Source organism: Myxococcus sp. AB025B, from assembly GCF_006518215.1.
In the GTDB taxonomy this organism is placed as follows: domain Bacteria; phylum Myxococcota; class Myxococcia; order Myxococcales; family Myxococcaceae; genus Myxococcus; species Myxococcus fulvus.
In genome coordinates, this window is the sequence record NZ_SRLW01000056.1 from 1 (window position 1) to 40,789 (window position 40,789).

Genomic DNA, 40,789 nt, shown 5'->3' on the forward strand with positions numbered 1-40,789 from the left:
CACATCCCGTGAGACTCCCCTTGGCCCCTCGCGTCACATCGGAACATCACTCCCCCCTGTCGCGATGCAGTCGATGCAGCTCCACTCCCCACCGCCGCCGTTTTCCATCTGAAATACGCGGCGAGCCCTTTTTCTTGAGTGTTTCGCGGTGAAATAAAACGGGCGCTCCTCCTCACGAGAAACGCCCGCAAAACATGCAACTCACCGGAAAATCGGGAGAGTCATGTCACCCCTGAGACGTGTTTCACCGCTCCGGATTGACAGCGGGGCTGGCGGGAGGCTGCGGGACGGAGGGCCTGGCGGAGAGGGCCTCGGGGGCCTCCTCCGTGGGGGCGCGCAGGCCCCGGTCCCGCTCCGGCGGTGGATCTGGAATCTCGTGGGCGATGAGGCCCGGCATCCTCGAGTTCGAATTCCTCATGTGAGGCTCCCCCTGGGTTCGACGGTTCAAGGTCGACGCGCCGCGACGTGTGGCGGAGCGTCAACACCAGAACGTGGCGGGTCGGAATCCTTGAGGAGCGGACACTTCACTCGAACAGCAGGACGAGGGCGGGCCAGGTCGCGGAGGGCTCGCGCGACAGCCACGCCAGGCGCTCGTCGCGCAGGGCCTGGGAGGCCGGGGCTCCGGCGCGGATGCGCTCGCGCACGGACTCGAAGAAGCGCCCCGCGGTGTCGGGGATGTCACCGGTGGAGGCGAGCACGGTGCGCGCGCCCGCCTCGATGAAGGCCACCGGCAGGCTCACCGACTCGTGGAGGAAGGGCGCGGCGCGGGCGGCGCCACACGCGGCGAGCAGCACCAGGGGCGCGCCGTGCAGCGGCTGCTCGCGCACCTGCGTCGCAGAGAGCGCGTAGCGGCCATCCTCCTCGGGCGCCAGCACCAGCAGCGAGGCGTCCGACAGCTCCGGGCTGAAGAGGCCATGGGTGTGGAGCTCTATCTCCCGCGCCTGGGCCATCTCGCGCAGCACGCGCGAGGGGGTGGCCGCCGCGCCTCGCAGCTCCACCCGCAGCGGGTCCGGGACGCGCGGCGCCTCCAGGGGCAGGAGCTTCTCGAGGCCCAGCGAGCGGGGCGCCTCCACGCCCGTCACCACCAGGTGATGGCCCGCCTGTCCGCGCGTCTCCGGGGCGACGCCCGAGCGACCCACGCGGTAGCTCCACGCCAGGTCCGCCGGCAGGAGGCCCGGCAGGCCATGCACGGGCGGAAGGGCCAGCACATCCACGTGTGCGCAGCCGCGCAGGGCCACCACCAGCCTCGCCGGGACGAGCCCGTCGGCGGAAGCATGCAGGGGCGCGGTGCGGTGGTCGTCGTACGTGCCCACGAGCGCCCCCTGGGAGTCCTTCACGGCGGCCACCGTGCGCTCGTGGTCCACCGCCACGGCGAGCACGCAGCGCTCCGGCACGGGCACGCGCAGGGCCTGGCCCATCAGCTCCAGCACCTGCTCCTGCGCGCCGGCGCGGCCCGCGTCGCTCACCAGCACGCCATAGGCGAAGGTGCGGGCCTTGCGCGCGTCCACGTCGAGCGGGAGCGCCTGGGCCGCGTCGATGGCGCCGAGCAGCAGCTCACGCCCGGACGCGCGCTCGCGCTCCAGCATGAACTGGCCCTCCAGGAAGGACAGCAGCGCCAGCTCCCCCGGCGTGCGCGGGCCGCGTCGCAGCTCGCCCAGCGTGCGCCGCATCAGGTCCTCGTCGCGCACCTGCGCGCCATGGCGGGCCAGATGGGACAACACCCAGGCGCCGGGCATGCCCAGGGGACGTCCGCAGCGCGTGGCCTGCTCCAGCTCGTCGCGCGCCTCGTCCGGACGGAAGTCCGCCCACGCCACGGAGGCCAGGTTGCGGTGCACGTACGTGCGCTGCTCGCAGTCATCGGGGATGCGCGACAGCGACTCGCGCAGGAACGCGCGCGCGCTGGCGGCGCTGTGGCGGTAGCGGGCGATCTGCGCCATCTCCTGGAGGAACTGCTGCTCCAGGTTCCACTCGCCCAACTCACGCGTCAGACGCAGTCCCTCGCGAGCCTCCTCCAGCGCGTCGGCCGGGCGGTGCAGGCGCACGAAGAGGTCCGCGAGCCTGCGCCGCAGCGTCGCGCACCGGTACGCCAGCCCCCGCCCCGTGCAGGACGCCAGGGCCGCGCGCAGCCGCTGCTCCGCCTTCCACCACTGCCCCTCGCGCTCCTCGCGCACGGACAGCTCGCGCTCGGCCAGCAGCACCAGCCACGCGTCCTGACTGGCCCGCGCGATGCGCTCGAAGTCGTCCAGGTGTCGCTCCGCCGCGTCCAGCGTGACGAGCGCGCCCAGGTACAGGTCGTCCTCTCCGGAGCGTCGCAGCGTCTCCAGGAACGCGTCCGGGGCGGCGTGCTCCTGGCGAAGCAGCCGGGCGTAGTCGCGCGCCAGCGGCCCTCGGCGCTCGAAGTCCGCGAGCGAGACGCGGTTCACGGTGTCGGCCAGCGTGGAGCCCCCCTGGACCTCGTCCAGCACCCGCGCGAGCGGCAGCAGTCGCAGCACCGCCTCGCGCGTGGGCGCGGCCCTCACCGCGTCATAGAAGACCAGGCGCACCACGCCCGGGAAGCGGCGTGCCTCCTCGAGCGGAAGGCGGGAGCCGTCCAACGACGCGAGGTTCTGCGCCGCCGCGCGGGCATCGTGGAAGTCGCGCGAGCGCAGGTTCGTCTCGCTGCGCAGCGCCGTGGCGCGAAGGCGCGCCTCCTCGCTCCAGCCCGGCTCTCCCAGCCTCACCACCGCGTCGAAGGCCTCGGCTGCCTGGAGCGACAGCCCCAGCTCGCGCAGCACCAGCGCCCGGTTCCACAGGGCCTGGGGATGGTCCGGCGCCGCGCGCAGCACGGCCTCCAGCAGCTCCAGCGCCTCCTCGCGCCGCCCCTGCTCCAGCGCGATGAGGGCCAGGTCGCTGTCGCGGTCGACGGAAGGCCGCGTGCGTCGCAGGAAGTCCGACGCCTGACGCCAGTCCTGCCGCACCAGGTACGCGGCGGCGATGCCGTGCAGGTCCCCCTGCTCCTCCAGCTCGGCGAGCTCGCTCAGCGGCAGGGGCGTCGTCGACTCCGGCGCCTCGGGCCCGGCGCGCATCGGCACGTAGCGCCGATACCCATCCGCCCGCGCATACGCCACGCGCCCCTCCAGCCCTCGCTGCTCGACATGGGCGCCCCACACCTCCGGCGGCGCCTCGCGCGACATCGGCACGGCCAGCACCAGCGCCAGCAGCACCGCGGCCAGCGCCACGCCTCCCACGGCCCAGACATTCACGGCGCGCGGCCACGTGGGGCTCAGCGAGCGCAGCCGCTGTCGCCACGACGGCCGGGGCCAGGGCGGCGTGGGCCACGCGGGCAACACCACCTCCGGCATGGCGGTCAGCGCGTCATCGGCCGGCAGCCCCTCCTCGTGGAGCGCCTGGAAGCCGAGCAGCTCCAGCTGCATCGCCTCGTGCAGGCCCGTGGCGCACATGGGGCAGCGCGCCAGGTGGTGGCGGAAGTTCTCTTCGTCGACCGGGGGCAGCTCACCATCCAGGAACAGGTACAGCTTGTGACACGGGGGGCTCATGCGTCCCCTCCGCCATCCGTCAGCGGCAGCAGCAGCTCGCGCAGCTCCTTGCGCGCCTGGAACAGCCAGCTGCCCACGGTGCCCTCGGGCACGCCCATGCGCTGGGCGATGGCCCGGTAGCGCAGGCCCTTGGCGTGCAGCTCGAAGGCCTCACGCACGCGGGCGTTGGGCAGCCGGGCGATGGCCTTGAGCAGGTCCGCGTCGGAGATCCGCTCCCACATCTCCCCCGTCGCCGCGTCGGGAGCGCCCACGTCCTCGCGCACGAGCCGGATGTCCCGGCGCTCCTGCTCCAGCAGCTCCGTGCGGCGCTTGCGGCACTGGTCCAGGAAATGATTGGTCAACGCCCGGCACAGCCACGCGCGATACACGGGCTCCGGCTGCGCGGACAACGCCGCGTGGTGCACGAGCGCGCGCACCAGCGCCTCCTGCGCCAGGTCCTCCGGGTCGATGCCCCCCTGACCGCACAGACGCTTCGCCAGGGCCACGAGCATGGGCCTGACGCGCTGAGCAAACTCCTCGAAGCCTTCGTGTGCCACGCGGGCACTGTAGGCCACGGCGAATCGCTTCACCGAGGCAATGCGATGGTCCTTCATCGACCCCTCGCCCTCCTTCCACGCCCACTCGAAACGCAGCCACCCGGAATCCTTGGGTCGTCGTCTGGAAACCGACGCAGTCACGCAGGGTTCCGGTGGCTCCAGGACATCGCTCCAGGCCCTGGGGCCGGGTGGCCCCGGGACGTGGTGGGACTGACACCGAGCACCTCGGACGCCCGCTCGGATGCCCTACGAGCAACACGCGCCATCGGCCGCGCACGCGCTCAGCCCGGGGGCCCACCCGGAGGCGGGTCCCTCACGTCCGGTTTGGAGGAAGGCGGCGGCACTGCCACCTCCCCGGCGCCACCCGGCTCCACGTCGGAGGACGGTCCCGGAGTGGGGGGGTGGACCTCCGGGAGCATCACCGTCGCGGTGAGCTGCTCCGAAGACTGCGCCTCGTTCATCCTGCCCGTCATGGCACGCGGCTCCTGGGACCTCGCCCCTCCCCCGCCGGATGCGGGAGCGCGCGGTCCTCATGGAACAAAACGCCCCAGGTCCTTCTTGTTGCGTTGAACCTCCCACGTCCCAGCAGGCAGGGAGCGCTCGTGCGGCGAGGAGGGCTCACTCGAACAGCAGCACGCGCGACAGCCAGCGGGCGTCGTCGGGGCGCTCGAGCAACCACGAGGCGCGCAAGTCCCTCAACGCCACCGAGGGGCGCTCTCCCGCGCGGATGCGCTCGCGCACCCGCTCGAAGAAGGCGCCCGCGGAGTCGGGAATCTCCACGGACGCCGCCAGCACCGCGCTCGCGCCCGCCTCGATGAAGGCCATGGGAAGGCTGAAGGACTCGTGGGGAAAGGGCGCCGTCCTCGCGGCCCCACAGGTGGCCAGCAACACCAGCGGCGCGTGGCTCAACCGCGCCTGGCGGACCTTGTCGACCGTCAGCACGTAGCTGCCGTCGGCCTCCGGCGCGAGCACCACCATGGACGCATCCGACTGGAACGCGCTGAACAGCCCATGCGTGTGGAGCTCCACCTCCGACGCCTGGGCCATCTCGGAGAGCACGCGCGTGGGTGTCGCCTCCGCGCCGCGCAGCTCCACGCGCCACGGGTCCGGCACGCGAGGCGGCGTCAACGGGGCCAGCCTCGACAGCCGCAGGGAAGGCGGGCTCGCCACCTCGGTGACGACCAGATGGGTCGAGGGCCCGGTGCGAGCAGGCACTCCCCGCGCACCCCGCCCCACGCGGTAGCTCCACGCGAGCGAGTCCGGCAACAACCCCGCGAGCCCATGGACCGGCGGACGGGTGAGCACGTCGACGTGCTCGCAGCCCGACAGCTCCTTCACCAGCTCGGCGGGCACCAGGCCCGTGGCCTCGTCGCGCAGCGGCACCTGGCGCCCCGTGGAGTACGTTCCCTTCAGCTCTCCCAAGGGGCCACGCACGAGGACGAGGGTCCGCTCGTGTTGCACGGACACCGCGAGCAGGCAGCGCTGCGCCACGGGCTCCACACGCAGCTCGTGTGCCATCAGCGTCAGGGCTTCATCCCACGCCCCCGTGCGCCCCGCCTCGGAGAGCAGCGCGGAGTAGCCGAAGGCGCGGGCCTTGCGCGCATCGACGCTGTCGGGCTCGAGGTCCGCCATCGACAGTGCCCGATGCACCAGCTCACGGCCGGAGCCGCCCGGTTGCGCGAGCAGGAACTGCCCCTCGATGACGAGCAGCAGCGACTCCAGCCCCGGCGAGACAGGCCCCCGTCGCAAGTCAGCCAGGGCCCGACGCAGCAGCGCGCCGTCCCGCGGCCGAGGCACCGAGCGCGCCATCTCCGACAACACCCAGGCGCCCGTCAGCCCCAGCGGCCGCTCACACTCCATCGCGCGCTCCAGCGCCGCGCGCGCGGCCTCCGGTCGGAAGCGCTGCCACTCCAGCAACGCCACGGTCCGATGCACATGCGTGCGCTGGGCGCAGTCCTCCGGCATGCGGCCCAGGGACTCCTCCAGATACGCGCGCGCGGTGGTGAACGCGTGCTGGTAGCGCGCCACGTCCGCCAGCTCCTGGAGGAACTCCTGCTCGAAGCGCCACTCCCGGGCCTCCAGCGCGCGCGCCCACCCCTTCCACGCGTGCTGGAAGGCCTCCGCGGGGCGGTGCTGGTCCAGGTAGAGGTCGGCGAGCCTCCGCTGCAGGCCCAGGCAGCGGTACACCAGCCCCTGCTTCTGGCAGGTATCCAGCGCCTCCAACAAGCGCTGCTCGGCCTTCCACCACTGCCCCTCGCGCTGCCAGAGCTTCGCCTGCTCCTGGTCCGCGAGGACGCGCATCCACGGGTCCCCGGAGGCACGCGCCAGACGAATCACCGCCTGCGAGTCGACGGGCTGCCGCTGTGAGTCCGCGAGGACCAGCGCACCCAGGTACAAGTCCTCCTCGCCCGAGCGCCGGAGCGTCTCCAGCACCTCACCCGCCGGAGCGAGCGAGCCCATCACGAGCCGCCCATACAACCGCGCGAGCGGCCCCCGGTGCGTGAAGTCCCGCTCCGCCACCCGTGCGAGCCACGTGCGAAGGACGCTCCCGCCGTAGCGCTCGTCGAGCACGCGCGCCAGCGGCTCCAAGCGCAGCACCGCCTCACGCGAGGGCGCCGCCCTCACCGCATCGTAGAAGCCGAGCCGGAGGATGCCGGGATGCTCACGCGCCGCGGCGAGCGGCAGGGGCGCGGACGAATCCGTCACCAGCTCCCGCACCGACTCGTAGGCGTCCTTCCAGGCCCGGGCGCGCAGCGACGTGGACTCGCGAAGCACGCGCTCGCGCTGCGCCGCCTCCTCGCTCCACCCAGGCTCCCCCAACCGGGCGACCTCACCGAACGCGTCGGCCGCCAGGAGCGGCAGCCCCAGCTCGCTCAACGCCAGGGCCCGGTTCCACAGGGCCTGGGGGTGTCGAGGCCACTGGCGCAGGACCCCCGAGAGCAGCTCCAGCGCTTCCTCCAGCCGCGCCGGGCGCGTGTCGAGCGAGCCCTCCTGTCGCGCCTGCTCCAGGGCCAGCAGGGCCAGGTCGCAATCCCGGTCCGCCGAGGCGGACATGCGCTTCAAGAAGGCCTGTGCCTGTCGGGGCGCGCCATGGAGCAGATACGCCGTGGCGACGCCGTGGAGATCTCCGCGCGCCTCCATCCGCCACAAGTCCTGCAGCGGCAGCGAGGGCACCGGCGATTGCGCCGCGTCAGCCCCCCGGTCCGGCACATACGGCCGATGGTGGGCATCCACCGCCCGATACGTCACCCGCCCCTCCAGCACGCGCGGGCCTTCCGCGGACAGCCAGGCGCGCTGCTCCCTCCCCCACGGGAGGGAGAAGGGCAGGAGCATCCACACCGCGACGCCCGCCACCAACACCTCGAGCCCGCGCAGTCCCCGGAGCCATGTCCGCCGAGCCCGCCGCTCCGCGGTCGCCGATGGCGCGGGCGCGTCCGACGAGCACACCTCCTGCGCCTGCGCGAGGTGCGCGAGCAATTCGAGCTGCATCGACTCCCGGAAGCGCGCCTCGCACGCGCCGCAGCCCCCCAGATGCTGTCGGAACCTCCCCTGCTCCCGAGCCTGCATCTGTCCATCGAGGAAGCGCTGCAAGTCCTTGCAATCAACCGTCATTGCCTCCGCTCCCGCCGACGCCGCTCAGCCGTCTCCCTCAGGACCTCGCGCAGCTCCAGCCGCGCGTGGTGCAGCCGCGCCCCCACCGTGCCCGGCGCCACGCCCGTCTCCCGGGCGATTCGCGAGTAGGACCACCCTTGGAGATACAGCTCGAACGTCCGACGCAGCGTGGGGCTCAGGAAGCTCAGCGCCCACCGCAAGTCCTCCACGCCGACGTAGCCCCAGAGCTCGTCCTGCTCCAGCCCGTCGTGCTCCTCCGCGTCCACCGACAGCTCGAGCAGCCCCCGCAGCCGGTCCGACTCACTGCGGCGACGCCGACACCGGTCCAGGAAACAGTTCTCCGCCACCCGCCCCAGCCACGAGCGCTGCTTGAAGGAGTCCCATCGCTGTAGGTGCTCCCACCGGAGGAGCGCACGAAGCAATACATCGTGCACCAAGTCCTCCACTTCGTGTTCAATCCCGACACAGTACTTGCGAAGAATGGCAAACAACAGCGGCTGATACTGACGGGCGAAGGCCTCGAAGTCCGAGCCTGGCTCCCCTGACGGAGGCTCCACCACCCTCAATCGCGGCCTCGAGCGCATTGCCCCTCCTCCTTGACCAGAGAACGCGTCAGGTCTGCTTTATTGCCGACACCCCCTTATTCTTACAAACACGCCACCCCTGGGATGAGGAGGGAACGTCCAAGGTGGGGTGTTGTGATGACAACACGACACGGCCCCGCGGGGTGTCATGACGCAGCGGCGGAGAGCGGTGCGGGCTGCTTCAGCGGCAACGTGAGGGTGAAACATGCGCCCCCCAGCGACTCGGAGCGGCTGGCCCGCACGGTGCCTCCGTGGCGCTCCAGGATGCCTCGGGCGATGGCCAATCCCAGCCCTGTCCCCGGACGAGGACCCTCGCGCCGCCGCCCCGTGACGAAGGGCTGGAACAGCCGGGGCAACAGCTCCGGTGGGATGCCCGGACCGCTGTCCTCCACGAGGACCTGGAGCATCGTGTCGGTTTGAGACAGGCGGACCCGCAGGCGGGGCCGCGCGACCTCCCCCAGCGCGAGCAAGGCATTCTCCAGGACAATGACAAACACCTGGGAGAGCTGGGATTGGTCCGCCTCGACGGCCAGGGGCTCGCCTTCCTCCAGGTCAAAGGAGACATCCGGCGCCAGGGCGCCCAATCCCTGTCGCGCGGTGGAGTACGCCAGCGCCACGGTGGCATGGACATCCACCCGACGCAGCTCCAGCGGGCGGGGCCGGCCATAGCGCAGCAGCTCGTCGACGAAGTGACCCGCGCGGGAAATCTGCTCGCGCATGCCGGCCAGGGTGTCCGCGTCCGCGCCCTGGCGCTCCAGCAGCTTCAGCTGCGCGGCGAGCACGCCCAGCGGGTTTCGCACCTCGTGGGCCACGGCCGAGGAGAACTGCCCCAGCTCCGCCAGGCGCGCGGCCTGGTCCGCGCGGGTCTCCTGCTCCGCCAGCGCCGCCACCAGCTCCGTGCCCGTGGCGCGCCCTCGCAGCAGCCGGCGTCCCAGCCACTCCTGGAGCCCCTGGCGCAGGGGCTCGAAGGCGAGCGCCGCCAGGGCGAGCAGGAAGAAGGCGCCCGCGCGGTACTCCGCGAGGAAGGGCTGGCCGCTGCCCGCCATCAGCGTCAGCACGCCGAAGAGGAAGCCCGCGGACAGCACCGCCGCCATCGCCGAGTAGACGAGGCTGCGCTCCAGGAGCCTGCGCTCGGACGGCGGCTGGTGCGCGTTGATGACGTGCACGAGCACCAAGAGCGAGGCCAGCACCAGGTACATGCCGAAGGGCAGCGCGTAGCCGGCGGACAGCAGCAGCGCCGTGGCCAGCCCGCCCGAGTACGCGAGCGCGCCGACGATGCCCAGGCTGCGCAGGAGCGGCCGACGCTCGGGCGTCTGCTTGCGGTACGAGCGCGCCAGGAGCACCAGGGGCACGCCCGCCGCGGAGACCGACAGCGCCATGGTGGGCCAGAACAGCGGCCCGCGCCTCATCGCCAGGGGGCCGTAAAGCGCGTCCGGGAAGAGCGCCCCCACCAGCGTGACGACGGTGGCCACGGCGTACGCGAGCACCACCAGCCGGGGGGAGCGCTGGCGCGAGACGTCCTGCGCGGTGTGGAAGAAGGCGGCGGCGGTGAAGGCGCCACTGGCGGCGAAGCGCTCACCGAGCCACGCGGCCTGGGGCACGCACAGCAGCAGCAGCGAGCCGCTCCAGAACGCGGTGGCGAGGCAGTACAGCGTCAGCCCCGCGGCGTCGCGGCCTCGCAGCGCGGCCGTGAAACACAAGAGGAGCGACACCGACAGGACCGGCACCAGGCTGTAGGCGAACAGGGGCCCCATGGACGGAGTGTGGCAGATGTTCCTAGTGTGCGCCCCGTCGGCGCCTCGAGGCGCACCGACGTCACCAGGAGTCACGAGCAGTGCGGCATTTCGCGATGGTCGCGGCGGGGGCCACCCTCTGGGGGTGCTGGTCCCTCTTCCTCCGGCCCGCGGGCCTGTCCTGGGCGCAGAACGCGTTCCTCGCGCTGGTCGCCATGTCGCTGCCAGTGCCCCTGCTGCTGCGCGGCGCCCCGTTCCATGACCGGCGCGCCACCGTGGCCCTGCTCGTCGTGGCCCTGGCGGACGCGGCCAACATCAGCCTGTTCTTCGCCGCCATGAAGCGCGGCCCCGTGTCGGTGGCCGTGCTCACGCACTATCTCGCGCCCCTGCTGCTCGCACTCGCCGCGCCCTGGATGCTGGGGGAGAAGCGCTCCGTGCGGGCCCTGGTGGCGGCGCCGGTGACGCTGGCGGGGCTGGTGATGCTCATCGGCCGGCCCGACGCAGAGGGAGGAACGGGGATGACGGCGGCGCTCGGCGCGGGCAGCGCCCTGTTCTTCGCGGCCATCGTCCTGGGGACGAAGGCGGCGACGCGGGCCTACTCGCCGCTGGCGGTGGCCTCGCTGCACGCGCCGGTGTCCGCCGGGGTGCTGCTGCTCATCGCCGGGACGGACGCGCTGCCGACGGCGCTGGACTCCGCCACCCTCCAGGTGCTCGCCGGGGGCGCGGTGTGCGGCCTCGCGGGGACGTGCCTCTTCAATGCGGGGCTGAGCCGGGTGCCCACGGCGGCGGCCGGGGCGTTGACGTACCTGGAGCCGCTCACGGCCTCCCTGGTGGGCTGGGCCGTCTTCTCCGAGGCGCTCACACCCGTGGGCGTGGCGGGGGGACTCCTGGTGCTGGCCGCGGGGGTCTGGGTCGCCTCCGAGCGTCGGGCGCCCGCGTCAAGCATGGCCCTCCCGTCCGCCACGTCTTGAAATCTCCACCCAACTCCCCACTTGCAAGGTCGGGGAATCCTTTGGTCCTCTTGGGCCAACGCAGCTCCTCCCCGCAGCGCCGTGCTTGCGACGCCGTATGCCCATGGAAACCGCAGCAGACAGTCGTGAGTACCGCGTCCTCTTCTTCTGCCCCGCGTCGAGCGCGAGGCTGGAGCGGCTGGAGGCGCCCGTGCGACGGCTGCTGTCGCGCATCCAGGCCCCGCCCGCGGAGCTGACGCCCATCCAGGAGTCCGGGGCGCTGTCGGAGGCCGGGTGGCAGGTGTACCTGGTGCGCTCGCTCACGGAGCGCTCGGCGGCGCAGGCCATGGCCGCGTACGTCAGCGAGGCCACGTGCGCGCTGGCGGCCGAGGTCGACGCCGAGGTGCTGGGGCTCTACGTGGACGTCTCCGGAGACTCGGCGCGCATCTGTCGCTGCGGACCCGAGGATGGACCGGAGACCTTCGCGGGCCGTCGGCAGGCCGCGCTCAACCGCACGGCCGAGTGGCTGGAGGTCGCGCCCATCCTGCTCTCCGCCATCTTCCAGCTCGACGTGCCGGACGCGGACTACGAGCCGGACGCGGATGACCGCTTCGTGGAGGAGAAGCTTCGTGAGGCGCGCGTCCTGATGGAGCGCTACCGTCAGGGGAAATGAGGTCTCGAACTCCGGAGGACCTCGCGGGCCGCTGTCCGCGCTGCTTCCTGCCTTCCCCGCTGTGCCTGTGCGCCGAGCTCCCGAGCATCCCCACGCGCACGGAGCTGCTCGTCATCCGGCACCACAAGGAGACGCTGAAGTCGACGAACACCGCGCGCATGGCGGCGCTCGCGCTGCCGCGCTGTCACATCGTCTCGTATGGCTCGCCGGGTCAGCGCTTCGATGCGTCGGTGCTGGAGGACGACGGCTCCACGTGGTTGCTCTTCCCGGACGCGCAGCAGACGGCCGCGCCGGAGGCCGAGAAGCCCCGGCGGCTCATCGTCCTGGATGGCAGCTGGGGACAGGCGCGCCGCATGGTGCAGCGGCTGCCGGGGTTGCGCAGGCTGCCCGGACTGAAGCTGCCTCCACCGCCGGTGGATTCACGCCGGCTGCGCAGGCCTCCGCATCCGGACGGCATGTCGACGATTGAGGCCATCGCCGGCGCGCTCACGTACCTGGAGGGCGAGGACACTTCCCGCCCGCTCTACGACCTGCACGAGAAGATGATCGACCGCGTGCTCGCGAGCCGCGGCCGAGGCCCCGCGCCTTCGTGTGACGAGGACTGAGTGTCGCGCCAGGGCGCTCCGAGCCAGGAGCACACTCAAGGCGAGCCTCGCTGCGAGCAGGCTGATTGCGACACCTCGCGCCCGCGGACAGACCTGCACCGTCGCGAGACACTTCCACCGAGGCGTCGAGCACTGCACGTCAGCCAACCGCCTCGCGACGCACCCGGCTCAGCAGGAGGCGCCCTCGATGCAGCGCGCCTTGCGCATCTGCTCGGCGAACGGCACGGGCTCCAGGAAGCCGGTGACGCGCGGGCGCTTGAGCTCCGTGCCCGTCTGCGACACGAAGGCCACCGTGGGCAGGCCCTCCACGCCGAAGCGCTCCATCAGCGCGTCGAGCGCGTCGTCGCTGTTCGTCGCGTCGATCTTGATGGTGAGGAACTGCCCCTCGGACGACTGCGAGATGACCTGCGGCGCCGGGTACGTCTCACGGTCCAGCTCCTTGCAGGCCGCGCACCAGTCCGCGAAGAAGTCGATGAGCACCGGCCGCCCCTCCGCCTTCGCCTGGGCCAGCACCTGGTCGAACGCCTCGCGGGAGAAGGTCGCCTTCTTCGCGGGCATCACGTGGTCCCATGCCCACGTCGGCGCACGCGGACGCTCGGCCATGCCCAGGCGCACCCACAGCTCACCCACCGGGCCCGCGTCCAGCGCGCCGCCTCGCACCATCAGCGCCGCCACCACCAGCGCCACACCGAACGCCTTGAACGAGAAGTCGCGCGCGCCTTCCTTGAACGAGCGATGCACCGCGCCCAGGAGCACGCCCACCACCGCGAGCCCCCCCGCCAGCGCCGCGCCCGGCAGACGCCCCAGCTCCGCGCCCGCCGACTTCACCACGTCACGCGCCCACGGCGACGCGTCCTTCAGGTAGCTGAACGCCAGCGCGACAAGCATGATGCCCAGCACACTCTTCACCCACTCCATCCACACGCCGCTCTTGGGCAGCCGCACCGTGGACACCCCGAGGATGAAGAACGGCACACCGATGCCCAAGGCGTAGATGAACAGCAGCGACGCGCCCAGCGTCACGTTCGCCGTCTTCGCCACGAAGGCGAGCAGCCCCGTGAGCACCGGCCCCGTGCACGGCGCCGCCAGGAAGCCCGACACGCTGCCCATCAGGAACGCGCCCGCCACGCCCGCGCCGCCCACCGAGTTCAGCCGCGTCTGCAGCCCCGACGGCAGCGCCAGCTCGAACGCGCCGAACATCGACGAGGCGAGCAACAGCAGGAACACCGCCAGCCCCGTCACCACCGCGGGGTGCCCCAACATCGAGCCGAACGCCTGGCCCGTCTTCGCCGCCAGGATGCCCAGCCCGCTGAACACCACGCCCATGCCCACGATGTAGGACGTGGTGAGCAGCATCGCCTTGCCCCGGCTCTCCGCCTTGCGGGCCCCGAAGACGGAGACCGTGATGGGGATGAGCGGGTAGACGCAGGGCGTCAGCGCGGTGAGCAACCCGCCGCCGAAGACGATGGCCGCGCCGAGGAAGAGGCTGCCCGACTCCAGGAAACGCGCCGCGTCCAGCTCCGTGCTGGGGCCGGTGGGCAACAGCCACGGCACCACCACCACCGCCACGCCGGCCAGTACGGCCATCCACCCGAGCTTCTTGGCATCCATGCGCGCTCTCTTCCGTCGTCCCCAGCAAAAGGCCCGCTTTGTATACGCAGGCCCCGGCCCGGGGGCTACTGCGCCGTGGGGGCAAGCGAGGAGGCGGGCACCTTCAGGCCCGCGGACCGCGCCAGCCCCATGACGCCCTCCACCGCGGCGGCGATGTAGCCAAAGGGGTTCGCCCCATCCACCGCCGTGACGTGGACCTCGCCCATCTTCTGCTGGAACGCGGCCGCCACCTGGGGGAGCTGCTGCGCCAGCGTCATCTGGATGACCTCCGGGCTGATGGTGTTCTCGATGTCCCGCAAGGCCCGGGCCCGCGACAGCTCCAGCTCTTGCCGCGCGTTCTCCCGCCGCACCTCCAGCTCCGCGATGGCCACCTCCGCCTCCGCGATGCCGCGCCGCGACTGCACCACCTGCAGCTGCGCCTTGAGCTTCTCGACCTCCTGGAGCTGCTCGGCCAGCTGCCCCTCGTGCCGGGCCGCCGCCTGCTCCTGCTCCCGGCGCAGCCGCTCCAGCTCCATCTGCGCCAGCGCGTTCTGCTGCTCCTGCTCACGGCGCAGCCGCTCCAGCTCGATGGCCGCCTTGGCGCTCTCGGTCTCCTGCTCGCGCTGCAGCCGCACCAGCTCGAAGCGCGCCTGGGCGGCCTCGGCCTCCTGCAACAGCTTCTGCTTCTCCAGCTCCAGCTTCGCGCGGCCCACGTCCGCGTCCTGCTCGCGCTTGAGCTTCTCCAGGGCGATGCGCGCGCGGGCCCCCTCCAGCTCCTGCTCGCGCGACAGCTTCTCCATCTCCACCTGCGCGCGGCTCGTCGCCAGCTGCCGCTCGGAGACGATCTTCGCCTCGGCCAGCCGCGCCTCGGCGGTGAGCGCCTCCAGCTTGGCCTGCTCGTCGGCCACCTGCTTCTTCTGACGCACGTCCTGCTCGGCGGCGAGCTTGGTGAGCGCCACCTCGCGCTCCACCGTGGCCTGCTCCTGCTTGAGCGTGCGCTCCTGGGCGAGCTTCGCCTCGGCCACGCGCGCCTCGACGGCCAGCGTCTCCAGCCGCGACTGCTCGTCCGCGGTCTGCCGGCGCTGGCGCACCTCGTCCTCGGCCTCGAGCTTCTGGAGGCTCAGCTGCCGCTCGGCCTCCGTCTCCTCGCGGTGGACGAAGCGCTCCTTGGCCAGCTCTGCCTCGCGGGCCTGGCGCTCCTGCTCGCGGCGGAAGCGCGCCTGCATGTTCTCGAAGACGGTGGACGACAGGACGCGCACGTCCTGGATCTCAATCGTGTCCAGCAGCACGCCCCAGCCCGCGTCCGTCGAGTCCTCCAGGCGCCCCTGCCCCGACAGCACCGGTGCGATTTCGCGCATCAGCTCCGCGGCGATGCCCTCCTTGCGCCGGGACAGGCACTCCTCCACGGAGAGGTTGGCCACCAGCCTGCGCGCGGCGCCCACGAACATCTCTCGCAAGAGCTCCGCCAGCTTCTCCTGCGCCCGCTCCGGGAAGGAGAAGTTCAGCATGCGGAAGGCCACCAGCGGATCCGCGATGCGGTACACCGCCAGGCCCGTCACCTGCACGCCCACCTTCTCGCTCGTCACCTGGTCCGCGGTGAACTGCAGCCGCTGGATGCTGGTGGGGACGATGGCCACCGAGTCACCCGGCAGCTTGAAGCAGCTGGCCCCCTGGCCGCTGATGTCGCGCACGCGGCCGCGGCGCATGTGGACCAGGAACTCGCTCGGCCGGGCGGTGATGAGGCCCCAGCGCTTCATCTTCTCCGGGTCCTCCGCGGGCTTCCCCGCGCGCCAGCCGTCCGAGTAACGGTTCTTATCCATCCCCCCACCGCCACCCTCCATCCGGACGAGCTGTGCACGGCCCTGCTCCGTGGACTCCGACGACTCCTTCACCCGCTTCGCGTTCGCGCTCATGCCTGCCTCCTGGCGACGCGCCCCGGTTGCAGCCCCCCGGCCAGCCCCACGCCCCTCGGGAAATCAGCCGCTTGCGCGCGAAGAGGCCCTCGACTCGCCCCATTCCGGACCACCCCGCGCCAGGACGGCCCACCCGGGTTGATCCACCCCGGCGCAGCCGTTCCGACGCCGACAGCCCCTCCTTCCGGCCAGTCCCAGCGGGTCTCCCGTACGCCTTATGTTCGCTTGACCCGAGGGCACCCGATTTTATAATTGACCAGTCCGGTCCACATTCATGTGTGACGGTGTATGCCCGCCGCAGCGCGCCCCCTGGGTGGCGCCGGGGTGCGGGGGCAGTCGCAAGCCCCTTCAGGAAGGTGTGGGACGCAATGGTGAAGCTGCCGATCTACATGGACAACCACGCCACCACGCCGCTGGACCCGCGCGTGCTGGACGTGATGCTCCCCTATCTGCGCGAGGACTTCGGCAACGCGTCCAGCCGCAACCACGTGTTCGGCTGGAAGGCCGAGGCGGCGGTGAAGAAGGCCCGGCAGCAGGTGGCGGAGCTCATCGGCGCGACGGAGCAGGAGATCGTCTTCACCTCCGGCGCCACCGAGTCCGACAACCTGGCCATCAAGGGGGTCATCGAGTACTACAAGTCGAAGGGTGACCACATCATCACCCTGAAGACCGAGCACAAGGCCATCCTGGACACCTGCAAGCGCCTGGAGCGCGTGCGCCAGGAGCGCCTGGACGAGCTGAAGCTCTTGCGCCTGTCGCAGCTCGCCGAGCGCGACGTGTCGCCCGAGGAAGTACCGGAGCTCTCCGCGAAGCATGATCTGGAGAACGACGCGACGTACAAGAAGTGGGCGGAGCTGCCCACCGGCGGCGCGCGCGTGACGTACCTGGACGTGGAGCAGGACGGCCGGGTGAACCTGGAGAAGCTCGAGGAGGCGATGACGCCTCGCACGGTGCTGGTCTCCATCATGTTCGCCAACAACGAGATTGGCGTGGTGCAGCCCATCGCGGAGATTGGCGCGCTGTGCCGCAAGAAGGGCATCCTCTTCCACTGCGACGCGGTGCAGGGCATCGGCAAGGTGCCCTTCGATGTCGAGGCCATGAAGGTGGACCTGGCCTCCATCACCTCGCACAAGATGTACGGCCCCAAGGGCATCGGCGCGCTGTACGTGCGCCGCAAGCCGCGCGTGCGCATCGCCCCCATCATCGACGGCGGCGGCCATGAGCGCGGCATGCGCTCGGGCACGCTCAACGTGTCGGCCATCGTCGGCTTCGGCCACGCGGCGCAGCTGGCGCGCGAGGAGCTGGCCGAGGAGTCCGCGCGGATCCTCCGGCTGCGCGAGAAGCTGCGCAAGGGCCTCACGGACGCGCTGGACATGACCATCATCAACGGCTCGCTGGAGCACCGCCTGCCGGGCAACCTCAACATCTCCTTCGCCCACGCCGAGGGCGAGTCCCTGATGATGGGCATCAAGGACGTGGCGGTGTCGTCCGGCTCCGCGTGCACGTCCGCCTCGCTGGAGCCCTCGTACGTGCTGCGCGCGCTGGGCGTGGACGAGGAGCTGGCGCACAGCTCCATCCGCTTCGGCCTGGGGCGCTTCACCACGGAGGAGGAGGTCGACTACGTCGTCCAGCTCGTCGTGGACAAGGTGCGCAAGCTGCGCGACATGAGCCCGCTGTACGAGATGGCCAAGGAAGGCATCGACCTCAAGAGCATCGAGTGGACGGCGCATTAGCGCGCCTTCCCGAGCAATCAGCGGGGCGCATGGCTCCCCGGACGGTGGGCATTGCTCGCCGGAACCTTTGGTGCGAAGCATCGGTTGAAGGAGTTGGCATGGCTTACAGCGACAAGGTCATCGACCACTACGAGAACCCCCGCAACGTCGGGACGATGGACAAGGAAGACCCGAACGTCGGCACGGGTCTGGTCGGCGCGCCCGCGTGCGGCGACGTGATGCGCCTGCAGCTGAAGATCTCGGACGACGGCCTCATCGAGGACGCGCGGTTCAAGACCTTCGGCTGTGGCTCCGCCATCGCGTCCTCGTCGCTCGTCACCGAGTGGGTGAAGGGCAAGACGGTGGACCAGGCGATGACCATCTCCAACAAGGACGTGGCCCGGGAGCTCGCGCTGCCGCCGGTGAAGATCCACTGCTCGGTCCTCGCCGAGGACGCCATCAAGGCGGCCATCGAGGACTTCAAGAAGAAGCGCGCCGCGCGCAAGGCCCAGGCATCTTGAGTCCTGGGAGCACGGTGCTCTCGACATGACTCCAGGAGGTGAACCCATGAGCGAACAGGCGACCCAGCAGATGACGCCCGGCCCGGTGGCCAACGCGGCGCCCGTGGCCAAGGCCGCCCCCAAGGGCATCGTCGTGGCGGACAGCGCCGTGGCGCGGCTCAAGGAGCTCCTGGAGCAGCGCCAGACGCCCGAGGCCGGCCTGCGGCTGGCCGTGAAGGGCGGCGGGTGCTCGGGCCTCCAGTACTCCATGGAGTGGTCCGAGAAGGCCCGCGAGCGCGACAAGATCTTCGAGAAGGACGGCGTGCGCGTCTTCGTGGACCCGAAGAGCTACCTGTACCTCATCGGCACGGAGCTGGTGTTCGAGCAGACGCTCATGGCCTCCGGCTTCAAGCTCAACAACCCCAACATCAAGGCCGCGTGCGGCTGCGGAGAGAGCTTCTCCGTCTGACGTGGCGACAGCCCTCGTCCCTCGCCTCGCGCGGGGGACCTTCAGTCACGCGGGGTCCGGCCAGCCGCCGGGCCCCTTTCGTTTATCCGCCGCCCAACCGCATGGAGCACACCGAGTGAGGACCCACTTCGACGTCTTCGGGCTGCCGCGCGCCTATGACGTGGACGTGCCGGCGCTGGAGAAGCAGTACCGCGAGCTGTCGCTCCAGTTGCATCCGGACCGCGTGGCCCAGGCCGACGCGCGCGAGCGCCTCAAGGCCCTGGAGGGCACCACCGCCCTCAACGAGGCCTTCAAGGCGCTCAAGGACCCGGTGCGCCGCGCCTTCTACCTGCTCAAGCTCCACGGCGTGGACCTGGACCGCGAGGACGCGGGCGCGCAGAAGGACATGCCCCTGGAGTTCCTGGAAGAGGTCATGGAGCTGCGCGAGGCGCTCGACGCCGCGATGGAGAAGAAGGACCTGGCGCGGGTGCAGGCCATGGGCACCCAGGTGGAGGGGCGGCGCAAGGCGGCGCTCGACGAGGCGGCCGGTGCCCTGCGCGCCCTGGAGGGTGACGGTGACCCGCAGGCCCCGGTGAGAAAGGCGTCGCATGCCCTGGGTCGGGTGCGCTACTTCACGCGCTTTCTCGAGCAGGTGGAAGCGTTCGAGGAGGAGAGTCTGTCGTGAGCAAGAACGGCTACCTGCAGATCCATGATCCGCTCAAGCCCAAGGGCCAGGCGGTGGGCATCGACCTGGGCACCACCCACTCGCTGGTGGCGGCGGTGACGCAGGGCAAGCCCCGCTGCGTCCCGGTGGACGAGGGGGACTCGCTGCTGCTCCCCTCCGTGGTGCACTACGGCCAGGACGGCGGCGTGGTGGTGGGCGTCCGGGCGCGCGCGCTCGCGGCCTCGCACCCCACGGACACCATCGCGTCGGTGAAGCGCTTCATGGGCCGAGGCCCCGAGGACGCCGAGACGCGCAAGCTGGGTCACTACAAGTTCGCCCCCGGCGCCAAGGTGGTCCGCTTCGACGTGTCGGGCGGCAACCCGGTGACGCCCATCGAGGTCTCCGGCGAAATCCTGCGTGCGCTGAAGCGCCGCGCCGAGGCGCAGTTCTCCAGCAAGGTGGAGCAGGCCGTCATCACCGTGCCGGCGTACTTCGACGACGCCCAGCGCCAGGCCACCAAGGACGCGGGCAGGCTCGCGGGCCTGGAGGTGCTGCGCCTGCTCAACGAGCCCACCGCCGCCGCGCTCGCGTACGGTCTGGACAAGGGCAGCCAGGGCACCTTCGCCGTCTACGACCTGGGCGGCGGCACCTTCGACATCTCCATCCTCAAGCTGGTGGACGGCGTCTTCGAGGTGAAGTCCACCGGCGGCGACTCGGCCCTGGGCGGCGACGACTTCGACCGGGCCATCGCCACGAAGGTGTTCGAGGCGCTCGGAATCACCGAGCCCTCCCCTGCCCTGGTCGCCGAGGCGCTCGCGTCCTCGCGCAAGGCCAAGGAGGCCCTCACCGACGCTGCCGAGGCCACCGTCACGGTGGAGGGCCGGACGCACGCGGTGAAGCGCGCGGACTTCGACGCGTGGATTCAGCCCCTGGTGGCGAAGACGGGCATCGTGTGCCGCCGGGCCCTGAAGGACGCGGGCGTGGCGGCGGGCGAGCTGGACGGCGTCATCCTGGTGGGCGGCTCCACCCGCGTGCCGGCGGTGCGCCGGTTCGTGGCGGAGATGTTCGGCCGCGAGCCCTTGGGCGACATCGACCCGGACCAGGTGGTGGCGCTGGGCGCCGCGGTGCAGGCGGACCTGCTCACCAACGCGGACCGCCAGGACGAGGTGCTGCTCTTGGACGTGATTCCGCTGTCGCTCGGGCTCGAGACGATGGGCGGAATCACGGAGAAGCTCATCCTGCGCAACTCCACCATCCCCACCGCGGCGGCGCAGGTGTTCACCACGTTCAAGGACGCACAGACGGGCCTGGACGTGCACGTGGTGCAGGGCGAGCGGGAGCTGGTGGAGGACAACCGCAGCCTCGCGCGCTTCACGCTCTCCGGCATCCCCCCGCTCGCCGCCGGCATGGCGCGCGTGGAGGTGCGCTTCCAGGTGGACGCCGACGGCATCCTCTCCGTCTCCGCGAAGGAGCAGAGCACGGGCGCCACCCAGTCCATCACCGTCAAGCCGAGCCACGGCCTCACCGAGGATGAAATCGAGCGGATGCTGCTCGACTCCATCGAGTACGCCGAGGACGACATCCAGGCCCGGCAGCTGCGCGAGCAGCGCGTGGACGCCGAGCGCGTGCTGGCCGAGGCGGACCGCCAGTTGGGCGAGCACGCCTCGCTGCTCCAGGACGGCGAGAAGGCCACCATCGACGCGGCCATCGCCCACGTGCGAGAGGTGGCCCAGGGCAACGACTACCTGAAGCTCAAGGAGGCCGTGCACGCCCTGGACGAGACATCCCGGCCCTTCATCGAGCGGGTGATGAACAAGGCCATCACCCAGGTCGTGGCTGGCCACTCGGTGGAGGAGTACTGACGTGCCCAAGGTCACCTTCAAGAGCCCGCTGGCCGAGGTCAGCGTGGACGTCCCCCCCGGGACCATCCTCTTGGACGCCGCCGAACAGTCGGGGGCCCAGGTGGGCCACAGCTGTGGCGGGGTCTGCGGCTGCTCCACCTGTCACATCTGGGTCCGCAAGGGCCTGGACTCGCTCAGCGAGCAATCGGACGCGGAGGCGGACCGGTTGGACATGGGGTTCGACGTGCGTCCGTACTCCCGGTTGAGCTGCCAGACGGAGGTCAGCCAGGAGGACGTGGTGGTCGAAATCACCGAGGAGTCCCTCACGGCCTTCATGGACGAGAACCCGGTCATCCGCCGGGCCCTGGAGGCCGAGGGGAAATGGCCGCTGAAGAAGTGAGGTTGTTACGTAGTTCTTGACGAGCCGGGGCAGGACACCTATATGTCCGCCCCATCGCAGCGACGCCACGGCGCCGAGGCGGTGAAGCCACCTGCCCAGGTGGTGGAATTGGTAGACACACTAGATTCAGGGTCTAGCGCCTGCAAGGGCATGGAGGTTCGAGTCCTCTCCTGGGCACAAAGTCGATAAGGGGTCCCGGTTTCAAGCCGGGGCCCCTTTTCGCTTTTCAGGGCTCCGCGCTCCGCGCCCGGCTCACTGCGGCGCTGGCTCCACCGCTTCATGTGCCACGTGCTGCGCGGCCTCGCGCGCCAGGCTGCCGCCCTTCCGCAGGTCGCGGATTCGAATCTTCCGGACGTAGACGGAGACGGCGCCCACGCCGGCCTGGCTGAACACCGTGCCCAGGTGGGTGAGCGTGGCGAAGGCCGCCGCGTCCTCGGGGGTGGCGCCCAGGCTGCGGGCCGCCCAGCTGGTGACGAAGTAGTAGATCCCCATGCCCGCCGGCACGCCTGGGAGCGCCTGCCCCAGGGAGATGGCGCCCAGCACCACCGCGCCCGCGAAGAGGCCGCCGGAGATGCCGATGCCGTGGAGCGCCAGTCCATAGGCCAGCGCCGACGCGAGCACCGGGCCCACCGAGTAGAAGAGCACCTTGCCCATGCCGATGAAGGAGCGCGCGGAGCCCAGCCCGTCGCTGACGTGGTGGAGGAAGCCCTCCAACCTCGGGAAGCGGTGGCGCCGGTGCAGCGCGTTCGCCAGCGGGAGCGACCAGTGGGCCAGCAGCACCACGAGCGCGACGAGCCCCACGCACAGGGACACCGCCACCTTGAGCTGCCCCTGGAAGCGCGTGAGGGTGGAGCCGAAGGGGCCCAGCAGCGACAGCGTCACCAGCATCATCAGCGCGGCGAACTCCATCAGCTTGCCGACGGCGACGGTGCCCAGGCAGCGCAGGAACGGAATGCGCTCGGTGCGCGACAGCAGGAACGAGCGGAGGATGTCGCCCAGCTTCCCCGGCAGCGCGTTGTGGACGAAGGCGCCGATGGCCACCAGGTGGTAGCGCTCGCGGAAGGGCACGCGCTTGCGCAGGGTGCTCTGCCACTGCACCGCGCGCAGCGGGATGATGGAGCCCTGCAGCATCACGAAGGGGGCCAGCCACACCAGGTGCCCGGGCAAATCCCGCAGGAAGTCGTCCAGCGGGAAGCGCGGCTGGAGCAGTGGGCCGGGGCCCTTCGGGTTCCAGTGGAAGAAGGCCGTGGAGAGCAGGACGACGGACAGCACCAGCCCCACCACGCCGAGCAGCACCTTGGGCAGGCTCAGGCCCCGCGCGGACGGCCTGGGCCACGCGCCCTTCGAGCGACGCGATGGGCTCTTCATTGCACCCACCTCAAGCGAGGCGCTTGCCGCACGTAGACCTCCGCGAGCCGGTCATGCAGTTGGGCGCAGTGCCCCAGTCCGGACAGGTCCACCGGCGCGTGCGCGGGCCAGCACACCAGGCTGTTGGCCTCCGTGCGCGTCAGGCCCCCGTGCGAGCCGAACTCCCACGCGAAGCCCACCGTGCCGCCTCGGCGCACCGCCTCTCCGAAGACGACCAGGTCTCCCGCCGTCTTCATCGCCGGCAGCCCTCGCAGGAAGTCCGCCACCGCGCGGCGGCTGAACTCGGGTGACAGCGGCGCGCGCTCCACCTCGTCCGGGCCGTACACGCCGCCGCGAATCACCGCCACCGCGGAGTGACCTCGTCTCAGCGCGACGATGCCGAGGTCCTCGCTGCGCGTGGCGCGCGCCAGCACCTCCGGATGTCGCGCGAGCAGCGCGCGAGCCTCCAGCGGCTCTCGCGCACCAGAGAGATAGACGTGCGCGAAGTTGCCGCACTCGACGATGACGGGCGCGAAGGGCGCGCTCGGCACCGGGTCCTGAAGAGGACGACCGTCGCGCAGTCCGCGAATCACGTCCTCGGACAGCTCGCCAGGCGCTCCCTCGAGGAGCAGCGACTCCAGCCGTCGCCCCTGGCGCTGCTCCAACGGAAGGGCGTCCACGTGGCCGTGGTCCGACAGGATGATGACGTCGTAGGGGCGCTCCACCGATTGGGACATCGCGTAGAGGTCCTCCAGGTACGCATCCACGCGGTACAGCTCGGACAGCGCCAGCGTTGAGCGAGGCCCCCGGCGGTGCGCCACCTCGTCGTAGTTGCCGAACACCAGGTAGATGGCGGGCACGCCGCGCACCATGTCCACCAGCGCCTTGGTGTACGCGAAGCTCCAGCCCAGCCGCTGCAACAACACGCGGCTGACGAGGAAGGACTGCTCGTGCCGCCAGTCGTGCAGCGCGTGGACCCAGTGGGCCACCTCGCGCGCCGAGCACCACGTGTCCATGCCGAACGCGCCGAGGAAGTCCCAGAGGCCCCGCGTGCGTCCCGCCGACAGGCCCATCATCTCGTACGAGAACGCGCGCGACATCTGCTTGAAGCTCGCCAGCGTGCTCATGCTGAGCGCGTTCTGGGCGCCCGCGCGGAACAGCGAGAAGTAGCCGTGGCCGCCTCCGTCCAACAGGCTCTCGCGCCCCTGGCCCCGCAGGCGCTCGTCGATGACGTGTGCGTCCGTGGGCGTGCTCATCCGCACCTGTCGCCCCAGCTCCCTGTCGAACCAGGAATATGCGGGCAGGTTCGGATTCCGCAGGCCGTACAGGAGCCCCGCCTGGAAGTACGGCGTGGAGGTGGGCGCGCCCCAGAAGGCGTCATCCAATTGAAACGTGCCGGAGCGGATGAGTCGTGAGACGAACGGGAGCTTGCCGGCGACAATCGCCTCGTCCAGCAGGGCCTTGGGTACGCCGTCGAGGTGGATGAGCAGCAGATTCCTGCGCCGATGCGCCACTGCGGGCGGAACTTTCGTTCCAATCCGCCGCGCGAGCCCATGGGCCCACATCCAGGACGCCAGAGTAATCACACCACTCACGTTGACGCCTCCCCTCCCTCACCCGTCAGAATGAGCACTCGGGGGGACGGCCGCCTTCAGTCGAAGGCAGCCCTCCTGGAAAGCAGGCGGGCAGGTAGCGCCGTCCTTCTGTCGGGATGGTTCCGACTCAGAGAGACGTCACCACGGTCCCCATGCTCCTTCCCGCTGTCCTCCTCGTCGTGCTCGGCGCCGCTCCGGTGAAGTCGCCTTCCCGTCCGGCACCCGGGCTGCCGCAAACGAAGGCGGACTCCGGCTCGGACATCATCGCCCTGCCGATGATGACGTTCAGCTCGGACCACGGCATCAGCTACGGCGCCGTCGGTGGCTTCTACCTGTACGGCCCCGGCAAGACGCCGTACGCGCACGGCATCGGCGCGCAGGTGCTCTTCAGCAGCCGCGGCGTGCAGAGCCACTACGTGCGCTACGACGGCCCCCGGCTCATCGGCCCGCTGCGCCTGGAGGCCGGCCTGGAGTACAGGCGCGAGCTGAAGAGCCCCTTCTTCGGCGCGGGCAACCTCTCGGCGCCCGACTTCCGGGGCGACCTGGACAGCGAGCGCTACACCTTCGACAAGGGCGCGCCGGGCGGCTGGTTCCGGCTGCGCGGGCGGCCCTTCGGTCCCACGCATCCGCTCCAGTCCTACGTGGGCTATGCGCTGCGCTACACCAGCGTGGACACGTACGACGAGTCGATGCTCCACCAGCAGCGTCCGCTGGGCATCGAGGGCGGCATGACGGGGCAGCTGCTCGTGGGCGCGCTGTGGGACACGCGCGACGACGAGACGGACCCGCTGGAGGGCGGCGTGGAGGAGCTCGCCCTGCGCGTCTCCGGAATGGCCACCGGCAGCCGCTACCAGTACGCGGGCATCACCTTGAGTGAGCGGCGCTACCTCAAGCTGTCGTCACGGCTGACGCTGGCGCAGCGGCTGACGTTGGACATGCTCTTCGGCGAGGTGCCGTTCTTCGAGTGGAGCAACACCGGCGGCGTCAACGTGTCGGAGGGCATCGGCGGGATGAGCAGCGTGCGCGGCATCGAGCGCAACCGCTTCTCCGGCAACGTCAAGGCCTTCAGCAACACGGAGCTGCGCTACCACGCCGCCAACCTCCAGGTGTTCGGCAAGAGCATGAAGGTGGGCGCGGTGATGTTCCTGGACCTGGGCCGCGTGTGGCACCCGGGCGTGCCCGACGGCAAGTGGCACGAGTGGCACCCGGGCATCGGCGGAGGCCTGCGCCTCATGCGCCGCGCCGCCGTGGTCCGCATGGACTACGCGCGCTCCACCGAGACGGGACGCCAGCGCGTCTACATCACCTTCGGCCACATGTTCTGACGCCTGCTCGCCATGACGCCGCGCGCTGTCATCAACGCTGCGAGTCAAGCACTCCGTGCGGCATGACAGAACCATGACAAAGGCATGGAGTCGTCATGGACCTTCCGACACCACCCCCGCTGTAGGTTGGCTGCAATCGCTGACCTGCAACGGGGTTTCTTCCATGCGTGTCATCTCCCCTGGCCTCCTCGTGGCGGCCGTGACGGAACTCTCCTTGTCGCGGAGCGCGAAGCTGGTCCGGCTCAAGGACGTCATCGCCTGGTGTGAGTGGAACGGCGTCGACTACGAGGGGACGGGCGGCAAGCAACAGGCGCTGTGGGACGCGGACCGTGACGAGGCCCAGGGCCAGCACCGGCTGCTGAAGTTCAAGAGCGGTGAGTGCAAGCAGTCACGCGCGGGCTGGGCGCTCATCGCCCACGGCGAGAAGGCGCGCGAGGCCGCCTCCCAGCTGGGCTGGCGGGAGCAGCTGTGGGACGGCGAGAAGTGGGACTGGCTCGGCGGCAACGCCCCCGTGGTGGCCCGGCGCCCCAACGCCCGGCGCGCTCGCGCGAGCAACGAGCCCACGCAGGAGCTCCTCGACGAGGGGCCGCGCCTCTCGGTCGGCTGATGCATGAGAGGCCCACCGGGGCCCCGCTTCAGACGAGCGCGTCCACCCAGGCCCGCAGGCGCGCGTCCAGGTGCGCCTCGCCGCGGACGCCGGGCTCCGGCTCCAGCAGCAGCGTGTGGAAGCCACGGGACTCCAGGCCCTCGCACAGCTCGGCGCGGGCCGCCACGTCCGGCGCGAAGAGGATGCAGCCGTCGCCTCCGCCCGCGCCCGACAGCTTCCCGACACCACCGTAGGCCGCCGCCAGCGACAGCACGCGGCGCATGCCTTCCGTCTCCAGCGGGCCCAGCTCCAACAGCAGCGCGTGCTGGGCCTTCACCGCCTCGGAGAACGCCCGGAAGTCCCAGCCGGCGAGCCCGTCCTCCACCGCCTGCCCCACCGCGTCCGAGCGCGCGACGAAGGCCTGACGACCCAGTTCCTCCAGCCGCGCCTCCACCTGACCGATGAGCACCCGCGTGGAGGCGCTCTCGCCCGTGAAGGCATACGCCATGGGCACCCGGGGCGGAGGCAGCCGCCAGACGTCGACGGACGCGGACTCCGTCATGGCCGCGCTCAGCCGGCCGTGGTTGCTCGCCTCCACCAGCGCCGCCACGTCGTAGCGCCGGTAGCGCAGCACGCCGCCCGCGAAGCTCGTCGCCACGTCCCCGCCGCTGCCCTTGCCGCCCTGCCCCTGCGTGTGCGCCAGCAGCGCCAGCTTCAGCGCGTCGTAGCGCTCGTCCAGCACCCAGCGCGCGCCCTCTGACGCCAGCACCGTGGCGCAGGCGCTGCCGCCCATGCCCAGCTTCTGGCCGTTGGGCCCCACCGCCGAGGGCGCCACCGCGAAGTCGAAGCCCTGGCTCGCCCGGCCGTGCGCGCGCAGCGCCTCGTCCAGCGTGCGCGCCACGAAGGAGAAGCCCGCGGGCACGTCGCGCTCCCAGCGGACCCCGCGCGGCGTCATGCTCCCGGCGAGCGTCCCCTCCTCCAGGCAGACGTGCACGCGTGCGTCCTCGCGCCGCCGCACGTAGGCGTGCGTGCGGGGCGCCACCGCCACCAGCCGCGCCACCCCACCCCACAGCACCGCGTACTCGCCGGAGACGAACAGCTTGCCCGGAGCCGAGAGCGCGCGCTCCATCAGAAGAGGTGCTCCGACTTCAGCGTCGCGTCACCACCGGGCACGCAGCGAATCACGTCCAGCGCGCCGCACGCGCGGGCCAGCGCCTCCGCCGCCACCTCGTTCGCCGCGTCCGTCAGCAGCACCGGGTTGGGGCCCGCGTCCAGCGTGAACCAGACGGGCACGCCCTTCTTGCGGTGCTCGCGCAGGTGATGGATGAGCCCCACCGTGGCCGCGTTCAGGTAGCAGAGCGGCGGGTCGGCCGCGAGCGACGTGGAATGCATCCGCCACGCGTTGCGCTCACACATCTCGCCCAGCGCCTGCAAGTCCCGACGGGCGATGTACTCGCGCGCGCGGGGCACCTCCGCCTCCGCGTCCTTCACCCAGGCCGCATAGTAGGGGCTGGTCTCCACCGCCTGCTTCATCCCGTCGCGCGACTTCACGTCCTTCTCGCCACGGTCCAGGATGGCCACCACCATGCGCAGCTCCGGCCAGTGCGCGGCGTCGAAGCGCTGCACCGCGAAGCTGTCGTCGCCGTCCGGGCGCTCACCGCGCTGCCACTCGCAGAAGCCGCCCTGCACGCTGCGGCACGCCGAGCCGCTGCCCAGCCGGGCCAGGATGCTCTCCGCCTTCGTGTCCCGGGGCAGGCCCGCCGCCGCGCGCCCCGCCACCGCCAGCGCCGCGAAGCCCGCCGCGCTGCTGGCCAGGCCCGCCGCCATGGGGAAGTCGCCGCGCGAGACCACCTTCGCAGGGCCCAGGGACTTGTCGCCGGCCTGCGCGCGCACGGACTCCAACAGGCGCAGCACCCGCTCGCGCTCGCTGCCCTTGGCGACGTGGCCGTTGAGCTCCACCGCGTCCGTGGGGACGCCGAACTCCACCGTCGTCGTCACCGACAGCGGGGAGAGCGTCAGCGACAGGCTGGACTGGTGCGGCAGGATGAGGGCGTCGTCCCGCTTCCCCCAGTACTTCACCAGGGCGATGTTGGGATGCGCCAGGACAGTGGCTTTCATGCGGACACCTAGGTCGCTCGCGGACCCGCGAGCTGGCTGCTGAAGCAGCGCACGCCGAGCCGGGTGAGCTGGTCCACCGCGGGCTCGGGTTCGAGGAACAGACCGACCACGGCCCCGCCGTCCCCACCGGCTCCGGTGAGCTTGGCGCCCAGCGCTCCCAGGCCCCGCAGTCGGTACACCATCTCTTCCAATGCCGGCGAGGACAGGCCCAGCGCCGCCAAGAGGCCCTGGTTGACGTTCATCGCGTCGCCCAGGCCCTCCAGGTCACCGGCCTCCACCGCCCGCGCGCCCTCCGACGCCAGCTTCCCCATCTGCGCGAAGAGGCGCTGGTAGCGCTCGGGCCAGCGCGCCTGCCGCTCGCGCAGCGCCCCGACGGTCTTCTTCGTGGGGCTGCGCTCACCGGCCAGCGCCACCACCACGCGCAAGGGACGCGGACTGTCCACCACCTTGCCGCGCCCCACGTCGGAGGAGCCCGGCGCGCGGCGGTACAAGAGCAGCTGCTCCTGGGCGCTGGTGGTGTGGTCCACGCCCGAGGGCGTGCCGTGGAACTCCTGCTCCATCTCCCACGCCAGGCGTCCGGCCTCCTTGGGCGTGGGCTCCCGGCCCGCGGCACAGAGCAACATGCGCGCGCAGGCGACGGACACCGCTGCGGAGCTGCCGAGCCCCGCCGACAGGGGCAGCTCCGGGTCCAACGACACCTTCACGGGAGGCTCGCCCACCAGCCTCGCCGCGCGCAGGAAGGCGCCGGTGAGCTGGGCGCGCTGGGCGCGGCTCATCGTGGCGGGAAGCGTCAGCTGACACTTCCGGGCCGGCACGCCCCGCGCCTTCACCCCCTGCGACAGCGGCCCCGCGAGCGCGGGGTGGCCGTACACCACGCTGTGCTCGCCCAGCAGGATGACCTTGCCGGCGCCGAACGTGGACAGTGGGGGCGAGGTGGCCACGGGCGCGCTAGACGGTGGTACCGGTGGTGGCGGCCTTGGCGTCCTCGGCGGACAGGCTGGCGAGGATCTCCCGGGCCTTCTCCACCTTCACGTGGCCCGCCTTCACCAACAGGTCCGCCAGCTTCTCCACCCAGTCGCCGCGCGCGCCGGCCGTCACCGCCACGCACCTGGCATGCAGCGCCATGTGGCCCTTCTGGATGCCGATGCTGCCCAGCGCCCGGAGCGCCGCGAAGTTCTGCGCCAGCCCCACCGCCGCGAACACCATGGACAGCTCGCGCACGCCCGAGGCGCGCAAGAGCTTGAGCGCCATCTGCACGCCGGGGTGCACCTTGATGGGGCCGCCCACCATGCCCAGCGCCATGGGCAGCTCGATGCGGCCCACCAGGTGCCCCTCCTCCAGGTACCAGGTGGACAGCGGCCGGTACTGGCCGTTGCGGCAGGCGAAGGCGTGCGCGCCCGCTTCGATGGCGCGCCAGTCCTGCCCCGTGGCGATGGCCACCGCGTCGATGCCGTTCATCACGCCCTTGTTGTGCGTGGCCGCGCGGTACGGGTCGGCCTCCGCGAAGCGGCTGGCCTGGGCGATGCCCTCGGCGATGATCTCCCCCGGCATCTCGAAGTCCGCCAACGCCGCCAGCGGGATGCGGCACGTGGCGCGCGCCAGCCGCCGGTCCGCCAGGTTGGAGAGGATGCGCAGGTACACCTTGCCGCCGGTGAGCTGCTCGACGAGCGGAGCCACGCCCTCCGCCACGGTGTTGATGAGGTTGGCCCCCATCGCCTCCTGCGTGTCGATGAGGATGTGGACCACGAGCAGCGGCTCGCCCCTGGGGCCCTCGGGCGCCGGGAGGATGCGCACCTCCACGTCCCGGGCTCCGCCGCCGCGCGCCACCATGGCCGGGTGGAAGCTGTTGGCCAGCGCCAGCAGCTGCTCCTTGTGCGCCAGAATCTTCTCGGCGGCCTCCGTCGGGTCGCCGAAGCGCGTCACCTGGATCTGGCCGATCATCATCGACTCGTCCGCCTCGGCGCTGAAGCCACCGTTCTCGCGGACGATCTTCGACGCGAAGGACACGGCCGCCACGACGGACGGCTCCTCCACCGCCATGGGCACCAGGTAGTCGCGCCCGTTCACCTGGAGGTTGAGCCCCAGGCCCAGCGGCAGGGAGAAGGTCCCCACCGCGTTCTCGATCATCTGATTGGCCAGCACCGGCTGGAGCGCCTCGGTCCCACGGAGCTGCTCCAGGTCCCCGGGCGACAGCCGGAACATGCGGGCGAGCGTCGCGAGGCGCTCGTCCATCGGCAGCTTGTGGAACCCGGATAGCCGGGACGTCACCGTCTCAGACATGATGAGTCTTCCCTCTTCCTGCGTTGGCGGTCCCCACTACAGCGCCGCCATCCAGTCCTTCAATACACCGGTCACCACCCGCGGCCGCTGCCTCAGCTCAGTGCAGCTTCTGCTTCCGGTGAGCACGAGCGCCTGACGCAGCCCCGTCAGGATGACCTCCAGCGCCTGCTCGGCCGCCGCCACCCCGCCCGCCTGATGCGCCCGGAACAAGGGCAGGGCCATGCCCGCCACGTCCGCCCCCAGCGCCAGCACCTTCGCCACCTCCAACCCCGTGCGGATGCCTCCGCTCCCCACCAGCCGCACGTCCGGGCCCACGGCCCCGCGGACGGTGGCCACCGCCGCCGCCGTGGGGATGCCCCACGCGCTGAATTCCGCGCCCACCTGGGCTTGTACGCCCGTGGCCCGAAGTTGTTCCACCCGGACCCAGGACGTGCCGCCCAGCCCGGACACGTCGAGGTTGCGCACCCCCAACTCCACCAGGCGCCGCGCCACCTCCGGGCCGATGCCGCACCCGGTCTCCTTGACCAGCAGCCGCTCGCCCAGGGCGTTCACCAGCGACTCCACCACCGCGTAGCCGCCGCGGAAGTCCCGGTCGCCCTCGGGCTGGGTCAGCTCCTGCCCGGCGTTGAGGTGCAGGGCGATGCCGTCCGCGCCGATGCCGTCCATCAGTCGCCGCACGCCGTCCACGCCCAGCCGCACCGCCTGGTACAGGCCGATGTTGCCCAGGAGCGCCACCGTGGGCGCCACCTGCCGCACCTGGAACGAGGCCGCCCGCGTCGCGTCCTCCGACATGGCCCGCTGGCTCCCCACGCCGAAGGCCAGCCCGTGGCGCTCGGCCACCAGGGCCAGGTCGCGATTGACCACCCCCGCGCGCTCGGTGCCGCCCGTCATGCCGGTGACGAGCAGCGGGTGGCGCAGCCGCTTGCCCAGGAACGGCGTGGACAGGTCCACGTCCTCCACGGACATCTCCGGCATGGCGCAGTGGACCAGGTGGACCAGGTCCAGCAGGGTGCTGTTCTGACCGGGCTCCACGTCACCGGTGGCGCACAGGTCGAGGTGAGCGTCCTTGCGCCGCGCTGTGATGTCCTCGACCATTTGGTGTGGGTCCGTCCCGGGTGCCCGACAAGGCGGAGGTGTGCGGAAGGCCCGAGTTACCTAGCAAGCGCCGGGGGAGGGGTGCAAGCCAAAGGGCCGAGCGGTCCAAGAGGGCATGCCCATGGACGAAATCCAGTACGGGACAGTATGAGGCCCGCATGAGCGCCCCCGCCTCGCCCAAGGTGGTCGTCTTCCTTCACAGTGGAGACTACGACCGCGTGCACCAGGGCCTGTCCATCGCGGCGGCGGCCACGGCGGCGGGACGGCGCGCGGAGGTCTATCTCTTCTGGTGGGCGCTCGAGCGCTTCCTGAAGGACGCGCTGGACGAGCCGGACTTCGCGGGCCGCGAGGACGTGGCGGACCGCTTCGAGTCCCGGGGCATGCCCACGCTGCGCGCGCTGCTGGAGCACCTGACGGACTCAGGGCTGTGCACGCTCGCGGGCTGCACCGGCTCGCTCGGGGCGCTGGGCGGCGAGGCGCTCACCGGCGACAGCCGCATCCCGCTCTGGCTGGGCTGGAGCGCCATCCTCCAGCGCACCGCCGGGGTGACGGACCGCTTCTACCTCTAGGCCCACGCCGCCCCGGGAGTCACGGCCCGGGGCGGGGGCCCGAGCGGGCCTCAGTGGGTGAGCTTGAAGCCCAGGATGACGGTGCGCGGCGCGTTGGGGCGCGCGCCGTAGGGCCGGCGGGAGGCGATCTCCACCGTGTCGAGGATGTTGCGCGCGCTCAGGTAGAGCTGCCCCCAGCGCGAGAAGTTCCAGTTCGCGTTGACGTCGAACGTCAGCAGCGAGTCCGTCAGCTCCCCGGGAGGGGCCTCGCCCTGCCCCGCCTTCTCTCGCATCGTGTCGATGTAGAGGGCGCTCACGGCCACGCCGCCCAGCCGACCCTCGACGCCGACGGACGCGGAGAGCTGGTGCCGGGGGACGTACGGCAGCTCGTCGCCGGCCTTCACGTTGCCGAACTGCGGGTCGGCGGACTGGAAGTCCTCGAGCAGCTCCGTGCGCGTGAAGGTGTACGACGCGGTGACGGGGAACGTCAGGCCGCCGCCGGGACGGAAGACCTTCTCCGCGAAGACCTCCAGGCCGTAGATGTGGGCGCGGCCCGCGTCCGTCTGGCGGTCCAGGTCGTCGTCCACGCAGCCGCTGGAGAAGGTGCAGATGGCGGTGAGGTTCGAGTAGTCGTTGAAGAAGCCCAGCACCTCGAGGCGCTCGCCGCGGCGGGTCCACCGCGCGCCCGTCTCGTAGTTGATGCTCCGCTCCGCGCCCACCGAGTCCGGCTGGCCGGGCGCCGGCGGCGAGAAGCCCCGGTACGCGCCGGCGAAGAGGCCCAGGTTCGGCGTCAGCGCGCCGAACGCGCCCATGCCGGGCATCAGCACCTCGAGCGCGCCGTTCGTGTCCTCGCCGGTGAGCCGGTCGTACGAGCGGGAGCGGATGACCTCCAGGCGCACGCCGGGCGTGAGCACGAGCGGGCCCCAGGCGATGGCGTCCGTCACGTGCAGCGCGAGCGCGTGCGTGGCGTCCTTGTTGTTCGCGGTGGTGGACGTGGCGGTGTGGGTGGCGACCAGCTCGCCGCCGGCCATGCGGAACGCGTCCTCGGTGTGCAGCCGGTCGATGCTGTCGAAGTGGAAGCGGGCGCCGAACTCCAGGTTGTGGCTCAGCGGCCCCGTGGTGGTGGTCCACCGCGCGACGCTCTGGACACCCTGGGACACGAAGGTCCGGTCATTGGGGCCGATGAAGAGCAGCTCCTGCGAGGACGAGCTGTCGAGCTGACCGGTGAGCACGCCGTAGTAGATGGAGTTGCGCGCGCTGGTCGGGTCCGCGAGCACGGTGGCGATGGCGGCGCCGCCCAGGCGGTTGAGCTTCCGCCAGGCGCGCGTGAGGTCGTGGCGGTAGGCCGTCGTGGTGATGGCCAGCGAGCCCGCCTCCAGCACGTGGCTGACGGCCACCTGCGTGCGGTGCCACTCCATCCGGTCCAGCGCGCTGGAGGCATAGCGGCGCAGCGGGTTGGCGCGGAAGTCCTCGTCGGACAGGCCCAGATAGGTCTCGTTGGAGACCTCGTCGGAGTAGCCCAGCTTGAGGTTCAGGCTCTGGCGCACCTCGCCGTCGGGCACCAGCCAGTAGCGGCCCTTGGCCATCCACTCGTTGCGGCGAAAGCCCGTGGTGCCGCCGCCGTCCAGCTCCTTGAAGCCGTTGCTGCGCAGGTGCAGCCCCTCCAGGAGGAAGCCCGCGCGCTCGGTGCTCGCGCCGAAGACGCCGTGCGCCTTGCCGTACAGGTAGCCGCCGCCGGCGATGTCCAGCCACGCGGACTCCGAGGCGGGGATGTCGCGGGTGATGAACTCCACGGAGCCCGCCACCGTCTGCGGCCCCTGCTGGATGGCCGAGGGGCCCTTGAGCACGCGCACCGACTGCATGCGCGTGACGAGCGGGAAGAAGTAGGCCGCGGGCGCGCTGTAGGGCGCCGGGCCGAAGAGCACGCCGTCCTCCAGCAGCGTCACCTTCTTGCTGCGGTCCGGGTTGACGCCGCGCAGGCCCACGTTCGGCCGCAGCCCGTAGCCATCCTCGCCGCGCGCGTAGACGCCCGGCACCGTCATCAGGACCATGCTCGGGTCATCGCGCTTGAAGCGCTCCAGCTGGGACGGCTTGAGGACATGCACCGAGCCGCTGGTGCGCGTCTCCGACGTCCCCACCACCACGCTCTCGAACTTGCGCTGCCCGGGCTCGGGCGTCAGGTCCGGAGGCGCGGGGGGCACCTCGCCCGAGGCCTGCGTCGGGGCGTCCCCCGGAAGCCCGGGCGCGGGGTCGGACAGCGGCGCTCCCGCAGCCTCGCCGGAGGCGTCACCCGCCGCCGCCGGCGGGGCTCCGGCCGGGGCCGCGTCTGGAGCGACGGCGCCCTGCTCGGCGGCGGTGCGCGTCGCGGCTTCAGCCGGCGCGGCGGCGCCCTGCTCGGCGGACTGCGTCGCGGCCTCGGCCGGCGCGGCGGAGCCCTGCTCGGAGGAGGGCTGGACCGGTGCCGCCCCTGTCGAGGGGGACATCTGCCCGGTGGCGGCCGGCGCCCTGCCGGGGGGCGCAGCCACGGAAGCGTCCGTCGGAGCGGGGGCACCCTCCGCGCCCGACGCCTGTTGCGCGTGCCCGGCCGCGGGGGCCGCGACGATTCCCACCAGGAGCACCGGGGCCGCCCAGCCTCGTGCCCGCCTCAACCTGTCCTTGAGCCATGCCATCTGCGAAGTACGCCTCTATCCCGGTGCTGCGGTGGCACTGTGTCAGACGCCAGGAGCCGGGGCGAGCGGGTCCGGACATGGACCCACCTCCCCGGCTCCGGGACTGACCACTCCTACGTGACTACTTCTCGACCGTGGCCGCCACGACGATCTTGCCGTCGGACTGGACCACGATGCCGCGCACCGCCTCCTCCGTCTTGCCGACGGAGAAGTTGTGCTTCACGACGCCGCCCGTGCCGAACGACGTGTCCAGCACGCCGGCCGTCGTGTAGCGCGCCACCGCCAGGCGGTTGTCGCCGCCCTCGGTGACGAAGCCCGCCGCGTAGATGCGGTTGGTCGAGTCGAAGGCCACCGACCAGAACCGGTCGTTCTCCGTCTCGGAGATGGGCGCGGCGATCGCGATGTCCGCGCCCGGGTTCGCGCCCACCGGGAGGATGACGAGCACCGCGTCGTCATCGTTGTCGCCGCCCGCGCGGTAGCCCGCCGCGGCCACCCAGTTGCCGTCCCGCGACTTCGCCACGCCGAAGAACGCCTGCTCCGGGCGCTCGAAATCGTACAGCTTGTAGCCGTCCGTGCCGAGCTGCGTGGTGGGCACGCCGTTCTTGTCGGTGATGTGGATGAGGCCCTGGATCTTCTGCGCCGCCGGCGTCGCGCTGCCCACCGTCACCACGCGGTCGTCGTCGAGGACCACCAGGTTGCGGCCGCGGTCGTTGTCGCCCACCAGGTCCAGCAGCACGACGCCGCCGGTGCCGAACGTCAGGTCGCGCTCGCCATTCGGCTTGTACTTGAAGTTCACCATGTCCACCGTGCCGGTGGACGCGCTGCGGCCGTAGCCCGTGGTGACGTAGCTGCCGTCGGACAGCTGGCCGGCCGTGTACGCCTCGGCCATGCCCCACTCGGGGTTCGTCTCGCTCACCCGACCGAACGGCGCGTCGTTGACCACGCCCTTCCAGCCGAAGCTGTTGTCCGGCTTGCCCGTGTCGTCCAGGCGCAGCAGGACGATGCGGTTGGCCGCCTGGGTGCCCACGCCCGTCGGCTGGCTGGTGTAGCCCGAGGCGAGGATCTTCCCGTCCGCCTGGACGATGCCGTTGCGCGCGCCGTCGCTCAGGTTGGAGATGTTCAGCGTGTGCACGCCCTCGGTCGCGAACGTGGTGTCGCGCGCACCGTTGGCCGTGAAGCGCACCACCACGCGGTCCGCGTCCACGCGGTCACCGTCACCGCGGCGAGCACCGAAGACCACCAGCCGGTCCGTCGCATCCGCCGCCACGCCCCACACGGAGTCCCGCGCGCCGCCCGGCACCACCGTGGTCAGGTCCAGCCGCGTCGTGCCGCCCGCGCCGAACGTCGTGTCCACCGTGCCGTCCGCGTTGAAGCGCATCAGGCCGATGTCGCTGTCGAGCACCGCCGTGCCGGGGCCCGCGTCGGGCGTGCCGGAGTCAGGCGTGCCAGCGTCAGGCGTGCCGGAATCCGGGGTCTGCTGCTGGGGCTGCTTCTCGTCGTCGTCACCGCACGCGCTGCTGAAAACGGCCAACGCCGCCGTGAGGAATGCTACGCCGACGAACTTTCGCTGCTCACTGCTTCGCTTCATGGTGGCCCCGCTCCCGGGTGATGATAATAAGCCGTAACCTGCTAACGATAATCGTTCTCAAAATCGGATGCGGCTCCTAGCCCAAGGCTTCACTGAGTGTCAAGGCAAGAGCCGCGAACCCGACCGAGACAAGCGAGAATCCATGTCTTTCCCCTCCATTTCCCCCCCTCGCGCGCGGAGCACGCGCGCGCTGCTTCTCATCACCGCCCTGGCGACGCTTGGGGGCTGCAAGGAGTCCGAGCGCGGCAAGGACGACGCGGGGCCTGGTGGTCCGGACACGTCCCGGGGGGCGCTCCTGAAGGCCACGGGAGTGTGCGTGGAGCGCACGGCGCGCGAGTTCCACACGACGAGCACCGCGCTGTCGCAGGCGGTGTCCGCGTGGGCGGCGCAGCCGGACGCGGCGAGCCTGGCGCAGGCGAAGGCGGCCTACCACGCGGCGATGGATGCGTGGCAGGTGGCGGAGGTGATGCAGGTGGGCCCGGCGGCGCCGCGCAGCGCGGCGGGTGGAGCGGAGCTTCGTGACAACATCTACTCGTGGCCGCTGGTGAGCCGGTGCGCCATCGAGGAGCAGCTCGTCTCCAAGGGCTATGAGGCCCCGGGCTTCCCGACGTCACTGGTGAGCCGGCGCGGGCTGTACGCGCTGGAGTACCTGATGTTCTACGCGGGCGAGGACACGGTGTGCCAGGGCACCTCGCCCATCGTCGCGCAGGGGACGTGGGCGGCGCTGTCCACGGAGGAGCGGGCCTCGCGCAAGCGCGCGTACGCCGCCGTGGTGGCGCGCGAGGTGGACCTGAAGGCCGCGCAGCTGGTGAAGGCGTGGGCGGCGGACCAGGACAACTTCGCCAACACGCTGGCGACGGCGGGCTCCGGCAACGCGGTGTTCCCCACGAGCCAGGCGGCGCTCAACTCCATCAGCGACGCGATGTTCTACTTCGAGCGCGAGGGCAAGGACCTGAAGCTGGCGCGGCCCCTGGGCATGCGCGAGTGCTCCACGGACACGTGCCCGGAGCACCTCGAGTCCCAGTTCGCGCACCGCTCGAAGGCGAACCTGCGCGCCAACGTGAAGGGCTTCCGGCTGCTCGCGGAGGGCTGCGAGGAGGGCTACCAGGGCACGGGCTTCGACGACGTGCTGAAGGCCGCGGGCGCGGAGGCGCTGGCGCAGAAGCTGGTCGAGCGCGTGGTGGCCGCGGAGGCCGCGCTCTCCGCCATCGAGGAGGACGACCTGCACCAGGCCCTGGCGCAGGACAAGGCGTCGGTGCGCGCGCTGCATGACGCCTTCAAGGGCGTCACGGACGTGCTGAAGACGGAGCTCGTCACGGTGCTGGACCTGGAGCTGCCGCAGTCCGTCGAAGGGGACAATGACTGAGCAGGCTCGGGGGGCCGCGCGGCTCTGGAGCTGGCTGTTGGCGCCGCGGGACATCGCGGCGCTGGTGGCGTTCCGCGTGGCGCTTGGCGCGCTCATCACCGTCTCGTCGGTGCGCTTCCTGGCCTACGGCTGGGTGGACGTGCTCTTCACGGGGCCGCGCTACCACTTCACCTATTGGGGCTTCGGCTGGGTGCGGGCGCTGCCCGCGCCGTGGATGCAGGCGCTGTTCGCGGGGCTGGCGGTGCTCGGGGTGCTGCTGTCGGCGGGGCTGTTCTACCGGGCCACGACGGTGCTGTTGTTCGTCGCGTTCTCGTACGTGCAGCTCGTCGACGTCAGCAACTACCTCAACCACTACTACCTGGTGAGCCTGTTGCTGGGGCTGCTCGTCTTCGTGCCCGCGCACCGCGCCTTCTCGCTCGATGCGTGGCGCAGGCCCGTGCTGCGGAGTGACACGCTGCCGGCGTGGTGCACGTACCTGCTGCGCTTCCAGGTCACCGTCGTCTACGTGTTCGCGGGGCTGGCGAAGCTCACGTCCGACTGGCTCGTGCACGCGCAGCCGCTCAACATCTGGCTGTCCGCGCGGACGAGCCTCCCGCTCGTGGGCCCGTTCCTGGATGAGCGCTGGGTGGCGTACACGGCGGCGTGGGCCGGCTTCCTGTTCGACACGACCATCGTCGCCTTCCTGCTGTCGCGCAGGCTGCGGCCCTTCGCGTACGTGGTGGTGGTGGGCTTCCACGCGGCGACGTCGGTGCTGTTCCCCATCGGGATGTTCCCCTTCATCATGGTGACGGCGGCGCTCGTCTTCTTCGACGCGTCGTGGCCTCGTCGCATCGCGGCGCGGGTGCGCGCGTGGCGTCGAGGGACTGTGGCTCCAGTGTCCGTGCCCGCCCTCCCCGTCCCTGTTCAGCCCGTGACGCGGCTCGCGTGGGCGGGGCTCGCGGTGGCCGTGGTGTACGGCGTGCTCCAGGTCGCGATGCCGCTGCGCACGCACCTGTATGGCGGCAACGTGCTGTGGCACGAGCAGGGCATGCGCTTCTCCTGGCGGGTGATGGCGCGGGAGAAGAACGGCAGCGCGACGTTCGTGGTGACCTCGCCCTCCACCGGGCGTGAGTGGCACGTGCCGCCCAGCGACTACCTCACGCGGCTGCAGGAGCGCGAGATGTCCGTGCAGCCGGACCTCATCCTCCAGCTCGCGCGGCACATCGCTCGCGACTTCGAGGCGCGGGGGTTGGGGCCCGTCGAGGTGCGCGCCGACGTGCGCGTGTCGTTGAACGGGCGCGCGGCGCAGCTGCTCGTGGACCCGGACGTGGACCTGACGCGCGTGGAGGATGGGCTCGCCGCGAAGCCGTGGATCCTCCCGGCGCCCGAGACGCCTCCCGTGAAGCTGCGCCCCACGTGGCGCGCGCAGGTGCATTGAGTCACACGCGACGATGGCCGCGGCACCGCGGGACACGTCTCGCGCGTGCCGCGGGTCAGTCGGCCTCTACATCAGGTCGTGCGTGCGCTGGTTGCGTGTCGGCGAGGGGGACGTGCTTGGACTGAGCATCGGCACGTGCGCGAGCGATGCGGCTGCACATTGTGCTCCGGCAATGCGTCAGCACATGACGCGTGCTTGGGCGATACGCAGGCGCGTGACACCTGCACGGCAGAGCATCGGCACAGGATGCATGCCCACGCGCTGCGCACGCGCGCGGTGCGCACTCGGGCGATGCGCCGACTCGTCGTGCATGTTCGAGACATGCGTGAACGTCCAAATGTTGTTGTTCGGTCTCCGACCCTACACGGGAGCCCCGCTCTCTCGTCCTGGAGCGAGCGAAGCCGCGCAGCGGTCACCCTCCCGTCTTTCAAACAGACACCCGAGTGAAACGTCGGCGCCTGTCGCGCATCGCGCTCACGGTGCCGATACATGCACACAGGCGCCTGCTCGCCAGCCCGCCAACGGACAGTCCGACCGTCGACGCGGAGCGGCCGCAAGCCCCTGGATTCACGGGCCTCTTCACGGGCTTTCATTGACGAGCCAGCGCCCCTGTTTACGTTTCTGAAGCCCCTGAGCGGGGGAAAGGAACGAGACGACATGGCTTTCACCGACACCCACGAAACTTCCCGGAACGGCGGCGGACGTCCGGCGCTGCACGGCGGCGGTGGGTGGCACCGCCTGGGCAACGCGCTCAAGACGACGGTGCTGCTCGCGGGCCTCACCGCGCTGGTGCTCGTCATCGGCCAGCGGCTGGGCGGCGCCCAGGGACTCATGTTCGCCGGCTTCTTCGCCGTGGTGATGAACTTCGGCTCGTACTGGTTCAGCGACAAGATCGCCCTGGCCATCCATGGCGCCCAGCCGCTGCCCTACGAGCAGGCCCCCTGGCTCCACCATATGGTGGAGCGGCTGTCCGCCCGCGCGGGCATGCCCAAGCCGAAGGTCTACATCCTGCCCACGCGCGCGCCCAACGCGTTCGCCACCGGCCGCAGCCCCAAGCACGCCGCCGTCGCGGTGACGGCCGGCATCATGGAGATCCTCGACCAGCGCGAGCTGGAGGGCGTGCTCGCCCATGAAATCGGTCACGTGAGAAACCGCGACACGCTCATCGGCACGGTGGCGGCCACGCTCGCCGGTATCATCAGCTACGCGGCGCAGATGCTCTTCTGGTTCGGCGGCTCCATGCTCGGCCGGAGCGATGACGAGGAGGGCGGCGGTATCGCTGGCGCCTTCGCCAACCTGGGCCTGCTGCTGGTGGCGCCCATCGCCGCCACGCTGCTGCAGCTCGCCGTCAGCCGCTCGCGCGAGTACGGCGCGGACGCCACCGGCGCCGAGCTGAGCGGGGACCCCGATGCCCTCGCGGACGCCCTGCTCAAGATGGAGCGCGGCGCGCAGATGATGCCGTACGACAGGGCGCCGGCGACGTCGCACCTGTTCATCGTCAACCCGCTGCACAAGGGCGGCGTCATGGCGCTGTTCTCCACCCACCCGCTCGGGGATG

33 protein-coding genes and 1 tRNA gene are annotated in these 40,789 nt (G+C 71.3%); 16 read left to right on the forward strand and 18 right to left on the reverse strand.

All coding sequences use genetic code 11. The features are described 5' to 3' along the window. Window positions 1-244: 244 nt before the first annotated feature. From FL311_RS11945 to FL311_RS11975, 7 genes are all read right to left on the reverse strand, one after another. Entirely contained in the window at window positions 245-418 is a 174-nt protein-coding gene (locus FL311_RS11945; protein WP_153882679.1) for a hypothetical protein, read from the reverse strand. 106 nt (window positions 419-524) lie between these two features. Beyond that, complete coding sequence (locus FL311_RS11950; protein WP_141325162.1) at window positions 525-3,536, reverse strand: CHAT domain-containing protein; 3,012 nt, start codon at window positions 3,534-3,536, stop codon at window positions 525-527. Then, a complete protein-coding gene (locus tag FL311_RS11955) occupies window positions 3,533-4,129 on the reverse strand; it encodes an RNA polymerase sigma factor (RefSeq protein ID WP_141325163.1) in 597 nt (198 codons plus the stop codon). The genes FL311_RS11950 and FL311_RS11955 overlap by 4 nt, the downstream gene beginning before the upstream one ends. 224 nt (window positions 4,130-4,353) lie before the next feature. Next, window positions 4,354-4,545 carry a hypothetical protein gene (locus FL311_RS11960; protein ID WP_141325164.1) on the reverse strand — a complete coding sequence of 64 codons (192 nt, stop codon included), beginning with the start codon at window positions 4,543-4,545 and terminating at the stop codon, window positions 4,354-4,356. A 145-nt stretch (window positions 4,546-4,690) separates the two neighbouring features. Next, window positions 4,691-7,684, reverse strand: a complete 2,994-nt coding sequence (locus FL311_RS11965; protein ID WP_141325165.1) for a CHAT domain-containing protein — start codon at window positions 7,682-7,684, stop codon at window positions 4,691-4,693. Further along, window positions 7,681-8,268 carry an RNA polymerase sigma factor gene (locus tag FL311_RS11970; RefSeq protein WP_141325166.1) on the reverse strand — a complete coding sequence of 196 codons (588 nt, stop codon included), beginning with the start codon at window positions 8,266-8,268 and terminating at the stop codon, window positions 7,681-7,683. Before FL311_RS11970 ends, FL311_RS11965 begins: the two co-directional genes overlap by 4 nt. A 146-nt stretch (window positions 8,269-8,414) precedes the next feature. Beyond that, window positions 8,415-10,022, reverse strand: coding sequence for a sensor histidine kinase (locus FL311_RS11975; protein WP_141325167.1), 1,608 nt, complete (start codon window positions 10,020-10,022; stop codon window positions 8,415-8,417). An 80-nt stretch (window positions 10,023-10,102) separates the two neighbouring features. Between FL311_RS11975 and FL311_RS11980 the strand changes: the two genes are divergently transcribed. The 3 genes from FL311_RS11980 to FL311_RS11990 all read left to right on the forward strand — a co-directional run bounded on the left by FL311_RS11980 (window position 10,103) and on the right by FL311_RS11990 (window position 12,229). Further along, complete coding sequence (locus FL311_RS11980; RefSeq protein WP_141325168.1) at window positions 10,103-10,972, forward strand: DMT family transporter; 870 nt, start codon at window positions 10,103-10,105, stop codon at window positions 10,970-10,972. A gap of 103 nt (window positions 10,973-11,075) precedes the next feature. Then, the gene (locus FL311_RS11985; RefSeq protein ID WP_141325169.1) at window positions 11,076-11,624 is read left to right on the forward strand and encodes a hypothetical protein; all 549 of its coding nucleotides are present in this window, start codon (window positions 11,076-11,078) and stop codon (window positions 11,622-11,624) included. Next, window positions 11,621-12,229 (forward strand): tRNA-uridine aminocarboxypropyltransferase, encoded by a 609-nt coding sequence (locus FL311_RS11990; RefSeq protein ID WP_141325170.1) that lies wholly within the window; start codon window positions 11,621-11,623, stop codon window positions 12,227-12,229. The genes FL311_RS11985 and FL311_RS11990 overlap by 4 nt, the downstream gene beginning before the upstream one ends. Window positions 12,230-12,397: 168 nt before the next feature. Here the strand turns inward: FL311_RS11990 and FL311_RS11995 are convergent, their stop codons facing one another. Both FL311_RS11995 and FL311_RS12000 read right to left on the reverse strand, forming a co-directional pair. Then, window positions 12,398-13,840: a protein-disulfide reductase DsbD gene (locus FL311_RS11995; RefSeq protein ID WP_141325171.1), complete on the reverse strand. Its 1,443-nt coding sequence runs from the start codon at window positions 13,838-13,840 to the stop codon at window positions 12,398-12,400. Window positions 13,841-13,905: 65 nt separating this feature from the next. Continuing rightward, the gene (locus tag FL311_RS12000) at window positions 13,906-15,732 is read right to left on the reverse strand and encodes an SPFH domain-containing protein (RefSeq protein ID WP_141325172.1); all 1,827 of its coding nucleotides are present in this window, start codon (window positions 15,730-15,732) and stop codon (window positions 13,906-13,908) included. 371 nt (window positions 15,733-16,103) lie between these two features. Here FL311_RS12000 and FL311_RS12005 point away from each other — a divergent pair, with 371 nt between their 5' ends. The 7 genes from FL311_RS12005 (at window position 16,104) to FL311_RS12035 (ending at window position 21,474) form a co-directional block, all read left to right on the forward strand. Next, entirely contained in the window at window positions 16,104-17,465 is a 1,362-nt protein-coding gene (locus tag FL311_RS12005; RefSeq protein WP_228556830.1) for an IscS subfamily cysteine desulfurase, read from the forward strand. A 98-nt stretch (window positions 17,466-17,563) separates the two neighbouring features. Beyond that, the gene (gene iscU / locus FL311_RS12010) at window positions 17,564-17,965 is read left to right on the forward strand and encodes a Fe-S cluster assembly scaffold IscU (RefSeq protein ID WP_015351027.1); all 402 of its coding nucleotides are present in this window, start codon (window positions 17,564-17,566) and stop codon (window positions 17,963-17,965) included. Between the two features lie 46 nt (window positions 17,966-18,011). Continuing rightward, on the forward strand, window positions 18,012-18,413 hold the full coding sequence (locus FL311_RS12015) for an iron-sulfur cluster assembly accessory protein (RefSeq protein WP_141325174.1): 402 nt from the start codon (window positions 18,012-18,014) through the stop codon (window positions 18,411-18,413). Between the two features lie 115 nt (window positions 18,414-18,528). Then, complete coding sequence (gene hscB, locus FL311_RS12020; protein ID WP_141325175.1) at window positions 18,529-19,077, forward strand: Fe-S protein assembly co-chaperone HscB; 549 nt, start codon at window positions 18,529-18,531, stop codon at window positions 19,075-19,077. Then, window positions 19,074-20,918 carry a Fe-S protein assembly chaperone HscA gene (gene hscA, locus FL311_RS12025; protein WP_141325176.1) on the forward strand — a complete coding sequence of 615 codons (1,845 nt, stop codon included), beginning with the start codon at window positions 19,074-19,076 and terminating at the stop codon, window positions 20,916-20,918. Before hscB ends, hscA begins: the two co-directional genes overlap by 4 nt. Before the next feature lies 1 nt (window position 20,919). Continuing rightward, entirely contained in the window at window positions 20,920-21,297 is a 378-nt protein-coding gene (locus FL311_RS12030) for a 2Fe-2S iron-sulfur cluster-binding protein (protein WP_046715064.1), read from the forward strand. A gap of 93 nt (window positions 21,298-21,390) precedes the next feature. Then, a tRNA-Leu gene (locus tag FL311_RS12035) sits at window positions 21,391-21,474 on the forward strand. Between the two features lie 75 nt (window positions 21,475-21,549). Here FL311_RS12035 and FL311_RS12040 read toward each other — a convergent pair. Further along, on the reverse strand, window positions 21,550-22,665 hold the full coding sequence (locus FL311_RS12040) for a lysylphosphatidylglycerol synthase transmembrane domain-containing protein (RefSeq protein WP_141325177.1): 1,116 nt from the start codon (window positions 22,663-22,665) through the stop codon (window positions 21,550-21,552). Further along, the gene (locus FL311_RS12045; protein WP_141325188.1) at window positions 22,662-24,209 is read right to left on the reverse strand and encodes an alkaline phosphatase family protein; all 1,548 of its coding nucleotides are present in this window, start codon (window positions 24,207-24,209) and stop codon (window positions 22,662-22,664) included. Before FL311_RS12045 ends, FL311_RS12040 begins: the two co-directional genes overlap by 4 nt. Before the next feature lie 182 nt (window positions 24,210-24,391). Here FL311_RS12045 and FL311_RS12050 point away from each other — a divergent pair, with 182 nt between their 5' ends. Next, entirely contained in the window at window positions 24,392-25,564 is a 1,173-nt protein-coding gene (locus FL311_RS12050) for a BamA/TamA family outer membrane protein (RefSeq protein WP_141325178.1), read from the forward strand. A gap of 199 nt (window positions 25,565-25,763) precedes the next feature. Continuing rightward, window positions 25,764-26,171, forward strand: a complete 408-nt coding sequence (locus FL311_RS12055) for a hypothetical protein (protein WP_228556829.1) — start codon at window positions 25,764-25,766, stop codon at window positions 26,169-26,171. Between the two features lie 28 nt (window positions 26,172-26,199). Here the strand turns inward: FL311_RS12055 and FL311_RS12060 are convergent, their stop codons facing one another. Genes FL311_RS12060 through fni form a run of 5 tightly spaced genes read right to left on the reverse strand, consistent with a single transcriptional unit; the run spans window position 26,200 to window position 31,643 of the window. After that, window positions 26,200-27,279, reverse strand: a complete 1,080-nt coding sequence (locus FL311_RS12060; protein ID WP_141325179.1) for a mevalonate kinase — start codon at window positions 27,277-27,279, stop codon at window positions 26,200-26,202. After that, window positions 27,279-28,268: a diphosphomevalonate decarboxylase gene (gene mvaD / locus FL311_RS12065; RefSeq protein WP_141325180.1), complete on the reverse strand. Its 990-nt coding sequence runs from the start codon at window positions 28,266-28,268 to the stop codon at window positions 27,279-27,281. The genes FL311_RS12060 and mvaD overlap by 1 nt, the downstream gene beginning before the upstream one ends. 8 nt (window positions 28,269-28,276) lie before the next feature. Then, the gene (gene mvk / locus FL311_RS12070; protein WP_141325181.1) at window positions 28,277-29,209 is read right to left on the reverse strand and encodes a mevalonate kinase; all 933 of its coding nucleotides are present in this window, start codon (window positions 29,207-29,209) and stop codon (window positions 28,277-28,279) included. Window positions 29,210-29,216: 7 nt separating this feature from the next. Next, the gene (locus FL311_RS12075) at window positions 29,217-30,548 is read right to left on the reverse strand and encodes a hydroxymethylglutaryl-CoA reductase, degradative (protein ID WP_141325182.1); all 1,332 of its coding nucleotides are present in this window, start codon (window positions 30,546-30,548) and stop codon (window positions 29,217-29,219) included. A 36-nt stretch (window positions 30,549-30,584) separates the two neighbouring features. After that, window positions 30,585-31,643, reverse strand: a complete 1,059-nt coding sequence (fni, locus tag FL311_RS12080) for a type 2 isopentenyl-diphosphate Delta-isomerase (protein ID WP_141325183.1) — start codon at window positions 31,641-31,643, stop codon at window positions 30,585-30,587. Between the two features lie 158 nt (window positions 31,644-31,801). On the opposite strand from fni, the gene FL311_RS12085 reads away from it, so the two are divergent. Further along, window positions 31,802-32,212 (forward strand): hypothetical protein, encoded by a 411-nt coding sequence (locus FL311_RS12085; RefSeq protein ID WP_194869172.1) that lies wholly within the window; start codon window positions 31,802-31,804, stop codon window positions 32,210-32,212. A 50-nt stretch (window positions 32,213-32,262) separates the two neighbouring features. Here the strand turns inward: FL311_RS12085 and FL311_RS12090 are convergent, their stop codons facing one another. Together FL311_RS12090 and FL311_RS12095 are read right to left on the reverse strand one after the other, a co-directional pair. After that, on the reverse strand, window positions 32,263-34,674 hold the full coding sequence (locus FL311_RS12090; RefSeq protein WP_141325190.1) for a TonB-dependent receptor: 2,412 nt from the start codon (window positions 34,672-34,674) through the stop codon (window positions 32,263-32,265). 307 nt (window positions 34,675-34,981) lie between these two features. Next, a complete protein-coding gene (locus FL311_RS12095) occupies window positions 34,982-36,448 on the reverse strand; it encodes a hypothetical protein (RefSeq protein ID WP_141325184.1) in 1,467 nt (488 codons plus the stop codon). A 142-nt stretch (window positions 36,449-36,590) separates the two neighbouring features. On the opposite strand from FL311_RS12095, the gene FL311_RS12100 reads away from it, so the two are divergent. From FL311_RS12100 to FL311_RS12110, 3 genes are all read left to right on the forward strand, one after another. Continuing rightward, window positions 36,591-37,814, forward strand: coding sequence for an imelysin family protein (locus FL311_RS12100; RefSeq protein WP_141325185.1), 1,224 nt, complete (start codon window positions 36,591-36,593; stop codon window positions 37,812-37,814). Then, a complete protein-coding gene (locus FL311_RS12105) occupies window positions 37,807-39,231 on the forward strand; it encodes an HTTM domain-containing protein (RefSeq protein ID WP_141325186.1) in 1,425 nt (474 codons plus the stop codon). Before FL311_RS12100 ends, FL311_RS12105 begins: the two co-directional genes overlap by 8 nt. 657 nt (window positions 39,232-39,888) lie before the next feature. Continuing rightward, the coding region (locus tag FL311_RS12110; protein ID WP_141325187.1) for a zinc metalloprotease HtpX at window positions 39,889-40,789 on the forward strand (901 nt) is incomplete at its 3' end.

Excerpts from the sequence above, each read along its gene's own strand:
- FL311_RS11945 (WP_153882679.1), bottom strand. The coding sequence starts at position 418 with ATGAGGAATTCGAACTCGAGGATGCCGGGCCTCATCGCCCACGAGATT.
- FL311_RS11950 (WP_141325162.1), bottom strand. The coding sequence starts at position 3,536 with ATGAGCCCCCCGTGTCACAAGCTGTACCTGTTCCTGGATGGTGAGCTG.
- FL311_RS11955 (WP_141325163.1), bottom strand. The coding sequence starts at position 4,129 with ATGAAGGACCATCGCATTGCCTCGGTGAAGCGATTCGCCGTGGCCTAC.
- FL311_RS11960 (WP_141325164.1), bottom strand. The coding sequence starts at position 4,545 with ATGACGGGCAGGATGAACGAGGCGCAGTCTTCGGAGCAGCTCACCGCG.
- FL311_RS11965 (WP_141325165.1), bottom strand. The coding sequence starts at position 7,684 with ATGACGGTTGATTGCAAGGACTTGCAGCGCTTCCTCGATGGACAGATG.
- FL311_RS11970 (WP_141325166.1), bottom strand. The coding sequence starts at position 8,268 with ATGCGCTCGAGGCCGCGATTGAGGGTGGTGGAGCCTCCGTCAGGGGAG.
- FL311_RS11975 (WP_141325167.1), bottom strand. The coding sequence starts at position 10,022 with ATGGGGCCCCTGTTCGCCTACAGCCTGGTGCCGGTCCTGTCGGTGTCG.
- FL311_RS11985 (WP_141325169.1), top strand. The coding sequence starts at position 11,076 with ATGGAAACCGCAGCAGACAGTCGTGAGTACCGCGTCCTCTTCTTCTGC.
- FL311_RS11990 (WP_141325170.1), top strand. The coding sequence starts at position 11,621 with ATGAGGTCTCGAACTCCGGAGGACCTCGCGGGCCGCTGTCCGCGCTGC.
- FL311_RS11995 (WP_141325171.1), bottom strand. The coding sequence starts at position 13,840 with ATGGATGCCAAGAAGCTCGGGTGGATGGCCGTACTGGCCGGCGTGGCG.
- FL311_RS12000 (WP_141325172.1), bottom strand. The coding sequence starts at position 15,732 with ATGAGCGCGAACGCGAAGCGGGTGAAGGAGTCGTCGGAGTCCACGGAG.
- iscU (WP_015351027.1), top strand. The coding sequence starts at position 17,564 with ATGGCTTACAGCGACAAGGTCATCGACCACTACGAGAACCCCCGCAAC.
- FL311_RS12015 (WP_141325174.1), top strand. The coding sequence starts at position 18,012 with ATGAGCGAACAGGCGACCCAGCAGATGACGCCCGGCCCGGTGGCCAAC.
- FL311_RS12040 (WP_141325177.1), bottom strand. The coding sequence starts at position 22,665 with ATGAAGAGCCCATCGCGTCGCTCGAAGGGCGCGTGGCCCAGGCCGTCC.
- FL311_RS12045 (WP_141325188.1), bottom strand. The coding sequence starts at position 24,209 with ATGTGGGCCCATGGGCTCGCGCGGCGGATTGGAACGAAAGTTCCGCCC.
- FL311_RS12050 (WP_141325178.1), top strand. The coding sequence starts at position 24,392 with ATGCTCCTTCCCGCTGTCCTCCTCGTCGTGCTCGGCGCCGCTCCGGTG.
- FL311_RS12060 (WP_141325179.1), bottom strand. The coding sequence starts at position 27,279 with ATGGAGCGCGCGCTCTCGGCTCCGGGCAAGCTGTTCGTCTCCGGCGAG.
- mvaD (WP_141325180.1), bottom strand. The coding sequence starts at position 28,268 with ATGAAAGCCACTGTCCTGGCGCATCCCAACATCGCCCTGGTGAAGTAC.
- FL311_RS12075 (WP_141325182.1), bottom strand. The coding sequence starts at position 30,548 with ATGTCTGAGACGGTGACGTCCCGGCTATCCGGGTTCCACAAGCTGCCG.
- fni (WP_141325183.1), bottom strand. The coding sequence starts at position 31,643 with ATGGTCGAGGACATCACAGCGCGGCGCAAGGACGCTCACCTCGACCTG.
- FL311_RS12085 (WP_194869172.1), top strand. The coding sequence starts at position 31,802 with ATGAGCGCCCCCGCCTCGCCCAAGGTGGTCGTCTTCCTTCACAGTGGA.
- FL311_RS12090 (WP_141325190.1), bottom strand. The coding sequence starts at position 34,674 with ATGTCCCCCTCGACAGGGGCGGCACCGGTCCAGCCCTCCTCCGAGCAG.
- FL311_RS12095 (WP_141325184.1), bottom strand. The coding sequence starts at position 36,448 with ATGAAGCGAAGCAGTGAGCAGCGAAAGTTCGTCGGCGTAGCATTCCTC.
- FL311_RS12100 (WP_141325185.1), top strand. The coding sequence starts at position 36,591 with ATGTCTTTCCCCTCCATTTCCCCCCCTCGCGCGCGGAGCACGCGCGCG.
- FL311_RS12105 (WP_141325186.1), top strand. The coding sequence starts at position 37,807 with ATGACTGAGCAGGCTCGGGGGGCCGCGCGGCTCTGGAGCTGGCTGTTG.